Below are 56,770 nucleotides of genomic sequence, written 5' to 3' on the forward strand. Positions count from 1 at the left end.
GTAGAATTCATCAATGTGGCAGTTTCGTGGCTTCAAGCCTCACTTTGTAAGGCAGGCCCAAATCCCAGCGGCTTTGCCAGTGTACGATGAACTGCCTGGTAACGTCGGGCATATGGCGCAGTACCACCACGTTTTCGCTATTTTGTGTTTCAGCTGAGGGAGCATAGTTAAACGAGCCGGTTTCCACCGTCTTGCCATCGACAATAATCGTCTTGTCGTGCTGAATATGATAGTGCCCATCGATGCGCATCTGTATGCCGTGAGTGGCCGCGTAGTTAATTGCGGCCTGGCTGGCTTTGCCCTGATTCCGGCGTTTATCGACTACCACGCGCACCTCCACTCCACGATTGTGCGCCGCTACCAGCGCCTGGGTGATATCGGGTGCCTGGAAAGAATAACCGATCATTTGGATGGACTGATGTGCGTGGCCGATAATATTCAGCACCAATGCCCGCGCCGAACCCTCCGGCGAAAACTCCACCTGCACGTTAGGGGCCGCATTGGCAGCGGTGGGCAAGGCGACGACAGCGATCAGCGCTAGCCGATTTATCCGGTATTTAAACAATTTTGTGCTCCACGGTGAACGCGGCAGGAATAACAAAGCGGGCCAGGTTCGGAGAGTTTAACTTGGTCGCAGGGGACATTTCACGACTAAACGGATTGATCAATTGACCTCCATCAAAATAGTCAACAGTATGTCAATTGGATGTCTGGTATAGCTCAGTGGTAGAGCAGTCGGCTCTCCTTTCGACTGGACACAGGTTCGAGCCCTATTGCCAGAACCTTTCATTTCTCCTGTTGAAATCTATCCCGAGTAGTGGTTTTGGCTGGGGAAGATGGGTATAACGTCAGTTTTAAACTGACCGATCAGGCAAAGGATTTAACCCATTTAAAGGCGGGGGATACGATTCAAGCCACGATAGTGCGCTCGCGCATCGTTAAACTTGATACTGACCTGGATAAGGCTGCACCGGCGATCACCAACCTTTATGAAGAAAGCAATGCCACCAAGAACAACCCTAATCCTAACGTCAAAGCGGTACATCAGGTCAACGTGACCTTAAAGATCACTCATATTGATGTGAAAAAGCACGAGATCACCTTTGAAGGGCCTGCGGGGCGTAAGAAAGTCGTTTCTGTTGAAGATCCGGCTATCCAGGCTCGCCTGAAAGATCTGAAAGTGGATCAGAGTGTCGTAGTGACCTATACCGATTTGCTTGATATACGTGCCGAGAACGTGAAGAAGTAAGGCCAATATCTTCCTGCCTTGGGGCGCAGCATGCGATGCTGCGCCCACTTGATTATCACTGGGTGAGTTCAGAGTACACATCTTCACCAAGACGCTGGATAATATCCTGACGTAGCAGGAATTTTTGTATCTTGCCTGAGGCGTTACGCGGCAGGTTGTCCACCACCACCAGGTGTTCAGGGTATTTGTATTTGGCGACCCGCTTGCGGCCAAAGAACGCGATGACCTCCTCCAGGGTGAGTGAGACGTAAGCAGCCTTCAGCACCACGTAGGCGCAGGATCTTTCCCCTAATCGTTCATCCGGCATGGCGACAATCGCGGCATCATGGATACGTGGATGTTGCATCAGGATATCCTCCACTTCGCGGCTGCTGATATTTTCCCCGCCACGCACGATAATATCCTTCTTGCGGCCGGTAATTTTAATGTAGCCGTCGGCATCCATGCGGCACAGGTCACCGCTGTAGTACCAGCCATCCTCATCCAGCGCTCGGGCAGTCAGCTCGGGCTCATCCAGATATCCCATAAATACGTTGGGGCCACGTGAGGCTTCTTCGCCTTCTTCACCATTGGGGAGTGGGTTACGCTCTTTATCCACCACTTTGATTTCTACCCCAGGTGCGGCAAAACCGTCGGTATTGAGTACGCGGGAAAGGGGATCGTCCAGGTTGACCACCGCGTGTGGCGAACTTTCCGTCGAGCCGTAGACGCTGAGCAGTTTAATGCCCACTTGCAGGCAATCCTGGGCAATTTTTTTCGGGATGGTGGTGCCGCCGCACAGGAAGAAGCGTAATGATGAGATGTCGTGCGGCTGCTGTTGCAGGGTGCATAACAGGTCATAGACAAAAGGCGTTGCTCCGAGTACGCAAGTACAGCGCTCTTGTTGCAGCAGGGCAAGGCAATCGAGCGGATTAAAGATATCCAGCAGGACGCTGCGTGCGCCAATCAGAAAGGGGGCCGTCACGCCGTGCAAGAAACCGGTCGCATGCCCCAGCGGTGCGGGCATCAGGAAGGTATCCAGCCAGGTGAGATTGAGCCGCGCGCAGTAGGCACGCTCGCTGGCCAGAATATTGTTGTGCGTCAGCATCACGCCTTTGGGTTTGCCTTCGGTACCGGAGGTGAACAGCACGGCGGCCAGCTCATCCCCGTGCACGCTGACCTGCGTGGTCAGTGGTGGAGTATCCCGTAGTAACTGGCTAAGTGCGGGGGCGGTGGTCGCGGGGGATAGCTTGTCGACGGCAACCACTTCTAGCAGATCGGGCAGTTGATCGCGCAGGGGTAAAATAAGGTCAATTGGCCGGGTATTTCTGAACGAGGTCGGCGCGAACAGCACCTTGGCCTGGCATTTGTTCAGCACCCAGACCAGCTCGGCCTCTCGCCAAGAGGGAAGCAGGGGAACGGAAACCGCCCCCGTTTTCAGACAGGCCAGGTAGATCACGGTAAACTCACACCAGCCGGGAAGCTGAAATGCGATGCGGTCACCCGGTTGAATACCGCAGGAGATCAGCCATGCTGCCAAGCTACTTGCCGCGCGGTCGAGGGCGGCATAGGTATAGGAAGTTCCCCGATTGTCGATCACGGCAATCTTTTCCGGCATGGCCTGCTGGGTTTGATGCCAGTAATCGGCAAGCGAGGCATCGCCCCAAAAACCTTGTTGCCGGTATTTGGCCCGGCGCTCAGGATTGAGTTTTATAGTGACACTCATTGGTTTATCTCTATTCATTATTTCTGGGGGGGTGTTGAAATGTTCTGGTCCGGTAAACATTGCCCCTCACCCTAACCCTCTCCCACAGGGAGAGGGGACCGATCGAGCGTGTTTGAAATTGTAGTGACTCACCTTTGATGAGTGACGAGCGGTTTGCTGAGATGGTCTCTTTACTGCCAAAAGTGCAAGGACTATCAGCTCCCTCTCCCTGTGGGAGAGGGTTGGGGTGAGGGGCTCAGCCGTAGCGGAACTCGACGCCAAACGTCCCCAAAGGATATTCCCACTGCTCAAGAATGGTGTCGCCGCACAGCACGCGGCAGGTTCCGCATTCCAGACAACCGGCAGAATCGAAATGGATATTGCCTGTGCTGTCTTGCTTATACAGCCCGGCAGGGCAGGCCAGCATCAGCTTGCGGAACTCCTCCATATTGGGGTTATCCACCAGAATGATGTGCGGGTGGCCCTCATTAACATGGAACTTGTTGATGCCCAGTTTGACGTCTACGTTGACCGGATTTTCGCTGCTCATAGCGCTGTCGCCCCTTTGATGCCGTCTTTCAATAAGTTCATCAGCCCGATCTGTTTCACCCTTTTCATCAGGGCCTTACGCACTGGCTGGGTAGGGCTGCCATCGATGGTGAACATGTCCCCCATGATGTCCGCGACCATGCGCGGATACTGCGTAAACAGGCGCGGGTTTTCCATCAGCGCAGGGATTTTGCGGAAGTGGTGCACCTCATGCATCACGCAGTTTTGCTCCAGGGCGTGCTTATACTCCCCCAGGCTGCTGGCGGAAAAGTTCTGCCGCTGCTTGGCCGCGATGGCCGTATTGGCTGCCGCCTGTGCCGATGCAATAGCGAGATCCATGCCGCGTATGGTAAAGCCCAGGTTCAGGCAGAATCCTGCCGCATCGCCGACGATCATCACCCCGCCGTCAGCCAGCGTTGGAATCATGGCCTTGCCGCCTTCCGGAACCAGGTGAGCACCGTATTCCAGCAGCTTTCCGCCCTGGATCAGCGGGCGAATGGATGGGTGCTGCTTAAAGTCCTCCAGCATCTGGGGCACGCTTTTCCCCGCGTGGCCAATTTCCCCCAATCCGCATACCAGCCCTAGAGAGATGGAGTCCCGGTTGGTATAGAGAAATCCGCCCCCCATCAGGCCGTTGGACGGGGAACCGGCAAACAGCCAGGCGGCCCCGTCATTACCAGAGAGGTTAAAGCGATCTTCGATCACCGAGGGGGATAAACCGATAAGCTCTTTGACGCCTACGGCATAGTGATGTGGCGAAGAAGGGGGCACCAGGTTAATCGAGCGGCCGAGCATGGAATTCACGCCGTCAGCCAGGATCACTATGTCAGCCTTCAGGATATCGTCGCCCGCCTGCACGCCGGTGACCTGATTACCTTCCCGTATCAGCGCGTCGACGCGGACGCCCGAGATAAACTGTGCTCCCGCCTGTTCGGCTTTTTCCATCAGCCAGGGATCGAAGCGGTTGCGCAGCACGGTATAAGACGCCTGAGCGGCAATGTCCGGTTTTTCGCTGTGAAAATCGAGCGTGACGGCGCTTTCCTCCGTCATGAAAGAGATCTTCTCGCGGGTGACCTTGCGCTCTACCGGCGCTTCTTCCGCGAACCCCGGCATGATGCGTTCCAGGCTATGGGCATACAGGCGGCCCCCGGTCATATTCTTACTGCCAGCGCTGTTGCCGCGTTCAATGACCAGCACATCCAGCCCGGCCTGCGCCATCACGTAGCTGGCTACGGCACCTGCGACGCCAGCACCGACCACGATGGCATCAAATTTATCATCCGACATGCTTATGCTCCCTATCCCGCCGCGGGTATGCGGCGGGATGCGTGCGGTGTATCAAAGGGTTAACGACCTAATTGGTCGATCAGGGCAGGGACCACTTTGTAAATGTCGCCCACCAGGCCGTAATCGGCATAGTTGAAGATCGGGGCGTTTTTGTCTTTATTCACCGCGACAATGATCTTGGCACCGTTGCCGCCGACCATATGCTGGATCTGCCCGGAAATGCCCAACATCAGGTAGAGATCGGATTTCAACTGCACGCCAGATACTCCGATATAGCGCTCGCGCTCCATCCAGTTTTCGCCCTCGGCGATAGGACGAGAGCAGCCAACTTCCGCGCCCAACAAGGCTGCCAGCTCATGGACCATTTTCAGGTCGTCCTGTGCTGCCAGCCCACGTCCGACACCAACCACGCGTTTGGCCTTGCTGAGATCGACGCTGCTCAGCGCTTTGGCCCGGCGCTCCTTGCAGAGGATTTCCTGACGTGGGGCAACATAGCTGAGCTGAGTGACCAGGCAGTCATGAGCCGGGTCGGCGGCGGCAGGCTCAATCACGCCGGGAGCCAGGGTGATAATGGCGGTGGTGGTATTGATTTTTTCCTTACCGAAGGCCAATCCGCCGTACATACGGTGTTCGGCGATGAAATCAGCCCCGTCGACGTGCACGGCGGTCACATCGTTCACTACCGCTGCGTTCAGTAACACACCCAGGCGGGCGGTGAGTGCTTTACCGCGTTTGGTGGCTGCCATCAGCACCAGGGCCGGAGTCTGTTCGCCGTTGACCTCTTTCAAGATGTCCGCCAGAGTTTCAGCATAATTTTCAATGCGCTGCAGTGCGGAGGTTTTCTCCAGCACGTAGATGCCGTCTGCACCCAGAGACTTGAGCCTGGCAACCTGTTCGCTGTCCTGCACGATGGCATAAACATGCTCGCCCCACTGGCGTGCGCCTGCCATCAGTTCGCCGTAGCGCTCAACGTTGTCGCTGAACACCCATACGTTTGTCAGTTTACTCATGATGATTTTCTCCAGTCGTGGGTTAGTTCAGCGCTTTTTTCAGATGGTCCGCCAGTTCGGCAATGGCTTCCGGCGAGTCATTTTCCAGAATGATGCGTTGGCGCTGTTTCTGCGGTGGTACGGTGATCTCGACCAGCTCGGCCAAAGGCGGCGTCTGGCTCCAGGCAATGTCATTGGCTTGCCATTGATTGACCGGCTTTTTGCCGGCGCCGAGGATCGCCTTCATCGTCGGAATACGGGGAACGTTAATGTCTGAGGTTACGCAGATCACCGCTGGAAGTGGTAGTTCAAGCACCTCGACCTCTTCTTCGAGCGTGCGCTCAACCAGTACACGATCACCGGCAAACTGGATCTGGCTGACGGCATTAACGGTAGGGAGCTGCAAGATCTCCCCAACCAACAGGCCCACCTGCTGGGCGTATAAATCCCCGGAACCTTCACCAAACAGCATCAGGTCAAAGCCGATTTTGTCTGCGGCGGCAGCCAGCGCGTGTGCGGTATCCATCGGCAGCGCGTTTTCCAGTTGCGCATCCTGCACCAGATAAAGCTCATGAGGGCCGCGCGACAGCACGTCCTTACGCACCTTGGAGTTTTGCAGCAGCGAACCGCCCACGCAGAGCGCGGTAATTTGATCGTTCTCTGTTGCCAGTTGGGTGGCGGCCTCGATCGCATTTAAATCGAACTGGCTGATTTTGGCTTCGGCGTGATCGAAATCGAGCGTACGTTGTGCGGTAACCACAATATCTTGCTCTTCGGGGACCAGCTTAAAGCAGGTTATTATTTTCATGATATCTCCTGTGGGTCGCTCGCTGGCGGCAGAGAGCGTTCTATCAGCGGAAAGGACAAAAAGCATGACAATATATTGCGAGTGCGCAGGGGGATTTACGACTGGATAATCTGTTTTTGTTGCTAACAATCTTGCAAAAAAACGGCTAATAACGGATGGATTGTTGTGCGGGAAAATGGTTTGCCAATGAGTAAGGTAAGCCGGCGGCGCGATCGTGGTGATTTTATTTTCGTGCCATCTTGCACGTGGGGCAAACTATCTTGTTTTAGTCGTCTGGGCTCATATTGTATATTGTTTTCTGTCGCTCTATTTTAGCCACTGATCATTTTGCCAAAGCCAACGTTTTTGTGTGGAGGTTGCCATGTTTCAGCGCTGTTTCGATAATAAAAAAGAAGCCCTTTTTGCGCAGGGGATGACGCCAAAACTCTCGCGGTTCGTCATCAGTGACGATCCCAACTGGGAGTCTGGGCATCATGTGCATAATGATGAGAGCGAGCTGATTTACGTTAAGCAGGGGGTGGCCAGGCTGGTCATCGATTCCTCTTACTACGTGGCACATGCTGGTGATATCGTGGTTATTGAGCCTGGCCGACTCCATGCGGTAGCATCAGACTGCACCTCTCCGGCTACCACCTATACCTGTGCCGTCCATGGCTTCAAGTTTCAGGGCTGGGAAGAGAATCAGATTTTACAGCCTCACTCCTGCCCGGTAGTTTCCGTTGGGCAAGGGGGGGAGGTGATAAAAGCGATCCTTAATGAACTCGGCGTGAGATTACCCCAGCAGAAAAACGAGTTAACCTCATCGATTTATGATGCTTATGGTTATGCCCTCACCGCACTGTTTTATGAAAACTTTAAAAACGCTTACCGTTCAGAGTTGGGGTACATTAAAAAAGATGTGCTGGTGAAGGATGTACTGGTTTATTTGAATAATAACTATCGTGAGAAGATCACGCTCGAACAGCTAGCTAAAAAATTCCGCGCCAGTGTCAGCTATATTTGCCATGAGTTTGCTCGTGAATATCATATATCACCGATTAATTACGTTATTCAACGCCGGATCACCGAGGCCAAGTTTACGCTGACCAATACCGATAATAGCCTCAATGAGATCGCCTGGCGGGTTGGGTACGAAAACGTCGACCATTTTGCCAAATTATTTATGCGTCATGTCGGTTGTTCCCCAAGTGATTATCGTAAGCAGTTCAATAATAACTTGGTGGAACAGGCATGTTTACCGGGTTGAATCTGCTGGTGGCTTATTGATAATGCGCCAGGAGGTTGGCTTATTGGCTACCTCCTGGCGTTTTAGTGCCTTATTTGCTCTGGTAGTCTTTGAGGATCTGGCGGCCAGCAATATAAATCATGATTTCATCGGTGCCACCGCCAATCCTTTCGCAGCGTACGTCACGCCAGAAGCGGGAAACCCGAGCCTCATCCGTATAGCCCAGCCCGCCCATGATCTGGATGGCGTCATCAATTACTTCCATCGCCGTACGGGCGCAGTGGAGCTTACACAGCGCGGCGCTGGTGCGCAGTGACTGCTTCTGATCCGCCTGCCAGGCCACTTTCATCACCATATTGCGCATGTTGTCGACCTTGATCGCCATCAGCGCCAGCTTTTCCTGGATCATCTGGTTATGGCCGATCGGCTTGCCGAAGGCGATACGCTGGTTGGCGTAACGGGCGGCATCTTCAAATGCGCACTCGGCAAAGCCGGCGCTGCGTGCGGCGTTGATCAGGCGTTCCATTTCAAAGTTGTACATCACATTGAGGAAGCCCATGCCTTCTTCACCGACCATATCGCTCTCATCCACCTCAACGTTATCGAGGTAAACTTCGCAGGTGCTCAGCATATGCCAGCCGATCTTGTGCAGCGGATTGACCTTAATGCCCGGCTTGTTGGATTCCATCCACCACAGGGTGAAGGCCTTTTTCGGATCTTTGGGCTCGGGGTCGCGCGCCAGTACCAGCATATACGGGTATTCTTTCGCACCGGTGATAAAGGTTTTTTGCCCGTTCAGATACACTTTGCCGTTTTTACGGGTGTAGGTGGTGGTCGCGGCGCTATTGTCCGAGCCTGCGCCCGGTTCGGTCAGGGCCAGCGCATAGGCCGGATCGCCAGTGGCCAGAGTGCTTTCTGCCGTCTTGCGCAGCTGTTCGGCCGAGCCGAAACGGCGCATGCTGTGAATACACTGGCCGTTGGTGATCAGGAACGCCGGTGCGCCACATTTGGAGACTTCCATCAGCGCCAACATCTGGGTGACATAGTCCGCCGGAATACCGCCGAATTCTTCTGGCACACCTAACAGGGAAATACCGCTATCGGCGAGCGCGCGCATAAACTCGGTAGGGTAGGTTGAGGTCTGATCGCAGGTGCGGAAATACTCTTCCGAAAAGTTATTGCCGATCAGTTCCCGAATACTGGCAAGCAGCAGTTCCTGCTCTTCAGTTAAAGAAAAGTCCATAGCCTTACTCCTTTTAATATACCGCTTCAGGTAAAGTGAAACCCATGACGCCGTCGATAAACAGTCTTTCGTCCATCAGTTTTAACTGCGGGGAAATAACCGGGGCGAAATCCATTTTTGCCAGAATGTCTTTTTCCAAATCGACGCCGGGGGCAATTTCAACCAGGTGCAGACCATCGGCTTTGAGCGTAAAGACGGCGCGTTCGGTGATGTAGCGCACGTCTAATCCCCGTTCGAGCGCGATTTTGCCGCTAAAGGTGATCTCTGGTAATTGCTTGATGAATTTGTTGACGCGCCCTTCCTGCACAATATTCAGCTTGCCGTCGGTGATGTCGGTTTTTAAACTGCCGGCGGTGAGGGTGCCGCAGAACACAATCTTTTTCGACGTCGCGCTGATATCGATAAAGCCACCGGTGCCCATGATTTTGCCGTTGAATTTATGCACGCCAACGTTGCCCTGTTGATCTACCTCGGCAAAGCTCAGGTAACAGACATCTAGCCCACCGCCGTGGTAGAAATCGAACTGGGAGGTCATATCCAGGACGGCACGGGTGTTGACGTTCGCGCCGAAGGCCACGCCCTGCGAGGTAATACCGCCAATGGGGCCGGTCTCGACCGTCAGCACGAAATCATCGGCACATCCCTCTTCGCGGGCGACTAGCCCAATGCCATCGGCAATGCCCACCCCAACGTTGCCCACCGCTCCTTTACGCATCTCAAATAGTGCACGTCGCGCCACCAGTTTGCGCTGGTTAAGGGGCAGGGCGATTTGGGTGCTGTCATCGAGCACGAAATCGCCGGAAATAAAGCGGTTTACCGGGGCGCCGCCATACAGCTGCGTCTGCTGTGGATCGACCACCACGATATCAACCAGATAGCCAGGGATGCGCACCGATTTAGGGTGCAGCGTCGCCTTCTTGACCATTTTTTGCACCTGCATCATCACGATGCCGCCGTTGTTATGCACCGCCTGGGCAATCACCAGCGCATCCAGATACATCACCTCATCTTCGAACGAGGCATAGCCTTCGCTGTCGCAGGTGGTGGCGCGAATAAAGGCGACGTTGGGCGCAATGGCCTTGTAGTAGAGATATTCCTGGTTATCGATCTCGACCAGCTTGATGAGATCTTCTTTGGTCACCTCATTGAGTTTGCCGCCTTGCTGGCGCGGGTCGACGAAGGTACCAATCCCGATCTCGCTTAAAATCCCCGGTTGGTGCGCCGCTGCGGCACGTAGGGTCTGGGTCAACACGCCTTGGGGATAGTTGTAGGCCGCAATCTTGTTCTGCTCGGCCAGATCGGAGATGCGTGGGGATTGCCCCCAATGCCCGCACAGTGCCCATTTCACCAGCCCAACCTGTGCCAGCGGGCTGATGCCGCGATCGGCACGGTCGCCTAACCCTGTCGGGCTGATTAATGACAGGTCACGCGGGGTTTGCGAGGTTTGATATTTCTCTGCCAGCGCGGTAATTAAGGAGGTGGCCTCCAGAATACCGCCACCGGCCCCTAATACGCATAAGGTGGCTTCGTCAGGAATATAATTTACCGCCTCTTGTGCCGATAATACCGGGACTCTGCCATTGATTCTTTTCGGTTTTACCAGATCCATAACGACTCCTATTGATGACCGATGCATTTATTTTATTTTGCGGGGCAACCAAACCCGCACGCAGGCGCGCGGATGCCGCAATTAAGCTGCATGAAAAGTTGATTGCTCTTTTTAGTGACTTGTTTTATTCGGCGGAAAGACGATTATTCCCGCCGACAGTAATATCAGTGCGCCACTGAATTAATGCAGTATCGTTAATATGGTGCGTAAATCCGTGACGGAGATTTGCCCCGGCGCGGAGGCTTTCTTGACCGCGCCAAAGGTGGCCGCAGAGCCAAAGGTTTCGCCCGCTAACCGGGATACAATGCCGGTTTTGGCCATCGACATGGTGATTATCGGCCCGTTGGCATGCTTTTCGTGCATTTCCAGCGTCGCGGCCAGCAGCGTCAGTACGTCACTTTTGTTTTGCGGCATCAGGGCGATTTTCGGAATATCGGCTCCCAATTCCTGCATTTTGCACAGGCGCTTGACGATTTCCTCCTGCGGCGGCGTTTTATGGAAATCATGATTCGACATGATGACCAAGACGTTCTTGGCGTGGGCATGGGCCACGGCCTCTTTGACCAGTTCGTCACCGGTAAACAGCTCCAGATCGATTATATCGACCAGGCCGCTGTCCACCGCTGCCAGATTGAGCGCGATATAGGCCTGTGGGGGCAACGCCTGCTCACCGCCTTCCTGCGCGCTGCGGAAGGTAAACAGCAGCGGCTTGTCGGCAATGATCTCTTTGATCTGACGGGCGGCGGCTAGCACGTTGCTGAGCGTGGCGACATCCGCAAAATGATCGACGCGCCACTCCAGAATATCGAAATCAGCGTGACGATAATCCTGCGCTTCAGCCACCACGGCAGGGATATCTTTACCCATCAACGAGACAATGATTTTTGGCGCGCCTTCGCCGAACACAATGTTTTTTACGGTTATGGTTTTCATTTTTACCTTTTGCATGCTCTTTTGCCGCAATCAATAAGGTGGTGATTTAAGCCCATCACCACGCGCTACGGGAATGCTACGCCTCGAATCCCATCACCACGCGCTACGGGAATGCTACGCCTCGAATCCCATCACCTGTTTTACGTATTCCAGTGGGAAATCTTTGCCAGTCCACAGTTTGAACTGTTCGGCGCCTTGCCATAACAACATGCCGTAACCGTCCACCGTTTTGCAACCTGCCTGTTGGGCCATTTTCAGCAACTTGGTCATGTGTGGGTTATACACGCACTCCGTCACCAGCAGTTCCGGGCGCAGCATGGCGATGTCGTTGACGATGCTTTCGTTTTCCAGCGGCTTCATTCCAACTTTGGTGCCGTTAGTCAGGATATCCGCGCTGGCGATGGCGCTGGCAAACGCTTGCTGGTCTGCCAGATCGGTCACGGTTACCTTGCAGTCGGTGTTGTCGTTGACCCGTTTGGCAAAGTCGAGCGCCTGTTCAAAGAACTCGTCCTTACGATTAAACAGCTTGATCTCTTTGATGCCTTCAACGGCGGCCTGTGCGCCGATAGCGGTAGAAGCGCCACCCGCACCGACCAGCACCATGGTTTTGCCCTTGATATCAAAACCGGTTTCCTTGATGGCCCGAATATGCCCGGTACCGTCGGTGTTATAGCCACGCAGGTAGCCGTCGTCGTTGACGATGGTGTTGATAGCGCCAACCAGTTTGGCCGCTGGCGTTAATTCATCGACATACTGGCAGGCAAACTGCTTGTTAGGCATCGAGACGCCGGTGCCGCGCATTTTTAACGCCTTCAGCCCTTCAATCGCGCTGGCGAAGGTGGTGGTATCGACTTCGAAAGCCATATAGGTAAAAGGTAGCCCGACTTTATCCAACGCTTTATTTTGCATCTCTGGCGATAAGCTGTGTCTGATCGGATAGGCCATCAGCCCGATAAGCTCATATTTTGCGGTTACATCCATTCTAAACTCCTTGTCTAACCATGTTCGTGTGGGGCGCAAACCTGCGTAATCGCTGTTTTGGGTTATTGGAAAAAGCGCTCGCCCAATCGCAGGTCACTTTGCGGGACTTTGAAGACTCTGTAATAGCGAATGAAGACGATGATGGCGGTAACAAAGGCCAGCAGGGCAAAGGCAATATCCAGCAGGATGATATATTGCAAACCAATGTTGGAGAGATAACCGGTGATCAATGGGATCAAGAAGTTGGCCAGCCCGCCCATCATCATATAAACGCTGGTGACCTTGGCTTTGCTTTTCGGGAAAAATTCCGACATGACGGAGACGCCAAGCTGCAATATCCCACCGGCGGCAGAGAAACCAATCGCAAAGGCACCAAGGTTACAAACCAGCGGTGAGGGATACAGATAGATAAGGGTTGCCGCGATCACCGAGACACCGGCGTTAAACACGTTAGCCCATACCGGGCGCACGGTGCTCTTTAACAGCAGGGCGAAGATAAACACGCACATCAGCGAGCCAAGGCTATACCAGGAGATGGTTTTCAGCGCGTCGGCCTCCGCCATACCGGCAAACGCCATTGCGTATTTCGGCATCCAGACCACGATCACGTAGAAGGTAGAGAATGCGGCTACGCCGAAGATAACGGAGGAGACGCCCTCCAACCAGGCCAGCGGCTTACTGTTCATCTGCGGCAATTCTTTGGCCACGGAGGCATCAACCAGCTGGCTGGGGAACTTGCTTTTAAGCAGCAGCAAGGTGATCAGGACGAACAGGATCCCCGGGATGACCATCGCGTAGCCGTACCAGATATGGCTGACCAGCAGGTAGCTGACCAGCATCGGATAGAACATCTGGCCGAAAGAGACCATGGCTTTCACCAGGATCACCGCCGAGCCGGACGTCTTGGGATAGCTCTCCATCAGGGCAGGATAGCCGCCGGTATCAAGCGCCGCATTGGCAACGCCAACGCACACCGCCAGGCCAAAGGCGACGATCAGATTAGGGCTGGCAGGGATACCAAAGAAGAACAGAATATACAGCGCGACACCGATCAAAATGGCGGCGCGGCGGCCAAACTTATCCGATATCACGCCAAAGAACAGAATGCTGACTAGCCGGCCTAACCCAATGCCAGATATCAGGTAGGCAATGCCCGCGTTGTCGGTGCCGAACTTCTCGGCCAGTGGCGTCATGTTTTGTGCCAGCGTAATGACGCTGGCACCGTGGAGAAAATAACTCAAATAGATACTGATGACCGCTAATAAAAATGGCGCTTTGAAGGCCTTGCTCTGGCTCATGCTGTTCTCCGCTTGTCGCTAATTTTTTACGTTTTTGGATCCAGGGGACCTGTTATTCTGGTGGCCTTTCTTTTTAATTAATCATTGCGGGAAAGTAATGGGTGAAAACATCCCGATAAGTCATACTGTGGTAAATAACTTGGGTCATGGATAACCGCCAATACACCGGCAACCTGACGTGTGCTGAGTATAGGTAATGCAGTTGGTGATAAATACGTAATATGCCGTTTTAGTTTCCAACTTTATTGCAGGGAAAGATGCTGAGGCAGCGTTTGATGGTGTTGCCGAATTGTGCCGATATTTCGCTGGTTAAATCAGGTATGGAAGGCTGCTGCACGGTGTTTACTGTTTGGGCGTGGTGAAGGCGAATGGTTATTAACAAGCTATTTACTTTTTCTGGGGATCGGTTGCTGACGGAATACTGTCTGATATTGCACGCGGTCATAATAATATTGTATGTAGTGCCGGTCGGAGGAATAAAGCCAGGTTTCTATATCTAAATAATGGCCCCTCACCCTAACCCTCTCCCAAAAGGAGAGGGGACCGATCGAGTTCGTAATGAGTTGTGGAAACCGTACCTGACCACTGCACTGGATCAACTCCCTCTCCTTGGGGAGAGGGAGATACAGCATAAGAAAGTTAACAGTCAGAGAAGGTAATTTGGCGGGATTAACTGGCCATCTGTACCATCTTAAGGGGACGGTTGGCCTCTTTGTGGCTACGGTAACCAATAAACAGCGCCAGCAGAAAACCACAGGCTGCGATAGCGGTATCGAACCACATAATGTTGGCGATACTGGTTTCGGAAATCTTGGCGGTAATCAAAGGAATGGTGAACGTTGCCAGGCTGCCGGCGCTGTAATAAATGCCGGTGGCTTTGCCTTTCGCGTGGGGAAGGCGGGTCGCCATCAGCGTCAGCCCTAGCTGCATGACCCCGCCTGCGGCAGAGAAGCCGATAACAAAGGCGAAAACCATCACGACGTACATGTTGGGATACAGGCAAACGGTGAGTAAGGTAATGAAGGAGATAAAGGTATACAGCATCAGAAAGGTAGTTGATTTAAACCTTTTCTTTACCAGCCCGGCGGTGATGAACACACACATCAGTGAGCCGATGGTGTAGATGCTCAGCAGCTTGATCGACATCGTATAGCTCATACCCGCCACAAACTGGCCATACTGTGCCAGCCACTGGCTGATCAGGTAAAAGGTGGCCATGGCGATATAGCCATATAGGGTATAGCTGATGAGATCAACGATGGAACAGCGATGGTTGTCATCCGCATTCAAATCGGGTTCGGTGGCCACTCGTCGCCCCGGATGAGCGGGGAATGGGCAGCGCAGCAGGAACAGGCCATTGAGCAGCATAATGCCAGCAGCGATCAGGAACGACCAGCCAAACCAGACCTCAGCCCAGACCAGCAGGCTGATTACCATCGGCAACATAAACTGGCCGCCGGAGACAAAGGCTTTGATCAAGATATTGGCGGTGCCTGGCGACTTGGGGAACGCTTCCATCAGCGTAGGATAGGTGCCCGAGTCGAGAAAACTGTTGGCAACGCCGGCTAAAAAACCAAATACATAAGCGATAATAATGGTGGGGCTAAGCAGAATGCCGAAAAAGAAGCCCAAATAGCACACTATCCCCAGAAAAATAAAGGGTCTGCGGCCAAATCGATCGGATAACATACCTGTGATTAATAGCACACTGAGCCTGCCAATGCCCAAAGAAGAGATGACGATCGAGATGCCTGCGGCATCGGTGTGCCATTGTTCTGCCAGATAAGGCATATTCAAGCTGATTAATATCACCCCCATACCGTGCACCAGATAATTCAGGTACAGCCCCAAGGCTGTTGGTACATACTTGTTTTCCATAGGTTGTTGCTCAGAAACTCGTTCAATAATAAATAATTCGTGCCGGGAAAAACGTCTGGGCACGAGATTGTTACAGGCGTTAGCCTGCTGTCAGGAGTGATAGTCAGTTAAAACTATGGGCAGGTGGTGTTGATAAGCCGTCCTTATTAAATCCCATCCAGGTTAACGAGCGCGATGTGTCCTATTAGTTTGGGTTAACATAGTCGCTCGAGATCATAAGCATAAAGTTGTGCGGCGACCGACTGATAAATTTTCCATTCCAGATAATCACCTTGAGCGTAGACAGCCAGGAAGGACGCATAATCGGGGAAGAAGCGCATGGTATTATTACCAATGCGATTGTTGATCTTGTCGATGATGGCGTTGATGTGTTTTTTTCTTTTTTTAATCATTTTTGTGAATGTATCAATAATAGCAGCTGGTATTTCACTTTCACCACGCTCCCATTGCTGCCATGTAGCTAAATTGTTGTCAGGTGAAATATAGGTCGCACATTCTTCGACCGTCATAAAAAAAAGCTGACGCAGTGCCTGCAGTTCTAAATGATTCATGATGACGCAGATCCACGTTAGAGAAAACCATGCAGAATAAATAGCATTATTGGGCGTTTTTCGTCTTGAACAGGCTCACACTATTTGGTGCAATATTATTTGTTGCCGGAGTGTGAATATATTACCGCATTATGAGATTTTACTGTGGGGAATTGTAAAGCCGCCCGAGCGGACGGCTGTATTGGTTTTGAGCCCAAGTTCATTTGCTAAAGCGGGGCTGGGAGGGTAACACTTTCAAGAGCTAGTCACCCGGCCTTGGCCGTATTAAACGGCGGCTTGGCGAACCACACCAGCAAGGTCAGCATCAGGAATACCCCGGCAGAGAGATAGAAAATATCGTTGGCCGACATCAGCAGGCTCTGCTGGGTAATTTGATCGTTGATATAGGTCGCGGCTTGCTGCTGATTGAACCCCAGATGTTGCAGTTGGTGATCCAGGCTGATCGCAGCCGGGTTGAATTGCGTCACTGACTGCGTCAGCTGCGCATGGTGAAATGACTCCCGGTGGCTCCACAGAGTCATGGTCAGTGATGTGCCGATCGAGCCAGATAACGTCCGGAAAAAGTTGCTCAGGCTGGTGGCCGCTGCGAATTTTTCTGGTGCGAGCCCTGACAATGAAATGGTGGTCAGCGGCAGGAAGAAGCAAGCCACGGCGAAGCCTTGCATCAGCTGTGGCAGCACCACGGCAGTAAAATCAATCGCCGGATTAAACGTCATCGCACGCCAGTAATAGCAACCAGCATACACGATAAAGCTAAAGGTCACCAATACCCTCATATCAATACGATCGCCGTAGCGGCCAATCAATGGCGCGATCAGTAGCGGCATCAGCCCGATGGGGGCATAGGCCAGCCCTGCCCATACCGAGGTGTAATCAAACACCGTCTGTAGCAGTTGCGGCATCAGCACAATGGCCCCGGCATAAATCAGATACGCACAACTGATACACAGGATACCGATGCTGAAGTTACGTGAGCGGAACAGGCTCAGATCGATGATAGGGTTATCGTTGGTGGCTTCCCAGATAATCAGCAAAATCAGCGCGACCACGGCGATCACGGCCAGCACAATCACGGTGGTAGAGTTAAACCAGTCGAGGTCTTTGCCTTTATCCAACATGATTTGCAGGCTACCCACACCGAGCACCAGCAGGCTCAGGGCGAACAGGTTGATTTTTACCGGCTCGGTGGGCGTTTCTCTTCCTTTCAGCTTCCATGCGGTAATGGCAACGACGATGATGCCGAACGGAACGTTGATTAAAAATATCCAGCCCCAGTCGTAGTTATCGCAAATATAGCCGCCAATAATCGGGCCAAAGATCGGGGCGATAATCACCGTCATCGACCACAGCGCCAACGCGATATTACGCTTCTCTGGCGGGTAGTTACGCAGCAGCAGGCTTTGCGATAGTGGGATCAACGGGCCTGCGACCAATCCCTGAATGACGCGGAAAAAGATCAGCATATCGAGATTGGTGGAGAACCCGCAGCACAGCGACGCCAGTGCAAACAACGTCACCGAAGCTAAAAACAGCTTACTCTCACCGAACCGCTGCGCCAGACGCCCGGTTATCGGGATGGAGATCGCGTTGGCGACACCAAACGAGGTGATCACCCAGGTTCCTTCGTCCGTAGAGGCCCCCAGGAATCCGGAAATGGTGGGAATGGCGACATTGGAGATGGTGGAGTCCAACATCTGCATAAAGGTCGCCATCGACAGCGACAGCGTCACCAGGATCAACGACCAGCCTTTTAACGGCAGCAGTGTGTTGTTATTGCTCATAAATCACATCGCATTGGCTTTGATGATGTCTTGGATTTCCGCGTCGATACTGGAGGTATCGAGCACCAGCGCCTGGCTTTGGTAAGCCGGTTTCAGGCGTTGGGTGGTAGATAGAGCAGGGCCGTTGGTGTTATTTTCGCGCAAGGTCACCGTGGTGGATAAGCCAATTCGCAATGGGTATGCCTTGAGCTGTTCCGCATCCAGGGTAATACGCACCGGCAGGCGTTGAACCACTTTGATCCAGTTACCGGTGGCATTCTGCGCGGGCAGCACCGAGAACGCGCCGCCGGTTCCCATATTGATCCCTTCAACCACGCCGTCGAACACCACATTGCTGCCATACAGATCGCTCACCACGCTCACCTTTTGCCCAATGCGCACGCCGCTGAGCTGGGTTTCCTTGAAGTTGGCGTCAATCCACAGCTGATCGGCCGGGACGATGGATAATAAGGCCTGGCCAGCGCTAAGCGTTTCACCCACCTGCACATTGCGTTGAGCGACATAGCCGGTCACCGGGCTGCGAATTTTGGTGCGCTGTAGCGCGAGCCAGGCTTCGCGCATTTGTTCTGCCGCCAACAGGATGGCGGGCTGCTGTTCAAGCGTGGAGTTCTGGATCAGGATACGATTGCCGCGATATTGTTCGATAGCGACGTCCAGCGCCGCTTTGCTGCTGTTAACGGCATCACGCGCATGTTGCAGGTCTTCTTTTGAAAAGGCCCCCGCTCCCATCAGCTTGGTGCGGCGTAGATAATCGGCCTGAGCTTGCTGGTAAGCGATTTTAGCCTGGGCGATATTGGCGTTATATTGCGCGTCGGCGATATAAAGCTGTTTGGTTTTTCTCACCGTTTCCGCCAGCTTATTTTTGACTTTTTTAAAGTTGAGGTTGGCATCGGTATCATCTAAATTGACCAAGACATCCCCTTGCTGGACTAAATCGGTATTGGTGTAATTAACGCTGACTACGCTGCCGCTAACCTGCGAAGAAATAGTGACCTGATTGCCCATTACATAGGCATCATCGGTGCTTTGCACATTGCGCGAATTGAAATACCACCAGGTTGCACTGGCCATGGCCGCAATAATAATCACCATTAGAAAAATGAGCAGCCATTGCTTTCTTTTTTCTAATGGTGTTTTTACCTGGTTATTGTCTGACTGTGGCGGTTGTGGCATGGCAAAACCCTTGCTTGTCTGTTTTGTGAGCAATAGCAAACCATTACGCTGCTGTGGGCAATAAGCACAGCGCGTAATTTATTCATTGAATGGCTTGGTCAATCACCTTCAGCTTAATGCGGCATAGGCCTACAGGAAGAAACGCTGAAAGTTCGTAGTGATTATAAAAGCTTGCGTTGCCGTAACACAGCAGAGACATCGGAAATCATTGCAGGCAGCGTCCTACACGTGAAGTCCACACCGTTACTAGAGGAACAGGCGCAAAAAACTATAAACAGGGTTATGCTATAAGCTCGTAGATAGCTTGAAATCCTTAAGATATAGCGTGAGCGAAAAAACATCGCTGACCAGCGCTGCCCGTATTTTTTTATGACCAGGAAACGACAATGAGTGAAACCAAGTCTTTGCGCGCCGTAATTGTTGACGACCATCCTTTGGCTCGTATGGCGATCAAGAACCTGCTGGAAAGTGAAGGCATTAACGTCACTGGCGAGGCAGCGGACGGGGCAGAGGCGCTGCTACAGGTGGCGCAGCAGCAGCCAGACGTGGTGATTGTCGACGTCGATATTCCCATCATGAGCGGCATTGAGGTGGTTGAAAAACTCAGAAAGCAGCAGTTTAGCCAAATCATTATCGTGGTCTCCGCCAAAAACGATCTGTTCTACGGCAAGCGTAGCGCGGATGCCGGGGCCAATGCTTTTATCAGTAAAAAAGAGGGCATGACCAATATCATCGCCGCGGTGCATGCTGCCCAGAATGGCTACAGCTATTTTCCGTTCTCACTGAACGGTTTTGTCGGCAGTCTTTCTTCGGAACAGGAAATGCTGCTGTCGCTCTCCAGCCAGGAGATCAAGGTGATGCGTTCCCTCCTCGGCGGTGCAGATAATATGCAGATTGCGGCGGCGATGTTTATCAGTAATAAAACGGTTAGCACCTATAAAAGCCGTTTAATGGAGAAGCTTGGCTGTAGCTCGTTGGCCGATCTGTTTGCTTTCGCCAACCGTAATAAAATTGGGTGAGTGCATGCTAAAACGGGTACTGGGGTTTTGGCTGGTTTTACTGTGTCTGATGCTGCCTGCACAGGCTGTGATCAACGGGCCGATCACGTTAGCGCTGGCGACTAACCACCTGGTCACGCCTCCGGCCATCTACCTGGGCCACGACGACTTTATCTGGCTGGCGCAAAAGCACAGTCTTACCGTTGCGGTGTATGGAGTTGAATCCCAACCGTTGAGTATGAATAGCGTCACCGGACGCTATTGGGGAATGAATGCGGATTACCTTGCGCTGTTTGGAAAGGCTCTGAATATCAATGTAAACGTCAAACTCTACGCCGATGAGCAACAGGCATTGGCGGCACTGCTTGCGGGCCGCGTCGATCTTGTTCTCACTACGCCCGGTAGGATTAGCCCGCAAAAGGCTCCCTTTATTGCCAGCTTGCCGCTGGTGCAAGGCTATCCAACCCTGGTGACGCGGCTTGGCGAGGTGATGAAGCCGTTTCACGATAATAGCGATAAGCTCAAGATAGCGATCACCCGGGATTATCCCCCAGAATCATTTATTAAACAGGCATTTCCTAACGCCAGCGTCATTTCTTTTGCCGATGAATATCAGGCGTTGGCCTCGGTTGCCAGTCATCAGAGTGACTACTTTCTCGGCAATAACCTCACCACCAGTTTTATTATCGCGCGCGATTTCTACCAGACGCTGGGAATGGTGAAGTTCTGGCGAGCACCGCAAAGCGGCGACGTGCTTATTGCGCTCGATAGTCAGCGGCAATTGGTCAATATTGTCGACAGATTTATCAGTTCACTGACCGAACCTCAGCATAGCCAGATTGCTCAGTCCTGGATTGATATGGGTAACCTCACCTTTTTAACCAGGGACCTGGCTTTTACCCCACAGGAAACGCGCTGGCTGGAAAAAAACCGCAAATTGCGCATAGTGATAAATCCCTATTACGCCCCGTTTAGCATGGTGGATGAAAACCAGGAAATACGCGGGATAGTTGGCGATATCCTTAACCTGATCCAGCTGCAAACCGGTTTGACCTTTGAACCGGTGATTGCCAATTCCAATGAAGAGATGGCCAGCATAATACGTAGTGGCAATTGGGATATCCTTTCCTCGGCCACGTACAGCCCAGAGCGGGAAGAGCAGGCGGCCTTTACTCATCCGTTTTTGGCTACTCCTTTTGTAATCGTCACCCGCGCTGCGGTCAAGCAGACCGAAACGATGAAGCCTGGCATGAAAGTCGCTATTCCGGCCTACCATACGTTATCGGAAAAACTGAAAACCAAATATCCGGGTGTGCAATGGGTTGAGGTAGAGAACACCGGCGCGGCGCTGAGCATGCTGGATCGGAGGGAAATTGACGCGGTGGTGTCTACACAGCTCGCTTCGCGCTACATCATCGATCACTATTATCCCAATCGGCTGAGCTATTTCCGTATTCCCGACGAGCGCACCGCCCAGATCGCCTTTGTCATTCCACGTGGCTCGCAAGAATTACAAAGCATTCTGAATAAGGCCATCGACGATATTCCCCCCAAAGAGCTGATGAATTTGGCCGGGAAGTGGGTAAAAACCCCCGAAGTGAAAATTGACACCTGGAACCTCTATAACCGGCCTTTTTACCTGGTGATCGTTCTGGCTACGCTGCTGGTTGTCAGCAGCTTGCTGTGGGGAGCCTATCTGCTGCGGGCCATCCGTAAAAGCAAAGAGGCACAGGCTGCGCTTGAGTATCAGCTCGGTTTCCGCCAGACCTTATTCAACTCGATCCCCGTGCCGGTGTACGTTATTTCGGTGGAAGGTGAGCTCGAAAGCTACAACAGCGCCTTCGGGGCCTTCTTCACCCCCGAGTTACATGCCGCGATGCATCATTCATTGTTCGATCGCCGTCATCCTCTGGCAGACATTTTCGCAGCGCTTCAACCCGATATCCAGCAAGGGCTGCAAGTCAACCAGGTTATCCCTCATCAACTGGTGTTGAATAATGGCATTGAAGAGCGCCTGATCCTGCACTGGTTAACGCTGTGCCAACTACCCGCCAACACGCCGCCCACGCTGATTTGTGGCTGGCAGGACATTACTGAATCCAGGCAGTTGATGGAGGCGTTGCAGGTGGAGAAAGACAAGGCCATCGATGCCAATCGGGCCAAGAGCACTTTCCTTGCCAGCATGAGCCATGAGATCCGTACGCCGGTGAGTGCGATCATGGGGTTCCTGGAGCTACTGACCACCCATAGCCAAAGTCCGGCAGCAGAGAAGGAATCTATTCAGCTGGCTTATTCCACCGCTCAGTCACTACTCGGCCTGATTGGCGATGTGCTGGATATGGAAAAAATTGAGTCTGGTAACTTTGAGCTGGCGCCAGAATGGGTAGATCTGGCCTTGTTGTTAACTACGACGGTCAGTAGTTTTGAAGGGGTGGCCACGCTGAAAAACCTGCGGCTGTCGGTCGATTACCGGCTTGAAAAAACGCAGGCGCTGTGGCTCGATCCGCAGGCGGTGAAACAGGTGCTGGCCAATCTCCTCAGTAACGCCATCAAATTTACCGCTGAGGGAGGGATCGAAGTGATAGCGCAAACGCACGCACAGGGCACCGATCAAACTCGCCTGACCTTGAGCGTGAAAGATAGTGGGGCGGGCATTAGCCCACAGGAGCAGCAACATCTGTTCAAGCCCTTTAGTCAGACCAAGTGGGGCAAACAGCAAACCGGATCGGGATTGGGTCTGACCATCTGCCGTGAGTTGGTTGAACGCATGGCTGGTACCATAGACATGGTGAGCCAGCCGGGCAGGGGCACCACCATGACGGTGACGCTCACCACCGCGGTTACGGACCTGGAAAAGGTTGCCGCCATTTCATTTACACCAAAATCGCCCGTCAGTGGCCCTAAAGCACTGAGGATTGTGATTGCTGACGATCATCCCACCAACCGACTGCTGTTGCGTCGTCAGTTGGCTACGCTTGGCTATCGGGTCGATGAGGCCATTGATGGTGTGGCAGCTCTGGCCTTGATCGAGGCCAATCCGTACGATCTGCTCATCACCGATCTCAACATGCCTAATATGGATGGCATAACGTTGACCCGCCGGGTACGTGAATTCAATCGGGATATCATTATCTGGGGGCTAACTGCCAACGCACAGGCTGAAGAGAAAGAGCGTTGCCTGGCGATAGGGATGAACCTGTGCCTGTTTAAACCGGTAGATTTGCCGAAGTTGGAAGCTGCGCTACAAGGTGTGACAGGCCCTTCGCAGGCCGATCCACTCAGCGAGTTTATCGATATGGCTACGCTGCAGGCACTCAGCCTGGGTGACAGCGCGCTGATGCGCCAGATGCTTGAACAATCCCGCCTGGAAAATGACCAAGATTTGGCGGCAGCGAGAAAGGCACTCCACTCTCAGGACTGGCCGACTCTGCAATCCCATTTACACCGCATTAATGGTACGGCTCAACTGCTGGGGGCCACGTCACTACATCTGCTTAGCGAAGAACTGGAAAATGCACTGGCGACACAACAGCATGAGGCGGTGATCGATGAGGGCATGCGCGAGCTGGAACAGTTGCTACAGGGGTTGAATGCAGCTATTGAGGCATTTTCCCGCCCATAGGTATATTCACAAGGGGCGCTACACGCTGCGCCCCTTGATACAAGCCTACGGGTGTAGTCCCGCGCCTACAGTATTTACCAATCGCTCTGATATCTTCGTTATGAGTCCTGTTTTAATATCCTTATCAAGCTTTGCGGATAATGTAGCGTTCAAATAATAACGCTATTCATGTTGCCTAATACCGCGAATTTAATTCTTGATTAATAGGTCTTTATTAAAAGGTTATTATTATGAACAAGGCAAATAACACCCCAGCATATAATGAAAATGATGATGTTTACGCGTCAGTTGATTTGGCGGATGAATTACCTAAGTCAACCTTCCCAATTACCGAGCGTAATCCGCGTAATGTCTTTAATGCCATCCGCGATGAGCTGATGTTGGACGGTAATTCTCGCCAAAACCTGGCGACGTTCTGCCAGACCTGGGTGGATGACGAAATTCGCGAACTGATGGATCTGTCTATCGATAAGAACATGATCGATAAAGATGAATATCCGCAAACCGCCGAAATTGAAGCCCGCTGCGTCAGAATGCTGGCCGACCTGTGGAATTCGCCAACGCCGGACATCACCCTTGGCTGTTCAACCATCGGTTCCTCTGAAGCTGCCATGTTAGGCGGGTTGGCACTGAAATGGCAGTGGCGCAAAAAGCGTACCGAGCAGGGGCTGCCTAGCGATAAACCGAACCTGATTTGTGGCCCGGTACAGATCTGCTGGCACAAGTTTGCTCGTTACTTTGACGTAGAGCTGCGTGAAATCCCGCTGGAAGGCGATCGTCTGATCATGAACGCGGAAGAAGTGCTCAAGCGTGTTGACGAAAACACCATTGGTGTCGTGCCAACCCTGGGCGTGACGTTCACCTGCCAGTACGAACCGGTGAAAGAGGTCAGTGATGCGCTGGATCGCCTGCAGCAGGAAACCGGCCTGGATATTCCGATGCACATCGATGGTGCCAGCGGCGCTTTCCTGGCTCCATTCTGCTCGCCAGAACTGGAGTGGGACTTCCGTCTGCCACGGGTGAAATCCATTAACTCATCCGGTCATAAATTTGGTTTGGCGCCGTTGGGTGCTGGCTGGGTGGTATGGCGTGAAGCGGCGGATTTGCCCGAAGAGCTGATTTTCAACGTCAACTATCTCGGTGGCAACATGCCAACCTTCGCGCTGAACTTCTCACGCCCCGGTGGCCAGATCGTTGCGCAGTATTACAACTTCCTGCGCCTTGGCCGCGAAGGGTACGCCAAAATTCACAACGCTTGCTACGCGACGGCTCAGCATTTAGCGGCCGAGATTGGCAAGTTAGGACCGTTTGAAATCCTGTTTGATGGTGACAGCGATAAAGGCATCCCGGCGCTGGCGTGGAAATTGAAAGACGGCGCGGCGATCGGGGGTTATACCCTTTACGATCTGGCGGAAAAACTGCGCGCTCGCGGTTGGCAGGTTCCGGCCTATTCGATGCCGACACACCGTGAAGATCTGGTTATTCAACGCATCCTGGTGCGTCACGGCGTGAGCTACGACCTCGGTTGCCTGCTGATCGAAGATATCAAAAGGGCACTGATTGAATTCGAGAATCACCCTGTCACCAACCCAGTATCTGCGCAACAAGGTAGCGGGTTCCATCACGGCTAAGGCCAGAGTTTTATTATATCGGGGCGGCGTCGATGCCAGCCCCGCTTTTTTCCCCACCAATATTCGCTGGGAAGAGCAACCTCTTCCTGCAGGAGAATCGTTATGGCGAGCACAGAAAAAAGCGCCGCTCCAAAACAATTAACGTTGTTAGGGTTTTTTGCTATCACCGCATCTATGGTGATGGCGGTTTATGAATATCCGACCTTTGCAACCTCGGGTTTTTCTCTCATCTTCTTCCTGCTGTTAGGTGGGTTCCTATGGTTCATTCCCGTTGGCCTATGCGCCGCCGAGATGGCGACGGTAAAAGGATGGCAGGAAGGTGGGGTATTCACCTGGGTGTCTAAAACTCTGGGTGAGAAATGGGGCTTTGCCGCCATCTCTTTTGGCTATCTGCAAATTGCCATAGGTTTTATCCCCATGCTCTATTTTGTGCTGGGGGCGCTGTCTTATATCCTCAAGTGGCCTGAACTGAACGAAGACCCGGTCGTTAAAACCGTCGCGGCATTGGTTATCTTGTGGGGGCTGGCGTTCACCCAGTTCGGTGGCACCAAAAACACTGCGCGTATTGCCAAGATTGGCTTCTTTGCCGGTATCTTGTTACCTGCGGCTGTCCTGGTGGTCCTGGCAGTCAGCTATCTGCATTCTGGTGCGCCACTGGCCATCGAAATGAACGCCTCTACCTTCTTCCCAGACTTTACCCAAATGGGCACGCTGGTGGTGTTCGTAGCGTTTATCCTGAGCTATATGGGCGTTGAAGCCTCGGCGACGCACGTCAACGAGATGAAAAACCCAGGCCGGGATTACCCGCTTGCCATGCTGTTACTGATGGCGGCGGCAATTTGTTTAAGTTCTGTCGGCGGGCTTTCTATCGCGGCAGTGATCCCTCATGGTGAAATCAACCTTTCTGCGGGGGTAATGCAAACCTTCAGCGTGTTGATCTCGCACTTCGGTCCGCAGTTTGAATGGGCAGTTCGCGTCATTGCTGCACTGCTGCTGTTGGGCGTGCTGGCAGAAATCGCCGCCTGGATTGTTGGGCCGTCTCGCGGCATGCTGGTTACCGCACAACAAGGGATCTTGCCTGCTCGTTTTGCCAAAATGAACAAGAATGGTGTGCCGGTTGCACTGGTGATTTCTCAACTGGTGATTACCTCGATTGCGTTGATTGTCCTGACCAACACCGGGGGCGGCAATAACATGTCCTTCCTGATTGCGCTGGCGTTGACCGTGGTGATCTACCTGTGCAGCTATTTCCTGCTGTTCCTGGGTTACATCAAACTGGTACGCAAACAGCCGGAAAACGAACGTGTCTTCAATATTCCGGGTGGCAAAATGGTTAAGCTTGCCGTGGCTACGATTGGTTTGCTGACCTCTGCGGTTGCCTTTGTGGTCTCATTCTTCCCGCCTTCAGGTTTGGCAGGGCTGGAAGCCGACCATGTGTACGTGACTATGCTGGTGGTGTGTTTCCTGGTGGTTGTGGCTATCCCGTTCATTATCTATGCGCTGCATGATAAACGCTTGAAGGCGACCAACCTCAAGCTGGTGCCTGTGAGCACGGATTCTGCGCCAGAAGGGCACTTCTTTATCCACCCGCGTGCACGCTCCGCGCACCATATTTTTGTCGATGACAAGCAAGTGCATTAATCGATATCTGATCAAGCACTGAATCATCAGGCAGGTTGCGGTGGGGAATAATCCACTGCAACCTGCTTTTGGTATTTGAAGTTACCAAGTTTCCCCTCACCCCAACCCTCTCCCACAGGGAGAGGGAGCTGTATGTGCTACATATTAACTCCTGCATCTAACCGCGGCTCTGAACTAGCTCCCTCTCCCCACACCAGTGCTTTTGAGATCTCGGACTGTAAATCGGGAGAGGGTTGGGGTGAGGGGCGCCATTTTTGCCCAGTTTAACGCCCAGTCATTGACCAATGACAAGGCGGCACGGGCGTCAGCCTCTTTATAATCAGGCCCGTTTGTCTTCTCACTGGTGTGGACCCATGGCTTATCAACTGAATCTTAACTGGCCCGAATTTTTAGAGAAATACTGGCAAAAACAACCTGTGGTATTAAAAAATGCCTTCCCGAACTTTGTCGATCCGATCACCCCGGACGAATTGGCCGGTTTGGCAATGGAAGTTGAGGTAGACAGCCGTCTGGTCAGCCAAACCCATGGTCAATGGCAGGCCAGCCACGGGCCGTTCGAGCATTTTGATAACCTAGGGGAAACTGGCTGGTCGCTGTTGGCCCAGGCGGTTAACCACTGGCATGCTCCGTCAGCGGAGCTGGTGACCCCGTTCCGTGTATTACCGGACTGGCGGTTGGACGATCTGATGATCTCCTTCTCGGTCCCTGGCGGCGGCGTAGGGCCACATATCGATCAGTACGACGTATTTATCATCCAGGGCATGGGGAGCCGCCGCTGGCGCGTGGGTGACAAACTGCCGCTGAAGCAGTTTTGTCCGCATCCGGCACTGCTGCACGTGGAACCTTTCGAGCCGATTATCGATGAAGATCTGGCACCGGGCGATATCTTGTATATTCCACCGGGCTTCCCGCACGACGGCTTTACCCACCAAACCGCGCTTAACTATTCCGTTGGCTTCCGTGGCCCTAACGGCAGGGATTTAATCAGCAGCTTTGCGGACTATGCGCTGGAAAACGATCTCGGGGGCGAGCATTACAGCGATCCTGATTTAACCTGCCGGGAACATCCGGGCCGGGTTGAAGAGTATGAGCTCGATCGCCTGCGCAGCATGATGACCGAGATGATTAATCAGCCGGAAGATTTCAAACAGTGGTTTGGCCGCTTCGTGACCACGCCGCGCCACGAGTTGGATATTGCCCCAGCGCAACCGCCTTACGAGCAAGATGAGGTTATCGAAGCGTTGATGGACGGTGCCGTCCTGACTCGCCTGAGTGGCTTAAGGGTGCTGGAGGTTGGCGGCAGCTTCTTTATCAACAGCGAGCGTCTGGATACCGTCGAGCCTAAAGCCGCCGATGCCCTATGCCGTTACACTATCGTCGGTAAGCAAGAGTTAGGTGAGGCGCTGCAAAACCCGGCGTTCGTTGCCGAGTTAACGGGTCTGGTTAATCAGGGGTATTGGTTCTTCGACGAGTAAACGGTATAGATTTCCCCCAGGTCTCGGCGCAAGCCTTTGCCTGGGGGAGTTAATTAATCCACCAGAACACGCTTATTGGTCGCGCCCCAAAGGATCGACATCTCGGTAAACAGCGCACCGCTGATGTCTTCAACTTCAGTGGCGGTGATCTCTGCATTACCCTGCTTGCCGAAGAACACCACCTCATCACCAGGAGTGACGCCTTTCACGTCGGTCACATCCACCATCACGGTATTCATCGAGGTTTTACCCACCACCGGCACCCGCTGCCCCTGGATCAATACATGACCGGCATTGCTGAACACACGGCGATAACCGTCGGCATAACCCACTGGGATGTTCGCCAATACTGAATCGCGTTTCAGGGTGTAGGTACGATCGTAACCGACGGTATTGCCTTTAGGGTAATGGTTGAGTGCCGCTATGGATGACTTGAAGGTCATCACGCGTTTATAGTCGTTACTGGCAATGGTATCGCCATAAAACACCCCGCCAACGCGCACCATATCAAGCCAGGACTCCGGCACGGTGAGGGTCGCAAAGGTATTGGCAACGTGTAAGGTCACGTCGCTGCGTTTGATCCCGGTAATGTCTAGCACCTGCTGGGATTGCACCTTGAAACGGGCGAGATCTTTGCGTACTGCGGCGGCATCTTCTTCAGGATAGTGGGACATGATGCCAACCATTTTCAGATGAGGTAATGCAGAGATCGCTTTGGCTTCCAACAACCCGGCGCGATCGCTGACTTCCAGCCCGTTGCGTGACATGCCGCCAGAGTTGAGTGCCAAATGGAAGCGCAGCGTTTTCCCCTGTTGGGCGGCCATGGCATCCAGGCGCTTGGCCATCTCCAGATTACCGATCAGCTCTTCGGTGTCATAGTCGGTAGCCTGGCGCATCTCTGCTTCGGTGGCATTGCGCACGCGCATCAGGCGGCCTTTAAAGCCGAGTTCACGCACGGTTTGCAGCTCTTGGTTACTGGCAACGCCAATGCACTGCACGTTATTTTCGATCATTACCGGTGCGACCAGCGAAAGATCGTGTCCGTAGGCGTCGCCTTTCAGAATGGCGCAAAGGGTAGTTTTATCGCCCAACAGTTGCTGAATTTTGTGGGTGTTATATTCCAGCGCGCTTTGTGAGATTTCCAACCGGGCATTGCTTACCACCGCCGGTGAACTTTTAACCTTAGCGGTGAGGGAATGAGTGGGATTGGTGGCAGTAGGTTGATGGCAAGCCACCAACGTTAATAGCGGTATTAAGACTAAATGGCGTAAATGTAGCGGCATATTCCCTTCCTGGTGAAATAAAAAAGAGTTTTTATCGGCCTCAGTCAGTTTTTTTATCTGATTTGACGGCGGGTGCGGCTGAGCGATCAGCGGCATTCAATAAATGACAAAACTGACTTTTTGTCAAATTTATTAATAATCCACAGGAGCTCAAAAGGAGTGGGTAATAAGCGCAGCTATTTGGTTGTCCCCTCACCCCAACCCTCTCCCACAGGGAGAGGGAGCAGATAGCCCCAGCTCTTTTAGAAGTAAATAGATAATCTCAGAAAACTCGATCGTCCCTCATCCATAGTATGTCGCCGAATTTCCATAACCATATCAGGAGAAAGATAGGGTATTACGCAGAGCAATCAATGAACTCGATTTGATCCCCTCTCCCACAGGGCGAGGGAGCTGATAGCCCCAGCTCTTTTAGAAGTAAATAGATAATCTCAGAAAACTCGATCGTCCCTCATCCATAGTATGTCGCCGAATTTCCATAACCCTATCAGGAGAAAGATAGGGTATTACGCAGAGCAATCAATGAACTCGATCTGATCCCCTCTCCCTTTGGGAGAGGGTTAGGGTGAGGGGTATTATTTCATGGAATGCAGGCCAATCACGTTGCCTTCACTATCTTTGGCGATGGAAATAAAACCATGTTCGCCGATGGTAAATTTTTCTTTCAGGATTTCACCGCCGTTTGGCACAATGCGGCTTTCTTCTACGGCGCAATCCTCACATGACAGATAAACCATGGTGCCGCCCGCTCCAACTGGCACGCCAGCCATTTTAACCAGTGCGCCGCCAGACCCTTCCCCCCCTTCCTGGTAAGGGAACATCAGGTACTCCATGCCCTCGCTTTCCAGCTTTTCTAACTGCGTGTTGAATACTGCCTCATAGAATTTCTTTGCTCGTGCCATATCAGTAACATAAATTTCAAACCAGCTAACGATATTTTTATTCATAGTATTCTCCAGTGGTATTGATTATTGTTCCTGATTGGTTATGTTACATGCACTGTTTATTTATACAGTGATATAGATCACGTAATCAACTCGTGTTTGTTCTGCTGTTGGGGACTTATCAGGATGAACTTTATTTAATAAAGCCCTATACGATGATAACTGGTCAGTTGGGGCTATTCCTGTTGCCGATATTGTAATATCTTACACCAGATAATTTTTTATTAATCATATAATGGATGTATGTTTGGGGTTTTAATGATGGATTATTCTTGTTTTAAATCAAGATCAATCCATAACATGGGGTAGGTAGGGCTTTAATGTTGACTGTGGATTTACTTTATTAATATAATTTAATCGCTTCAAGACGATGATATCTCGTCAATTTAAAGTTGTTTCCTAGCAAAATATTGCAAGTTCTTTTTGGTAATTACTATAAGGATATATTTATGAAAAAATTAAACGCATCTGAAGTTTCAAATGTTATTGGTGGTCATGTACTTGGCTGTGTTATTACCTATGAGCGTCAAACCACAGGTACCGGTACCTCTGCGGTAACCGTTTGCCGTCGCGTTGCCACCTGCCAAGGCAAGTTCGGTGAATTTTTGACTCGTGAACCAGCCGATCTGGCTCGCTGCGGCGCTTAATCGCAAGTAATAGTCAAGGTACGGCACTATGGATGGTGTCGTACCTTTCCTTTTCCCCCATATTCTCTTCTTATTTCTGCGATTATTTATATCCCCGCGACGAAAGCTATCCTTTATCTGTAGTTTGTGATCCCAGCATCAAACCCCCTGAATGATGTTGAACGTATGTTATCGGTTTGTTATGTTGATTTTCTGGCTGATGCCCAATTTGCCGTAGCTACCGGGGCATACCGCTCAGTACGATAAGCCTGTTCTCTTTTGTTACTTATGTTTCAAGGGGTTAATCATGGTGATTGCTACCCGGCTCGCTGATGCCAGTTTTGAACAGTGGTTAAGCCAAATCAATTCTGCCTGTGGCCGGTTTTGTGCCAAAACTCTGGCGCCAGGATTTGCCGGTGCGATCCAGGAGTTCCACTCCCATGCGTTACGCCTGAGCGTAGTCGATGCTGCCCAGACCCGGCTTTACCGCACCCGCCGCGAAGTAGAGCAAAGTGACGGTTGCCACTTTTTTACCGTATTCCAACTGCGTGGCCAGTCAGTTATGGAGCAAGGCGAACGGCAGGCAGTGCTGTCTGCCGGGGATATCACCTTGATCGACGCCGCGCAGCCCAGCAGCTTTACCTACCAACAGGGTTCCCGCCAGTTATCACTGTTGCTGCCGCGTAGTTATCTCGAGCAGCAACTGCGTTTTACCGATCTGCCCGGCGCGCGGCGTATTGCTGCCGATAACGCGGTGGCCAAACTCAGCCAGCAGTTGGTGCTGGGCAGTATGCAGAATACGCAGATGAGCCGCCTGGAGAGCGAAGCGGTGCTTAACGCCGTGGCCACCTTGTTACAGCCTGCCTTGATGGGGCAAGACGAGGGGCAAGATAGCCATGAGCGCATTTTTACCCGTTCGCTGGCGTTTATCGATCAGCATATTCAGTCTGAACAACTTCGCCCAGAATGGGTTGCCAGTGAGATTGGCGTCTCCGTGCGTAGCCTTTACAGGCTATTTGCTCGCAAGGGGCTGGTGGTGGCGCAGTACATCAAGAACCGTCGTCTGGATCTCTGCGCCCAGGCTTTGCGCCAGGCTAAGGAGCGGCAAAAGCTGGCCAATATTGGTTATGACTGGGGATTTACCGATCACAGCCATTTCTCCACCGCCTTCAAGGCCCGTTTTGGCGTCTCGCCGAGCGCGTACCGCAAGCAGTATCTGTAACCCCGCCTGGATGATTTGCCAGCAGATTGTCAGGAGTGACAAATCGGATGGCAAGCACAACAAAATATCCCCAGTGAAGAGTTGCTATGGTGAATTGGGGCCCCGTAAAACGGGCTCATCACAACAACAACGGCGGTAATATCTCTTTGATGGGTGACGGGGGAAAGATGGTAGCTAACACAACAACAATCAAAACCAAACGTCTGCCAGCGGCGATTGCGCTGGCGTTAGGCTTGCTGATCGGCGCGGGTTGGCAGCCAGCGGCGTTGGCTCATGGCTCCGCGGCACATAGGGTTCCATTGCAAAAAACGTTGGAGGAGTTTGGTGCCAGCGTGCAGTGGGATGACTACGCCCGGATGTTTGTGATCGTTAAAGACGGCGCTTATGTGAAGGTCAAACCGGATAGCCGCGAAGCCATCGTTAACGGCAAGCCGCTGAGATTACAGGTGCCGGTGGTGTTCAAGGGTAAAACGGCCTATATGTCTGACGAGTTTATCAACGAGGTGTTTCAGTCCGGCCTGGATCAGACCTTTGCGGTAGAGCACCGGGCCCATCCGCTAAATCCGTTGAGTGCGGCGGAGATTAACGCAGCGGTTGCCATCATCAAGGCGGCTCCGCAGTATAAAAACAACGTGCGCTTTACCGAAATCTCGCTGCGTGAACCGGAAAAACGCCAGGTCTGGCAGTTCGTGCTAGGCGGTCGTGACGTACAGCAGCCCCGTCAGGCCAACATCACGCTGCTCGACGGGGTACACGTGATTGAAACCGTGGTCGACCTGCAACAGAAAAAGGTGCTGTCCTGGCAGCCGATCAAAGACGCTCAGGGAATGGTGCTGCTGGATGACTTCGCCAGCGTTCAGAGCATAATCAACGCCAGTAAAGAGTATGCCGAAGCCCTGAAGAAACATGGCGTTGCGGACCCGAGCAAAGTGATCACCACGCCGCTGACCGTTGGCTTTTTTGACGGCAAAGATGGCCTGCAACAGGACCAACGCCTGCTGAAAGTGGTCAGCTATCTCGATGTTGGCGATGGCAACTACTGGGCACATCCGATCGAAAATCTGGTGGCGGTAGTCGATCTGGAACAGAAAAAAATCATCAAAATTGAAGAAGGGCCGGTGATCCCGGTGCCGATGAAGCCAACGCCGTATGACGGACGCGATCGCAAGGCCCCGAAAATCAAACCGTTGAATATCATTGAGCCGGAAGGCAAAAACTATACCATCACCGGTAACACCATCCACTGGCAGAACTGGGATTTCCATATGCATCTGAATTCCCGCGTCGGGCCGGTGATTTCAACCGTCACTTATAACGATAATGGCCGTAAGCGCAAGGTGATGTATGAAGGGTCGCTGGGGGGGATGATCGTGCCTTATGGCGATCCGGACGTAGGCTGGTATTTCAAAGCCTATCTGGATGCTGGGGATTACGGCATGGGCACGCTTACCTCGCCGATTGCCCTTGGCAAAGATGCACCGCAAAACGCGGTCTTGCTGGATGAGACCATTGCCGATTACACCGGTAAGCCGACCGCTATTCCACGAGCCATCGCCATCTTTGAGCGTTACGCCGGGCCGGAGTATAAGCATCAGGAAATGGGGCAGCCGAATATCAGCACTGAACGCCGTGAACTGGTGGTGCGCTGGATCAGTACGGTGGGCAACTACGATTACATCTTCGACTGGGTATTCCACCAGAACGGCACCATCGGCATAGACGCAGGGGCGACGGGTATAGAAGCGGTGAAAGGGGTGAAAGCCAGAACCATGCAGGATCCGACCGCCAAGCAGGATACGCAATACGGCACGCTGATCGATCACAACATTGTGGGTACCACCCATCAGCACATTTACAACTTCCGGCTGGATATGGATGTGGATGGCGAAAATAACAGCCTGGTGGAGTTGAACCCAGATGTGAAGCCTAACGATCGGAGCGGCCCGCGCACCAGCACCATGCAGGTCGATCAGGTGAAAGTGACTACCGAACAGCAGGCGGCACAGAAATTCGATCCTTCTACCATCCGTTTGCTGAGCAACCCGAGCCGGTTGAACAAGATGGGGAACCCGGTTTCCTATCAGTTGATCCCGTATGCGGGCGGTACGCACCCGATCGCCAAGGGGGCCAATTTTGGCAAGGACGAATGGATTTACCACCGTCTGAGCTTTATGGATCGGCAGCTGTGGGTGACCCGCTACAACCCGAATGAACGCTATCCGGAAGGCAAATACCCCAACCGCTCGATCCATGATACCGGGCTGGGCCATTACACGGCGGACAACCAGCCGATAGACAACACTGACGACGTGGTCTGGCTCACCACCGGCACCACCCATGTGGCGCGAGCGGAAGAGTGGCCGATTATGCCAACCGAGTGGGTGCATGCCTTGCTCAAACCGTGGAACTTCTTCGATGAAACGCCAACGCTGAATCTGAACGGGCAAAAGCAGCAGTAAGCCAGATTGAAGGAGTAGAGGAACAGCGAGCTCCGGCAATCTATTGATTATCCAGACGGGCGCAGCATGCAGCGCCCCCTACGGTTTGGTTCTGTTGGCGTTTGTCAGCAGTATGCCAAAGAACGACTCCTGCACCTGAGCCTAACTCCGTACCAGCTCCCTCTCCCTGTGGGAGAGATTGAAGGAGTAGAGGAACAGCGAGCTCCGGCAATCTATTGATTATCCAGACGGGCGCAGCATGCAGCGCCCCTACGGTTTGGTTCTGTTGGCGTTTGTCAGCAGTATGCCAAAGAATGACTCCTGCACCTGAGCCTAACTCCGTACCAGCTCCCTCTCCCTGTGGGAGAGGGTTGGGGTGAGGGGAAGCAGCGATATCGGGTGACGGCAAATAACACAGGGGGACGAACTGCGATTCGCCCCCCTGACTCTTTCAATGTAGTGCTAACTAATAACGGATACACACCGATTTGGACTCGGTATAAGCATCCAACCAGTCCGGGCCGAAATCTCGACCACTGCCAGACTGCTTGAAGCCGCCAAACGGCATGTTGGCATCAATTAACGTATGAGTGTTGACCCACACCGTGCCCGCCTGAATGCGTGGCGTATAAGCCATCGCCGCTTGCAGGCTGGTGGTCCACAGGCTGGCCGTCAGGCCATAGTCGGTATCGTTGGCCTTCTGTAGCGCCTCCTCGGCATCCGCTACGCGGATCAGGTTGACGACCGGGCCAAACACTTCTTCCCGTGCCAGGTTCAGGCTGTCATCGGGATTGATCACCAGCGTTGGGGGAATATAGAAGCCTTGCAAGTCAGGCCCGGCGGCTCCGGTGATCAACTCGGCGTGTTTGTTGCGGGCGTCATCCAAATAGGCGGCCACCTTGTTGCGGTGTTCTTTGGACACCAGCGGGTTGATCTGGGCGTTGCCATCCATCCCCGGCCCGACAGAAAGCGACTTCACTGCCTGCTCAAAACCGGCGACCAGCCGATCGTAAATCGGGGCTTCAATATAGATACGTGAGCTGGCGGCGCAGACCTGCCCCTGGTTGAGGAAGCTGCCGGCCATCAACCCTTCGATCACCTGCTGCAGATCGGCATCTTTCAGCACGATGGCCGGGTTTTTACCGCCTAACTCCAGCGTGACGCGGGTCAACCGATCCGCCGCCGCGCGTGCGATCCCTTTCCCCACCGGCGTGGAGCCGGTAAAGCTCACTTTGGCGATCAGCGGATGTTCCGTCAGCGCCTTACCGCAGATAGCTCCTTTGCCGGTCACCACGTTGAATACGCCCGGTGGCACGCCTGCCTCGCTGGCTAGCTCAGCTATACGCAGCAGGGTAAGAGGCGTCGTTTCAGACGGTTTGATGACGATGGAACAGCCTGCGGCCAGCGCTGGCATTACCTTCCACATGCCAATCAGCAGTGGGAAGTTCCAGGGGACAATCCCGGCTACTACGCCGATCGGCTCCTTGCGGGTATAGACCTGATATTTGGCTCCCGGCGGCATCGGAATGGAGACATCCAGGGTGTGGCCGACGATCTTGGTGGTCAGCCCGGCGGTATAGCGCATCCAGTTCAGCGTGCAGCCCACTTCAAAGGCGCGGGAGATGTTGATGGATTTACCCTGTTCCAGGGTTTCCAACTGGGCCAACTCCTCGGCGTGTTGCTCAACCAGATCGGCGAAGCGCAGTAAAATGCGCTCACGTTCGGCGGGCAGGCGTTGTGCCCAAACGCCAGCGGTAAAGGCCTGATGGGCCGAGGTGACCGCCAGCTCCACGTCGGCGGCGTTGGCATCGGCGGTGCAGGAGATTTGTTTGCCGTCGGCTGGGTTATAGACCGCCAGCCGCGATTCGGCCTGTGAGGTTTGCCATTGGCCGTTGATATACAGGCCGTGCTGACGATCGAGGAAACGGACTACGCTGTCCAGTATGGTCACATTAGGCATACGCCCTCCTAAGGGAATAAACGGATCGTTACCCTTAACAGTCTATAGCGTTATGCCCAACGCGGTTTTCATCTGCCTGACAATGGGTTTGTACTGCGTGACACTTTCGGGCTATTTACGCGCCAGCAAGGTAGCGAAACGCAGTTTGATGCGGTTGCCCTCGGCATCGACGCGGTGCAGCTCGCCGGGGTTCTCGTTATATTTGATGATCTCCCAATCCTGATAATAGTCTGCTAACTCATCCGGTTTGAAGGTGAATGAGAAGGGCACCGTACAGGGATAATCTGGCGTATCCATGGCCGCGACGATCAGGTTGTAGCCTCCTTTGACCGTGCTGTCTTGCATATTGCGCACGATGTGTGGGATCTGCTGGCGGTCCAGGAACATAAACACCACGGTAGACAGGATAAAGTCGTACTGGCCACTAAAGCGGTGAGTATTGAGATCCTGCTCACTGGCGCTGATATGTGCAAGCTGCTCGGTGGCTATGATCTGGTTTATCGCGGCGATTGACGCGGCATTTTTGTCCCAGGCGGTAACATCAAAACCTTTCAGGTTAAGATACAGCGCATTGCGGCCGCTGCCGCAGCCCAGATCCAGCGTTTTGCCGGGCGCGATCAGTTTGGCTGCCTCAAGGACTTCGGAATGGGTGGCCGTCAGGGAGTATTTTTGGGTGTAGTAGTTTTCTGGCAGGGGGGGCTGCTGATCCATCATGGTGTTCCTCTATATTTGATGCATGTAAAATACATCTTTAATGGCCTTTTGCCTAGCCGTTGAGAGGATCACAGTATACCCGTTCAGTTTGGCCTGGCGGTATCCCTGCGCCAGGCCCTGGTTTTATCAGCCAATGCGCCTTGGGTTGTGCAGCCCAAAGTTAAAGCTGTTGCAGCGGCGGCAGAACTCTTTCATCGCCGGTGGGGAATCCATCCTCGGCAACTTCACCTCGATAAACGCCAACTGGTCCTGACGCGAAGCCTGCTCCAGCGCCATCTCCAGCTGTTGGCTGGTTGCTACTGCGACGCAAAACGCCTGGGTCTGCGGGCTTAGCACCGCCGGGAGTCTGGCGTAATCCCACGAACCGATATCGTTATAAGACGACGTTTCGCCAAGGATATAGCGCTCAATGGTGTAACCGTCGTTATTGATCAGAAAGACGATCGGCTTTTGCTGATGGCGTAACAGCGTTGAGAGTTCCTGGGCGGTGAGCTGGAAGGAGCCATCACCAATAAACAGCAACTGCCGCCGTTGGGGTGCGGCCATCATCGTACCGAGCAACGCCGGTAAGGTATAGCCGATCGATCCCCAAATCGGTTGGTTGACCACGGTAACGCCGTTTGGCATCCGCATGCCGCCGATCGCTGCGCCAGAGGTGCCATTTTCGACAACCAGCACGTCATCCGCCTGAATAAAACGCCGTATCCGCTGCCAGAAATAGTCCTGATCGAGCGGTTCGCTGCTTGGCGTCGCCAGTTTTTGCTGCGGTCCGGATAGTGGCTTCAGCGGCGGCAGGCTGGTGGCAGGCGCTTTCTCCAGTAGAGCATGCAGCAGTTCGCTTGCCGTTACCGCCGGATAGGAGAGGTTATCCAGCTTCAGCGAGAAAGGCTGAATATCCACCACCGACTGCTCTGGGATCTGCTGGCTGAAATAACCGGTGGTGGAATCCACCAGGCGTACGCCAAAGCTGAGGATGCAGTCTGACTCGGCCATCAGCTCAAACAACTCGGGGCGAGACAGATCGCCGTTGTAGCCGCCTTGCCAGCCCGGCGTGTTCTCTGAGATCGCACATTTTGCCGTGGGCATATTGGTTAGCGGGATGGCGAATTTATCCGCCAACGCTAACACCTGCGTTTGAAGGTGATATCGTTCGACCATCTGATCGATCAGGATGATTGGCCGTTTAGCACGGCTAATCCGTGCGAGCAGGGCTGCGCTGGCAAGCTGAAGATGGCTGGCATCGCTGCTTGGCAAACGATATGGGGCGGGGTTATCGGCAACCTCAATTTCCACTTCACAAATGTCTGAAGGTAGCTGCAGGTAAACCGGCTTCTTACGTTGCCAAGCGCAGGCAATGACCCGCGGGATCTCCGTTGCGGCATTTTCCGGGGTGATGAGCGCCTGCGCCACGGTAAACTGCCGGAAACAGTTCATCACGTTATCAAAATTGCCGTCTGCCAGAGAGTGGTGCAGCAGCGCATTGCCCTGCATGGCGTGCAGCGGTGGTGTACCTGCAATGCAAATCACCGGAGCTGATTCCGCATAGGCTCCGGCAATGCCGGAAAGGGCCGCCAGATCGCCCACGCCATAGGTGGTGATCAACGCCCCGGCGCCTTTGAGACGGGCATAGCCATCGGCGGCGTAAGCGGCGTTAAGCTCGTTACAGTTGCCAATGAATTCGCACTCTTGGTCATGCTCGATGGTTTCCAGCAGCGCCAGGTTGTAATCGCCGGGCACGCCGTAGATGCGATCCACTTTCAGGGCACGCAGCTGTTGCAGGATGAATGAACCTATGGTGATCCTCATTGATTGCTCCACATTCACGTCAATTTATTGTTATTTAACCGTGCGCAGCAGGGAACGGCTGGCGATGTCGCGCGGTTAATCGTTGAAAATGCGAGTCGCTTGTAGGGCGTCAGCATTAACAGTTGGTGAAAGTGGTGGCTTGTTCAAGTTGAGCGGGTTTGGGGAAGGATTGCTTATCGTATCAAGGAGTTTACGACCCCAAAGGGGTAGCAAGAACGGTTTTCGCAGGGGGCGGTACTTTTCTTGCATTGATGGCCGCTGAAAATCGCGGCAAGGGCAGAAGGGAAACGCCAGATAGGTACTTTCCGCCATCTTCACTTCTCTCCTGGCTGGGCGTCAATTTTTCGCTACGCCAGGAGGAAGATAATTTAGAGTGGGAGAGTGGCGCTCAGAAGAACATAATCCAGGCCGCCGAAATCGGCATCGCCAACACCAATGCTGGCAGCATATTGGCTACCGGGAACAGCTTGATGCCGCAGATGCGCAAGCCGGTGGCCAACATCATTAATCCGCCAACGGCAGAGAAATCGGCCTGCATTGCCGGTGTGGTCAGCGGCAAAATGAACACGGCACCAAACGCCAGCGCTAACTGGATGACCAACTGCGGGACGGCGATCAGCGCCACGGCCAGGCCAAGCGTGGAAGCAAAAATCAGCGCGGTGAACAGATCGAGGAAAGATTTGGCGATCAGCACGCTGGCATCTCCGGTCATCCCTTCGTGCATCGAGCCAAAGATGCCGGTGCCGCTGGCACAAAACAGCACGATAATGGCGACATATGCCTCCAGAAACTCTTTCTGGTCCTCTCTGACAGCGCCTTTGGGGGACATCAGATTACGGGCCCAGCCTGCGATGCGGCTGATGCCCCGTTCGATGTAACAAAGCTCGCCAAGCAGAGCTCCCAGCACCAGTGCCAATACCATCACTGGCATATGCGCTACCTTGCCGATCAGCACTACGCCCATCCCCATCGAGGTAATACCAAAGGTCATTGGCAATGCCAGGCGCACCCGCTCCGGTAGTCTATGGCCCAACATTGCCCCTGCAATGCCACCGGCCAATATTGCTGCACCATTAATAAATGGACCAATAACCATACTTATCCCCCCGGCAAATAAAAGCTAAGGTTCCTCCATAAGTCGTTGAGGTGCAAGCAGGATAACCGGAGTTTTCTGACAGACAACGCGTATCCAGGCGCATAACTTGAGCACGTATGCCGCTAGCACGCCATCGCGCACCAAACTTAACCGTCTCTCAACGAGGGGCGATAAAAGCATCGGACCAGTAAGATACGGCTTGCTCAGGCTAGGACGATCGGTAAGAATCCCCGGCTTTATTTTTACAGGAGTTGCGAAATGGTGGTTAAAAGGATCTTGTTGGCCGGGGCGTTGGCGTTGATATTTCCTGCAGTGCCCTCATACGCCGAGGTTGGTGCGGAAAATAGCAATGTGCATGTTGAAGAACAGGGCTGGTGGGGGCGCTTTACCGGCAACGTGGCGGAAACCTGGAACAACTCGCCCAATAAGGAGCTCTATCTCCCGGCGATCACCTGGCACAACCGCTGGACCTACGATAAGGAAAAGACCGACGAGTACAACGAGCGTCCTTGGGGGGCTGGCTATGGCATCTCACGCTTTGATGCCGATGGTGATTGGCACGCGATCTACTTTATGGCGTTCAAAGATTCCTTCAACAAATGGGAGCCGATCGGCGGTTATGCTTATGAGAAGATCTGGCGGCCGATTGAAGGGGAGGATTTCCGTCTGGGGCTGGGGTTTACCGCCAGCGTGACCGCGCGTGACAACTGGAAATATATCCCGATCCCCGCGCCGCTGCCGTTGGCCTCGATCGGCTATAAGCAACTGACCTTCCAGGCCACCTATATTCCCGGTACCTACAACAACGGTAACGTGTTCTTCGCCTGGTTACGCTGGCAGTTCTGATGATTTGCCGAAATTCTGAAAAATGCACGGCAGCCCGAAGAAACGGAACTTGTCGGTTGGTAAGGCGTCCGAGCTAAGCGTGGTGTTGATTGCGCCGTCATTTTGCAGTTAAACAGGAGTCTTGCCGTTATGAATACCAAACATCGCTTATTGTTGGCCCTGAGCTTGACCACGGTAATGGCTACGGGCAGTGCCCAGGCCGCCGGGTTGATGGACTCCCTCAGCAGTGCCGCCACAGAACTGAGCAAATCGGGTGGCAGCACCAGCAACGGTGGCATGTCGCTGTCTTCGCTGAGTGGATTACTCAACGGCGGTGATAAAGCATTGAGTTCCTCCAGCATGACCAACGCCGCAGGGATCTTGCAGTACTGCGTGCAGAATAACGTTCTATCGGCGAACGGCACCGAAGCGGTGAAAGACCAACTGCTGAATAAACTGGGCATCACCAGCACGGCCAATGCCAACAGTGAAGATTATCAGCAAGGTCTGGGTGGCCTGTTGAATACCGGCAAGGGCAACACGCTGGATCTCAATAGCCTTGGCACCTCCCAAATCACCGAGAAGGTGAAGCAGAAAGCCTGCGATCTGGTGCTCAAGCAGGGTATGTCCTTTATTTCCTGATCCCCTAGGGACAGCGATGCTCCTACTCAACTCACGGTGAAGATAATCTCAATGTACAAGATGCTGATACTTTCTCTTTTCGCTAGTGTGGCTTTGTTACAGGGGTGTACGGTGAAAACCCATGATGATGCGCCTGCGCCGCCCAAGGTGATTGGCATGGCGAATCCGGCAGATGTGTATTGCAGCCAGATTGGCGGCAAGCTTAACCCCAAACAGAATGCTCAGGGGCAGTACTCCACCTGCACCTTGCCTGATGGGCAAGAGATCGACAGCTGGGAGCTGTTCCGCCGCGACCATCCAGCGAAAAAATAACCCGGTAGGACGGTGCTAGAACTCCCTATCACTGATTGGATGATATTGGCCTGGCCCCTCATCTGAAAAGGTTAATGGTAGCCTGCCATCGGGCCGATCTGCCACCGAGAGGGCCGTGCGGAAGCTACAGCCGCTGTGGATGTTTTTCACCTTCATCACATAGCGGCCGTTGGGCTCCAGCTTGATATTGAAGCTGCTGGCGGCGGGGAGGAACACCTCGGCCAGCAACTGCTTGGTGGTGTTCTCCAGTTTGACCAACACGGCAAATTCATTGTGCTGATTATCCAGCGTCAACGTCTGCAATTTGCTGCCGGCTTGCCAATCTGGCTCATGCAGATAACCTGCCGAAGCGGGCCATGGGCTGCCCTGATTGTCTGGCAACGGCCCAACGCAGTGTTGGCGAGCCTCCCGTAACGGGACTTCCCGTTGGGTCACGTAATTCTGTGGCGTGGCAAGGGTAAAACTCTCCTCCTGTACGACTTCACTCAAATGGTGTTTAGCCAGCAAAACCCCGGCTGCAACCAGCATAAAGAAGATCAACAGAGTCAGTCGATTGCGGAAGATCGGTGCCAATAACCTGCCCGGCAGTTGAAACAGCCAGCTTGCAACTCTCAATAGCATTGTTTTTCCTTTCAAGCCGCAACTTGCCTTTCAATGGGTGATTAATCAGAGCGTTACATCTGCGTTAACGTAACTTTTTCCAGTATAGCCAACATCCTGGCGGCGAAAATCGCCAAAAGCGCTTTTTATAGAAAACCATTGTACGTTTGTGTTCGTTTGTATACATTTGTGTTCATTATCACTTCGCCGGACCTTCAGAATGTCAAAACTGCTGCCCAATGAGCGCCACCAGGCCATCCTTGCCACCTTGCAACAGCAGGGGCGAGTGCTGGCGATCGAAATGGCGGCGCAGCTGCATACCACTGAGGCCACCATCCGCCGCGATCTGCGCCAACTCGCGGCGCAAAACCTGTGCAAACGGATCTATGGTGGGGCGTTGGCGCTCACGCCTGCCGGTGGCTATATGGCCGAGCGGGTTGAGATTAGTGGCGATGAGAAACATCGGCTGGCCCAGGCAGCCTTGCCTCTGATCCAGACCGGGCAAGTGATCTTTCTTGATGCGGGCAGTACCTATCTTTATCTGGCCGATCTGCTGCCCCGCGATCGGCAACTCACCGTGGTGACCAATGCGTTAAGTGTGGCCAGCCGCCTGCTGGAACGCCCTGGGATACGTACTATTTTGATAGGCGGTGAGCTAGATGCAGAAATCGGCGGCAGCGTCGATGCCAAGGCATTGGCCGAGATTGCCTCGTTTCGTTTCGACATCGCCTTCACCGGCGTCTGTGCTTACGATCCCGACAGTGGCTTTACCGCGCTGCGCTATCAGGAGGCGCAGTTCAAGAAGCAGATGCTGGCACGCGCTGGCAACGTCGCGGTGCTGTGTACCCGTGACAAGTTCAATACCTACGCGCCTTATACGCTAATGCCCGCCAGCCAGGTCGATTATCTGGTGATTGCCCGTGGCGGCCATGCGCAACTCGAGCAGCAGGTCACTCTCAGCGGTGGCAACGTGCTGTATATTCCCGCAGATGATGGAGAGTGAAGATGAAAATCGCCCATGTTGCCCTATGGACAGAGGATATTGAGGCTCAGGTCGGCTTCTGGCTGCGCTATTTCAATGGCGTAGCAGGGGAGGAGTATGTGAGCAAGAATCGCCCAGGTTTTATCTCACGTTTTGTTCAACTGGCGGATGGCCCCGCGCTGGAGATCATGTGCGTTCCTGGCCTGTTGCCGGGGGGGAAAGGGGAGGAACGCGTTGGCTGGGCCCATATTGCACTGTCGCTCGGTAGCGAGGCGTTGGTGGATGAACTGGCACAGCGGGCCAAGCAAGAGGGGATTTTGCAGGCGGCACCGCGCTGGACCGGTGATGGCTTTTATGAGGCCATCATTCGCGATCCAGACGGCAACGCGATCGAAATCACCGCCTGATCACGCTTCCTCCAGGGCGGCAAACTGCTGAGCCAGAAAATCTATCAGCAGCCGTACCGCTGGCAGCATGCCACGGCGTGAGGGATAGACAATGTGGATCACGCCGCCCTGAGGTTGCCAGCCGGGCAACAGCTGCACCAGATCGCCCCGCAGGATCTCATCGTGCATCATCATGGTCGGCAGTTGAACGATACCGGCCCCAGCAATCGCCGCGGTACGCAGCATCAGCATATCGTCGGTGACCAGTCTGGGCTGATGCTCCCACTGGAATGTTTGCCCCTCCGTGCCGCTGAGTTGCCATTGATGCTGCGTTCTGGCCGGGCCGAGATCGAGCGTTGGGTAGTGCTGTAACCCAGCAGGCGAATCGATAGCGCCGATGGTGCGTACCAATGCCGGGCTGGCTGCGATGCACCAGCTGCGCTGAGCCAGGATTTTCAATACCAGGTCGCTGTCTTCTAACGGCGGTGGCCTGACGCGAACCGCCAGATCCAACCCTTCACCCACCACATCGACCCGGCGGTTGGTCGCCTCCAGATGTACGGTCACCCGTGGATAATCCGCCATAAACCTGGCCACCATGCTACCGATACGCGTATGCAACATCGCCACCGGGCAAGACATGCGTACCGTGCCGCAAGGTTCTGCGCGGGTCTGTTCGATCGCCTGCTGTGCTGCTTCGGCCTCAACCAGCATCGCCTTGCAGTGCACATAATAGCTTTGCCCCAAATCGGTTACCGAGAAACGCCGGGTTGAACGCTGGATCAGGCGTACGCCAAGCCGTTCTTCCAACTGCGCTACGCGGCGGCTGAGCTTCGATTTGGGAATGCCCAGCGCACGCCCTGCCGGGGCAAATCCCTGATGGTCTACCACGCTGGCGAAGAAATACAGATCGTTCAGGTCTGTCTGCATCGGTGCCCTTATCGTTCTATTAATAGAACACTGAGTGTATATCTTGCCGACTACTGCGGCAAATCGCCTTGGACTAAACTTCAGTCATCAACGTTTGGCCGCGAGGCCTGCAACAGGAGTTTAAGATGAAAAAGATCCTTGGTGTTTATAACAGCCCGGAAGCTCACTGGGTCGGCAACGGTTTTCTGGTGAATTCCCTGTTCTCGTATAACGAGCTGGGTGCAGAGATGAGCCCGTTCCTGCTGCTGGATCACGCTGCGCCAACCAAATTCCGTTCGCACAGTGGCCGACGTGGCGTGGGGCAGCATCCCCATCGCGGGTTTGAAACGGTCACCATTGTCTATCAGGGCGAAGTAGAGCATCGCGATTCCACTGGCAGCGGTGGGGTGATCGGTCCTGGCGATGTGCAGTGGATGACGGCAGCGTCAGGCATCTTGCACGAAGAGTTTCATTCCAAAGACTTTTCGCAGAAAGGGGGCACCATAGAAATGGTGCAACTGTGGGTCAACCTGCCAGCCAAAGACAAAATGGCGGCGCCGGGTTACCAGACTTTGCTGAACCAGGATATTCCTGTCGTGCCTCTGGCGGATAACGCCGGGCAGGTCAGGGTGATTGCCGGGAACTACGGCGGTCATGCTGGCCCAGCGCGTACCTTCAGCCCGATCAACGTGTGGGATATGAAGCTGAACGCCGGGCGTACCACCACCTTGCGGGTGGAAGAAGGGCATACGCTGGCCGTGGTCATGCTGCACGGGGCGATTCTGGTTAACGGCGAGCAGATTGTGCGGGAAACGCAAATGGTGCTGCTGGATCGCGCTGGCGACTCCATCACCCTTGAGGCAAATGGTGACGTCAGCTTGCTGGTGCTGAGTGGTGAGCCTATCGATGAGCCTATTGTCGGTTACGGCCCCTTCGTGATGAACAACGAGGCGGAGATCCAACAGGCTTTCCGTGATTTCAACAGCGGTCAGTTTGGCGCGATGCCGCTGACTACCACAGGCAGCAATCAATAACCTCTGTGTCCCGGTATGGAAAACGTTCTCCGTATCGGGCGCATATTGCAAGACAACCTCTGTATCGTGGCCCTATTCGTCGGGCCGATCTTACCCTTAGGAAGGAGTTGTAACATGACAGCAAATTACAAGCGTCTCGATAAAGACCAGGCCGCCGTGCTGCTGGTGGATCATCAGGCTGGGCTGCTATCACTGGTACGCGATATCGATCCCGATCGTTTCAAGAACAACGTATTGGCTCTGGGTGACCTGGCAAAATACTTCAATCTGCCGACCATCCTGACCACCAGTTTTGAAACTGGCCCCAATGGTCCTTTGGTGCCCGAGTTAAAGGCCCAGTTCCCTGATGCGCCTTATATCGCACGCCCTGGTCAGATTAACGCCTGGGACAATGAAGACTTCGTTAAGGCAGTTAAAGCCACTGGCCGCAAACAGTTGATTATTGCTGGCGTAGTAACGGAGGTCTGCGTGGCGTTCCCGGCATTGTCGGCACTGGCTGAAGGTTTTGAGGTCTTTGTGGTGACCGATGCCTCCGGTACCTTTAACGAGTTGACGCGGCAATCCGCATGGAGCCGCATGGAAGCCGAAGGGGCGCAGTTAATGACCTGGTTCGGCGTGGCTTGCGAATTGCACCGTGACTGGCGTAATGATATCGAAGGCTTGGGGACGCTGTTTGCCAACCATATTCCAGACTATCGTAACCTGATGACCAGCTACAGTGCGCTGACCTCAGGCAAGTGATCGGTGTGGCGCAGCTACCAGGCTGCGCCCTGTTCTAATAAAACGTCTCCCCAAATCCTCCCTCTCTTTGCTCAACGGGCAACGTATTGAAATTTACGCTTCTTTACTGAGAAACCGATTGAAAATTCAGCGGTATTTCCCCATATAATGGAGTGTTAATTTCACAAGGAGCGCGTATGGGAATCAGTGAAGAAGAAGCACTCCGCCGGTTGAGTCTAGAAAAAAATGCCGTCGGCAATTCGGCGAAATGGGTGGCAATTGTTTCAGCCGCTTACTTTGCTCTGATGGCGTTTTATGGCCATCCCACTGGCGTATTGGCCATGTCCGGTGCCATTTTTGTGGTTTCAACCACCACCTGGCTGAAGAAACGCCAGAAAGTCAAAGCCTACCGCCAGGTTCTGGCGAAGATTGACAGTGACCAAACCCCCTAACGCCGTTTGCCAGGCGCAATAATTTTTTAGCGGGTTAGCATAACGGCATTAACATAACCAACTTCAACCCGCTGTGCTCTGCCGGGTAGAACGTTACCTGCTGAAAATGTCGCTCCCCCTGCTGTGGGTGGCTGAAGGTACGTTCACCGCCTTCACGGGCCATCACGTCCTGCTGCTTCCACCAATGGTGAAATGCTTCGCTGTTGTGGGTCATATTGCGCACAAAGGCGCGTATCTCTTCCGTTCCCTGATGATGGCTGGTTTCGGCACGAAACTCGGCCACCACTCGTCGAGCCCGATTTTCCCAGTCACTGACTAGCACCTTCGCCTGAGGGTGAAAAAACATGAAGTGCAGCAGGTTGGGGGTTTTTGCCTGCTTAAGCCAATCGCAGAACAGTTCCTCCGCCTGTGGGTTCCAGGCCATCATATTCCAGGTGAGATCGAGCAGATAACAGGGCACGGTCATTTGGTGCACGCTTTGCAGCACGGCGGCATTAACCGTTTCCTGCGGCTGTTCTTTTTCAGGATCGGTGATATGTGCCAGGGTAAACAGGTAGTGCCGCTCGGCATGACCCAGCCGTAACGCCGTGGCGATGCGTGCCAGCGTATAGGGGGAAATTGACACCTCGCGCCCCTGTTCTATCCAGGTATACCAGGTGGCGCTGATGCCGCTGATTTGTGCCAGCTCTTCTCGGCGCAAACCACTGGTGCGGCGGCGTGTTGCGGTGGGCAGGCCCAGCATTTCTGGCGTGATCCGCTCGCGGTGTGCACGCAAAAAGGCACCTAGGGCTTTCTGGCTGGATATTGCGTCTGATTCCATTAGGGTGGTACCTGTTTATACTAGGATAACTGCTCATATTGTACCCGTATAGCTGCTTGATTATAGTCATTACCAGCCATCTCGGCACCGGCGTAAGCCAGATAATAATGGGAGCAGTTATGAGCATCAGCAACAGCCATAAAAATGCGGTCGACCGCCAGTTTGGCGAACAGGCCAATGCCTACCTGACCAGCGCGGTACATGCGCAAGGGAAAGACCTGCAACGCCTGGCCAAGCTGTTGGCGGGGAGCACCGATGCCCGCTTACTCGATCTGGGGTGTGGGGCAGGGCACGCCAGCTTTACCGCTGCGGCCTATGTCGGGCAGGTGGTGGCGTACGATCTGTCGGCGCAGATGCTGACGGTGGTCGGCAACGCGGCGCAGGAAAAAGGATTGGACAATATTCAGCTGCAGCAGGGCGTAGCGGAGTCGTTACCCTTTGATGATGCCAGCTTTGACGTGGTGATCAGCCGCTACTCGGCACACCATTGGCACGATGTGGGTCGGGCACTGCGTGAAGTTAAACGGGTATTGAAACCGGGCGGGCGAGCCATCTTTATGGATGTGGTTTCCCCGGGGCATCCGTTATTGGATATCTATCTGCAAACGGTCGAAGTGCTGCGGGATACTTCGCACGTGCGCAACTATGCACCAGGTGAGTGGCTGAGCATGTTGACCGAGTCTGGGTTGTTGGTGCGGGAAGTCACGACCGATCGTTTGGATCTGGAGTTCAGCAGTTGGGTGGCGCGGATGCGGACGCCTGAACATTTTGTCACGGCGATCCGTGCGTTACAGCAGGGGGTAGCAGAAGATGTTAGCCAACACTTTGCGATTCAGGCCGACGGTTCATTTACCAGTGACATCATGATGTTCGAAGCGGTGAAAGGTTAAAATTTCAGGGCAGCCGTTGCGGGCTGCCCTGAAAATCCATGCTTACTTCTTGTCTTCTAACAGGCAACGGTAGATCAAACCACCGATAACACCGCCGATCAGCGGTACCAGCCAGAATACCCACAGCTGTTGCAACGCCCAGGTACCCTGGAAGATTGCCACGGCGGTACTACGTGCCGGGTTAACTGAGGTATTGGTAACAGGAATACTGATCAGGTGGATCAGCGTCAACGCCAGGCCGATGGCCAAAGGCGCAAAGCCTGCCGGTGCGCGTTTATCGGTCGCACCATGGATAACGATCAGGAAGAATGCAGTCAATACTAGTTCAATAATGATGGCGGCCTGCAAAGAATAGCCACCCGGTGAATGCTCACCGTAGCCATTAGAGGCTAAACCGCTGGCAGTTGCATCAAACTCGGCTTTTCCGCTGGCAACAAAATAAAGTACCGCGGCGGCAGCAATACCACCAATTACCTGAGCAACCACATAGGGAATAACATCTTTGGCAGGGAAACGGCCGCCTGCAAATAATCCCATTGTGACCGCTGGGTTAAAGTGCCCACCAGAAATATGGCCGACAGCGTAGGCCATGGTTACCACGGTAAGGCCGAACGCTAAAGCCACACCAGCAAAACCAATACCTAATTGAGGAAACGTTGCGGCCAGCACTGCGCTACCACAACCACCGAACACCAACCAAAAAGTACCGAAAAATTCGGCAAAAAGTCGCTTTGACATAGATTCCATCCTGCTGGGGGAACAAACTAACGGGTGTTAGCACTAAAACTATAGAGCACCTTTTTAATATTGGAGTGGTCTAAAGCATAAATTTTCGCGCACACCTTCGATGACGGCCGGTATTAAAGCCCTAACTTTTTATTTTGTCTATGCGAAAGCGATTATTTTAAGAAATTATCCTCCTTTTGCTGTTTTTTTATCTTGGCGGTAGGTAATTTTCTTATTTCTTATGGGATTAATCATCTGTTTTATTTGTCTCGTTGGTTAATTCTTATTTTTCAATTTGTTTTTATCACTCAATAATGATGGGCTGATTGTTTATTTCTATTTGTTATCCGCTCATTTAGATCCTGCTGTCATGAAAGTGTCACTGTCGATGGTTAGGCTCTCAGGCTGTTACTTTCCCTTACAAAGAGTTAATGCTATGAGAATCAAACCGCTTGGCGTGTTGTTGGCCTCTGTATTACCGCTGTTGTCCCATGCTGCCGATATTGGCGTTGCTCGTTACAGCGTCAACTTTCCTGATGGCGATCGCGTGGGCTATTCCGGCGCTTTTGCCAGCCAGTTTCCCAATGGGCTACCGGTAGGGATTGGTTCCGGGCTGGTATTTAATGGCCAGGAAGGAGGGGATCTACTGCTGACCACCGTGACCGATCGTGGCCCGAACGCCGATGCGCCAGCAGTCGGCAAACAGGAGGCCAAGATTTTTGCCAATCCGGCTTTTGTTCCCCTATTGATGGAAATCCGTATTGGTGGCGGTAAGGCCGTTGCCACCCAAGCTCGTCCTCTGCACGATGATAAAGGCCCTATTAGCGGCTTGCCGTTGCCTGGCAACCTGATTGGCTCAACGAATGAAGTGGCATTGACGGATACGCTCAAGCCGTTGCCGAGTGACAAACGCGGGTTGGATACCGAAGGGATCACGCCAGACGGCAAAGGAGGCTATTGGCTGTGTGATGAATATGGCCCCTTCCTGATCCATATCGATGGCCAGGGTAAAATTCTGGCGAAATATGGCCCAACGCCGTTAGCGGGTGAGCAGGCGGTTGCCAGCGGTCTGCCTAACATCATTAAATGGCGTCAACCGAACCGGGGTTTTGAAGGCGTAACCCGGTTGCCGGATGGGCGGATCCTGGCCGCGGTGCAGAGCACGCTGGATATCGATGGCAAGAGCAAAAACCAGGCGCAGTTTACCCGTTTGGTCAGCTTTGACCCTGCCAGTGGCAAAACGGCGATGTATGGTTATCCGATCGATATCACCCGTTACCAGAAAGCCAAAGATGCCAAGATTGGCGATATCGTGGCGGTCGATAATCAACACATCCTGCTGATCGAACAGGGCAGTGACAAAGACAAACAGATGATGAACAAGATCTATCTGGTTGATCTCAGCCAGGCCAGCGATCTGACATCGTTCGACGGCCAGGGTAAGGCGTTGGAATTTGCTGATTCCAGCGAATTGGCCAAGCGCGGGGTGAAGCTGGCCCAGAAACGTGAAGTGGTCGATCTGCGTAAACTGGGTTGGCAGCAGGAGAAGGTAGAAGGATTGGCGTTGATCGACAACCGCACACTGGCGGTGATTAACGACAACGATTTTGGTTTGCAGGCCAAGCTGGTCAACGCCGAGCCTGAAGGGAAGAAGATTGGTGACTATCAGCTGGATCAGCAAGGGAAATTGAGTTTGGCAGGTAAACCGGTAAACACGACGATTGAATTGCGTCCATTGGCACAGCCTGAGTCCTTGAGCGAACTGTGGGTGTTAACCCTGCCAGAGCCATTGCGCTGAACGGGCGTAGCAAGTCGATAGAGGAATGTCTGCCGGATAATTGGGCCAGGTTTGGCTCAATTATCCGTTGAGCGGGTGCAGGGAGAAGGAAAATTGCTTTAAAATAAACTGGGTTATCTCACTCGACTAAATATAATTATTAATTTTTTCAAATAGAGCGTAAAATTTGCGCTATAAATAAAGTTATGCGCTATCAGGAAATACCCACTCTCACTTTCTCCTTACTTTGCTCACAATGATTGAGCTTCTTTACATTGGATGACGTCTGTTTTCAATGGTTAACTCATAATTAACCTCACTGAGAACGAGTTCAAATGAAAATAACGGAGTCAATCATGAAACTATTACCATGCATCGCAGCAGCACTGATCGCCACCGCTTCATTCTCCACCATGGCCGCTACCATGGGCGCCAAACAGGTTGATAGCGCTCAAGCCAACAGCATGCAGAGCATCGGCGTGGTGTCAGTTTCCGGTATCAGCGGCTCACCGGATGACGCTATCCATGCGTTGAAACAAAAAGCGACTGAAGACGGCGCAACGCACTATCGAATCATTGGCCTGGATAATCCAGGGGATTCCAGCGCTTGGCGCGGTACTGCAGAAGTTTATCGTTAATTAAGTCACGATAAATAGTGAAGTGGCCAATTAGGTTGGCCAATATAAATTACCCTATGAATTTCAAGCTGCAGCTAGGCGACAAACTTACTCATCCCCAGGAGCTTATGTTTAGTAAGTGACTGGGGTGTGTAAGTGCAGGTAACAACGCTGCAGCTTGAAAGGCGACGGGTATAGACGGCTGCGGATAATAATCTGTCTAATACTTTGTTGGTTGATTATTATCGCAGCTTTTTTGGTTTTTATTTTATGATGCCTGGTGACACTTGATTACCGGTCACAATCGCTTTTCCATTACCACCACTTCGTCGCCATATTGCTGGCGGCGCTCAATAGTCTGCCAGCCCCAACCGGCGTACAACGCCTCGCTGTGATCGGTGATCAGATGCAGAACGGGATGGCCGCGTTGTTGCGCCGCGCTGACGATCGCCTGCTCCAGGCGCAGGGCAATACCCTGCCGCCGATGATCTGGGTGCACGAAGACACCGGCCAACCAGGGGGAGAGATCCATGCGATGATGGTCGTCACTTGGCCACAGGCTGGCCATCCCCAGTGGGCGTTCGCCATCAATCAGCAGCAGCGTCAGGAAGTCATCGCTGGGTTTGCTGCACAAAGCAAAGCGTTGGCGGGTACGTTCTAACGTGCCACCTCGTTGTGAACCCCATTGGCCGAATGCCCAAGCGGCACAGACATCGGCAAAGTGTGGGTAGTCTGTAAGCGTAACAATCTGTTGAGCCATATTTATCCCCCTGTGTTGAGATACCAATTTAGCCTGCAAGGCCGCCGTGTGGCGACTGCTTTTGGCTTTTTATCTGCTGAGGTTGTTCAGGGAAGAGGATGCCGTATCTTCGCTGTTGATTGAATATTTAAATGAGAGTCATTATCATATAGCATCTTATGGCGCTATTGGTGATTTCTGCCTGCGGCAAAATCTGTTTAAATAGCCGGCCGCTAACCAGGAGCCAGATATGAACCTGAAGCTACGCTTGGCACAACCGCAGGATATCCCGCAGTTGGTCGCGGTTGAACGTTCCGCCGCCCAGCTGTTTCGCCAGCAGCCAGAGTTACAGTTTATTGCCGAAGGCGAGGTGATGAGCCCGCAGCAGCACCTCGATTTTATTGCTCAGCAGCGGGAGTGGATGATGGCTAGCCCAACTGAGCAGATCGCCGGTTTTATCGCGGTGCAGCCCTTTGCGCACAGCTGGCATATCGCCGAGCTTTCGGTCGCGGCCGATTGGCAGCGGCAAGGCGTGGGCAAGCGCCTGATCGAAGAGATTGCCGGGCTGGCCTTGCACCAAGGCATCCAACGGTTAACGCTAACCACTTTCGTGCAAGTGGCATGGAATGCACCTTATTACCAGCGCCTTGGCTTTCGCACCATTCCTGTTGCACGGTTGGATGCGTATCTACAGCATCTTCTGGAGCAAGAGGTAGAGCATGGGTTTGCTGCCAATAGCCGCTGTGCTATGGAATTTACACTATCGTAAAGATTGAAATACAGATTCAGGGCGGTATGATGCAGTTACAACGCCAACGCTCGATCGACCTGCGGGCAGGTTCGCAGGCAATCTAATGCATTCAGTCACCGCAAAAGGGACAACCCGTAATGACACAAGCCATTTTTATGGTAGGAGCTCGTGGAGCAGGTAAAACCACGGTCGGCAGTGCATTGGCGCAGGCGCTGGGCTATCGGTTTATCGATACCGATCTGTTTATGCAGCAAACCACGCAAATGAACGTAGCGGAAATGGTCGCACAGGTGGGTTGGCAGGGTTTTCGTCAGCGCGAGACCCAGACCCTGCAAGCGGTGACCCAACCGTCAACCATAGTTGCCACTGGCGGCGGGGCGATCCTGGCCGAAGAGAACCGGCGTTTTATGCGCCAGCATGGCACGGTGATCTACCTGCGTGCCCCAGCCAGCGTATTGGCGCAACGGCTGGCAGAGTTTCCGGAAGAGGGGCAGCGCCCAACGCTCACTGGCCGTCCCATCGCCGAAGAAATGCTGGAAGTGCTGGCGGTACGTGAGGCTCTCTATCAGGAGGCCGCGCACCATGTTATGGATGGCACCGCTAATCCCCAGCAGGTAGTCGAGCAAATCTTGGCGGTCTTGCAAGGCGAGGCGGTGAAGTAACTTTCCCAGGCCACATCTTGTGCCATGATCCCACTGACCAATCCCAACCAACTCGCTATGTGCTGTAGGGGCGCCGCATGCTGCGCCCGCTTAGCCTTACCCGCTAAGTAAAATAAAGCCCTGGCGTTATGCCAAATCGCTGACGGAAGGCGGCAATATAGGCGCTGACGTTATCATAGCCACATTCGTTGGCGACGTTAGCGACGGGCATACCGGCCGATAGCGCCTCCAACGAACGGATCACCCTGGCTTGCTGACGCCAGCGGGAAAAACTCATGCCGGTTTCCTGCATAAAGCGTCGGCTAAGGGTGCGGAGGCTTAGGCCCGCCCATGCAGCCCATTCAGTTTGTTGGCGAACATTGGCGGGATCGTTCAATAAGCCATGGGCAATCTTCAGCAATCGGGCATCTTGCGGCAGCGGTAGTTGCAGCGGTTCGGCCTGCTCGCTTCGCACCTCATCAAGCAGAACCTCTACCAAACGTTGTTGCGCCATGTCGAGCGGCGCAGAAAACTGTGCAATGCGTTCAACCAACGCCGAGCTTAAGGCGTTGGCGGCGGTCAGGCGTGGCGTTGCCGCCAGTGTGTTGCAGCAGCTCTCGGGTAAATAGAGGATCCAGCCGATCACTTTGCCGCAGGCCAGTGCCTGATGAGGGCAGTGGGGTGGCAGCCAGCCAAGGTTACCGGCGGTCATTGCCCACTGCTGCCCCGAGGTTTCCAACATCATCATGCCGTGGCTTAACAGATAGACCTGCCCCTGTTGATGCTGATGCCAGGGCGTCAGGTGTTTTTTAGCGTGCAACAAACGTTCGCTGTGCAGTTTCATCAGATTGGCCGATTAGCGTTATTGAATAGCTTGATACGGTTATTATGCCATTGCCGATTGCCTTTATGCTCTTCGGACGCTATCACCCCGGAGAAAACAGCATGATCCACCAAACCCTTGTCCTTACGGCTTTACAGCAAATTGTAGCTAACCCTGAACACCAGCCCGAACTGATCGCCAATCTGTTCAGCCGCCACTATCACCAGACGGTGGATGGTCATACGCTAGATTACCCGCAGTTTATCCAGCATATGGCCTTGCTTAAACAGATCACCTGCAGCATGCAGCTTGAGATCCTCGCCATCGCCGCTACTGGGGAAAATGTTCTCACCCATCATTTAGTGAATATTGAAAAACGTGATGGCAGCCAGAGCCAGATCAGGGTGTTGGCTCATTTCACCGTGCGTGATGGCCAGATCCAATCCTGTGTTGAATTGACGCAGTTGCTGGCCGGTGAACACCAGGACCGGGATTTGGGGGCGCGCCGATAACTGGCATTTCCGTGTGGTTGTCTATACTTAACCGCAGGTCATCACATTGGAGAGCACTATGCCGAGTAAACCTCCCTACCCGAGAGCGGCGCGTATCAAGGCCGTAGACAAGGGCGAAGTGGGCAAGCAGGTTCGTTGGTATGAGCTACGGGCCGATCACCCCAAACCCGATACGCTGATCAGCGAGCATGAAACCGAGCAAGAAGCGTTAGACGCCAAGCGGCGTTACGAAGATGAAAGCCTGGGCGAATAGCCAGCGGTGTAACAACAAGTGGCCGGTATAAACCGGCTTCATTTTTTCAACTGCGTTCTACTATCCATGACCGGTTTTTCCCCGCCTTTGGGTCCATCCTCATCATTCTGTTCGAGACTTCTCGCGATTTATATCTTGCGCAATCTTTTAATAGCGGCATCCGCCGCGCTGATGATTTGGTGAATATTGGTATCTTATGCTGATATTAACGCTGTAAGACGGATATAAACCAACTCGCTCGAAAAATAACTTGGCGATCTGTGCAGTATTTTCAATATTAAAGCATCATTCGCTGTGATTTCACCGTGTAATAAAAATAAACTGCTTGACGATAAGAGGTGTGGGTTTTAGGTTTCTAAATATTGATTGGGAACTAGGTTCCATATAGTGGAACAAGGCGAGCCATGACTACCTTGGAAAATGCGGCTGCGGTATTAAAACTATTTTCTCAACGGCAGATAACGCATGGCCAAGGGGGGATTTCTTTTACTGATGTCGTCGAAAGGTTGAGGCTGCCAAAAAGCACCGTATCGCGCCTGCTACAAACGATGGAAAGCCAGGGGCTGTTAGAGCGGGATCCGCAAAGCCGTCAGTACCATATTGGCTATCTGCTGCTTGGGGTGGCCAGCCATTATCTTTCCACTCCGCTGGTGGAAAGTGCCACG

At 53.3% G+C, this 56,770-nt stretch carries 53 protein-coding genes and 1 tRNA gene (1 of these 54 cut by a window edge); 27 read left to right on the top strand and 27 right to left on the bottom strand.

The window, feature by feature from the left end; genetic code table 11:
• Positions 1–10: 10 nt before the first annotated feature.
• On the bottom strand, positions 11–565 hold the full coding sequence (locus AC6HVW_RS21865; RefSeq protein WP_222436388.1) for a phospholipase D family nuclease: 555 nt from the start codon (positions 563–565) through the stop codon (positions 11–13).
• A gap of 144 nt (positions 566–709) precedes the next feature.
• Between AC6HVW_RS21865 and AC6HVW_RS21870 the strand changes: the two genes are divergently transcribed.
• Positions 710–782 (top strand) — tRNA-OTHER (locus AC6HVW_RS21870).
• Between the two features lie 41 nt (positions 783–823).
• The gene (locus AC6HVW_RS21875; RefSeq protein WP_137751124.1) at positions 824–1,249 is read left to right on the top strand and encodes a hypothetical protein; all 426 of its coding nucleotides are present in this window, start codon (positions 824–826) and stop codon (positions 1,247–1,249) included.
• Between the two features lie 55 nt (positions 1,250–1,304).
• Here AC6HVW_RS21875 and fadK read toward each other — a convergent pair whose 3' ends face one another.
• The 5 genes from fadK to AC6HVW_RS21900 form a co-directional block, all read right to left on the bottom strand.
• Positions 1,305–2,954: a medium-chain fatty-acid--CoA ligase gene (gene fadK / locus AC6HVW_RS21880; protein WP_071681225.1), complete on the bottom strand. Its 1,650-nt coding sequence runs from the start codon at positions 2,952–2,954 to the stop codon at positions 1,305–1,307.
• A 235-nt stretch (positions 2,955–3,189) separates the two neighbouring features.
• Entirely contained in the window at positions 3,190–3,483 is a 294-nt protein-coding gene (locus AC6HVW_RS21885) for a ferredoxin family protein (protein ID WP_071681226.1), read from the bottom strand.
• A complete protein-coding gene (locus AC6HVW_RS21890) occupies positions 3,480–4,769 on the bottom strand; it encodes an FAD-dependent oxidoreductase (RefSeq protein WP_071681227.1) in 1,290 nt (429 codons plus the stop codon). Before AC6HVW_RS21890 ends, AC6HVW_RS21885 begins: the two co-directional genes overlap by 4 nt.
• Before the next feature lie 59 nt (positions 4,770–4,828).
• Positions 4,829–5,779: an electron transfer flavoprotein subunit alpha gene (locus tag AC6HVW_RS21895; protein WP_186486998.1), complete on the bottom strand. Its 951-nt coding sequence runs from the start codon at positions 5,777–5,779 to the stop codon at positions 4,829–4,831.
• Positions 5,780–5,801: 22 nt separating this feature from the next.
• On the bottom strand, positions 5,802–6,566 hold the full coding sequence (locus AC6HVW_RS21900) for an electron transfer flavoprotein (protein ID WP_024483670.1): 765 nt from the start codon (positions 6,564–6,566) through the stop codon (positions 5,802–5,804).
• A gap of 361 nt (positions 6,567–6,927) precedes the next feature.
• Between AC6HVW_RS21900 and AC6HVW_RS21905 the strand changes: the two genes are divergently transcribed.
• Positions 6,928–7,812, top strand: a complete 885-nt coding sequence (locus AC6HVW_RS21905; protein WP_071681229.1) for an AraC family transcriptional regulator — start codon at positions 6,928–6,930, stop codon at positions 7,810–7,812.
• A gap of 70 nt (positions 7,813–7,882) precedes the next feature.
• Here the strand turns inward: AC6HVW_RS21905 and AC6HVW_RS21910 are convergent, their stop codons facing one another.
• From AC6HVW_RS21910 to AC6HVW_RS21950, 9 genes are all read right to left on the bottom strand, one after another.
• Entirely contained in the window at positions 7,883–9,034 is a 1,152-nt protein-coding gene (locus tag AC6HVW_RS21910; RefSeq protein WP_024483672.1) for an acyl-CoA dehydrogenase, read from the bottom strand.
• A 13-nt stretch (positions 9,035–9,047) separates the two neighbouring features.
• Positions 9,048–10,643: an acyl CoA:acetate/3-ketoacid CoA transferase gene (locus AC6HVW_RS21915; protein ID WP_071681230.1), complete on the bottom strand. Its 1,596-nt coding sequence runs from the start codon at positions 10,641–10,643 to the stop codon at positions 9,048–9,050.
• A 180-nt stretch (positions 10,644–10,823) separates the two neighbouring features.
• Entirely contained in the window at positions 10,824–11,576 is a 753-nt protein-coding gene (gene aroD / locus AC6HVW_RS21920) for a type I 3-dehydroquinate dehydratase (RefSeq protein WP_071681244.1), read from the bottom strand.
• Between the two features lie 114 nt (positions 11,577–11,690).
• Positions 11,691–12,557, bottom strand: a complete 867-nt coding sequence (gene ydiB / locus AC6HVW_RS21925; protein ID WP_071681231.1) for a quinate/shikimate dehydrogenase — start codon at positions 12,555–12,557, stop codon at positions 11,691–11,693.
• A gap of 62 nt (positions 12,558–12,619) precedes the next feature.
• On the bottom strand, positions 12,620–13,855 hold the full coding sequence (locus tag AC6HVW_RS21930; RefSeq protein ID WP_071681232.1) for an MFS transporter: 1,236 nt from the start codon (positions 13,853–13,855) through the stop codon (positions 12,620–12,622).
• A 669-nt stretch (positions 13,856–14,524) separates the two neighbouring features.
• Positions 14,525–15,733 carry an MFS transporter gene (locus tag AC6HVW_RS21935; RefSeq protein WP_071681233.1) on the bottom strand — a complete coding sequence of 403 codons (1,209 nt, stop codon included), beginning with the start codon at positions 15,731–15,733 and terminating at the stop codon, positions 14,525–14,527.
• Between the two features lie 194 nt (positions 15,734–15,927).
• Positions 15,928–16,284: a YdiL family protein gene (locus tag AC6HVW_RS21940; protein WP_071681234.1), complete on the bottom strand. Its 357-nt coding sequence runs from the start codon at positions 16,282–16,284 to the stop codon at positions 15,928–15,930.
• Between the two features lie 245 nt (positions 16,285–16,529).
• On the bottom strand, positions 16,530–18,065 hold the full coding sequence (locus AC6HVW_RS21945) for a DHA2 family efflux MFS transporter permease subunit (RefSeq protein ID WP_071681235.1): 1,536 nt from the start codon (positions 18,063–18,065) through the stop codon (positions 16,530–16,532).
• 3 nt (positions 18,066–18,068) lie between these two features.
• Positions 18,069–19,238, bottom strand: a complete 1,170-nt coding sequence (locus tag AC6HVW_RS21950; protein WP_071681236.1) for an EmrA/EmrK family multidrug efflux transporter periplasmic adaptor subunit — start codon at positions 19,236–19,238, stop codon at positions 18,069–18,071.
• A 404-nt stretch (positions 19,239–19,642) separates the two neighbouring features.
• On the opposite strand from AC6HVW_RS21950, the gene evgA reads away from it, so the two are divergent.
• The 5 genes from evgA to AC6HVW_RS21975 all read left to right on the top strand — a co-directional run bounded on the left by evgA (position 19,643) and on the right by AC6HVW_RS21975 (position 28,605).
• Positions 19,643–20,257: an acid-sensing system DNA-binding response regulator EvgA gene (gene evgA, locus AC6HVW_RS21955; protein WP_071681245.1), complete on the top strand. Its 615-nt coding sequence runs from the start codon at positions 19,643–19,645 to the stop codon at positions 20,255–20,257.
• Positions 20,258–20,261: 4 nt separating this feature from the next.
• The gene (locus tag AC6HVW_RS21960) at positions 20,262–23,858 is read left to right on the top strand and encodes a response regulator (protein WP_071681237.1); all 3,597 of its coding nucleotides are present in this window, start codon (positions 20,262–20,264) and stop codon (positions 23,856–23,858) included.
• Between the two features lie 230 nt (positions 23,859–24,088).
• Positions 24,089–25,489: a glutamate decarboxylase gene (gene gad, locus AC6HVW_RS21965; RefSeq protein WP_071681238.1), complete on the top strand. Its 1,401-nt coding sequence runs from the start codon at positions 24,089–24,091 to the stop codon at positions 25,487–25,489.
• Positions 25,490–25,591: 102 nt separating this feature from the next.
• On the top strand, positions 25,592–27,130 hold the full coding sequence (gene gadC, locus AC6HVW_RS21970) for a glutamate/gamma-aminobutyrate antiporter (protein ID WP_071681239.1): 1,539 nt from the start codon (positions 25,592–25,594) through the stop codon (positions 27,128–27,130).
• A 353-nt stretch (positions 27,131–27,483) separates the two neighbouring features.
• A complete protein-coding gene (locus AC6HVW_RS21975; protein ID WP_071681240.1) occupies positions 27,484–28,605 on the top strand; it encodes a ribosomal protein uL16 3-hydroxylase in 1,122 nt (373 codons plus the stop codon).
• 53 nt (positions 28,606–28,658) lie between these two features.
• On the opposite strand, the gene alr is transcribed toward AC6HVW_RS21975, so the two are convergent.
• Positions 28,659–29,888, bottom strand: a complete 1,230-nt coding sequence (gene alr / locus AC6HVW_RS21980) for an alanine racemase (RefSeq protein WP_071681241.1) — start codon at positions 29,886–29,888, stop codon at positions 28,659–28,661.
• A 575-nt stretch (positions 29,889–30,463) separates the two neighbouring features.
• Entirely contained in the window at positions 30,464–30,835 is a 372-nt protein-coding gene (locus AC6HVW_RS21985) for a VOC family protein (protein ID WP_186486891.1), read from the bottom strand.
• A gap of 446 nt (positions 30,836–31,281) precedes the next feature.
• On the opposite strand from AC6HVW_RS21985, the gene AC6HVW_RS21990 reads away from it, so the two are divergent.
• From AC6HVW_RS21990 to tynA, 3 genes are all read left to right on the top strand, one after another.
• The gene (locus AC6HVW_RS21990) at positions 31,282–31,479 is read left to right on the top strand and encodes a DUF4762 family protein (RefSeq protein WP_071683062.1); all 198 of its coding nucleotides are present in this window, start codon (positions 31,282–31,284) and stop codon (positions 31,477–31,479) included.
• Positions 31,480–31,765: 286 nt separating this feature from the next.
• A complete protein-coding gene (gene feaR, locus AC6HVW_RS21995) occupies positions 31,766–32,680 on the top strand; it encodes a transcriptional regulator FeaR (protein ID WP_071683061.1) in 915 nt (304 codons plus the stop codon).
• Positions 32,681–32,847: 167 nt separating this feature from the next.
• A complete protein-coding gene (tynA, locus tag AC6HVW_RS22000) occupies positions 32,848–35,139 on the top strand; it encodes a primary-amine oxidase (RefSeq protein ID WP_071683069.1) in 2,292 nt (763 codons plus the stop codon).
• Positions 35,140–35,584: 445 nt separating this feature from the next.
• On the opposite strand, the gene AC6HVW_RS22005 is transcribed toward tynA, so the two are convergent.
• The 4 genes from AC6HVW_RS22005 to AC6HVW_RS22020 all read right to left on the bottom strand — a co-directional run bounded on the left by AC6HVW_RS22005 (position 35,585) and on the right by AC6HVW_RS22020 (position 40,694).
• Positions 35,585–37,078 carry an aldehyde dehydrogenase family protein gene (locus AC6HVW_RS22005; protein WP_071683060.1) on the bottom strand — a complete coding sequence of 498 codons (1,494 nt, stop codon included), beginning with the start codon at positions 37,076–37,078 and terminating at the stop codon, positions 35,585–35,587.
• Positions 37,079–37,189: 111 nt separating this feature from the next.
• Positions 37,190–37,792 (bottom strand): tellurite resistance methyltransferase TehB, encoded by a 603-nt coding sequence (gene tehB / locus AC6HVW_RS22010; RefSeq protein WP_390900638.1) that lies wholly within the window; start codon positions 37,790–37,792, stop codon positions 37,190–37,192.
• Between the two features lie 126 nt (positions 37,793–37,918).
• Positions 37,919–39,598, bottom strand: a complete 1,680-nt coding sequence (locus tag AC6HVW_RS22015) for an alpha-keto acid decarboxylase family protein (RefSeq protein WP_071683058.1) — start codon at positions 39,596–39,598, stop codon at positions 37,919–37,921.
• 388 nt (positions 39,599–39,986) lie between these two features.
• Positions 39,987–40,694, bottom strand: a complete 708-nt coding sequence (locus AC6HVW_RS22020) for a DUF554 domain-containing protein (RefSeq protein WP_071683057.1) — start codon at positions 40,692–40,694, stop codon at positions 39,987–39,989.
• A gap of 258 nt (positions 40,695–40,952) precedes the next feature.
• On the opposite strand from AC6HVW_RS22020, the gene pagP reads away from it, so the two are divergent.
• The 3 genes from pagP to AC6HVW_RS22035 all read left to right on the top strand — a co-directional run bounded on the left by pagP (position 40,953) and on the right by AC6HVW_RS22035 (position 42,473).
• Entirely contained in the window at positions 40,953–41,540 is a 588-nt protein-coding gene (gene pagP, locus AC6HVW_RS22025; RefSeq protein WP_071683056.1) for a lipid IV(A) palmitoyltransferase PagP, read from the top strand.
• Between the two features lie 129 nt (positions 41,541–41,669).
• Positions 41,670–42,161: a YjjA family protein gene (locus AC6HVW_RS22030; protein WP_024483881.1), complete on the top strand. Its 492-nt coding sequence runs from the start codon at positions 41,670–41,672 to the stop codon at positions 42,159–42,161.
• A gap of 51 nt (positions 42,162–42,212) precedes the next feature.
• Entirely contained in the window at positions 42,213–42,473 is a 261-nt protein-coding gene (locus tag AC6HVW_RS22035; RefSeq protein ID WP_071683055.1) for a putative hemolysin, read from the top strand.
• Positions 42,474–42,488: 15 nt separating this feature from the next.
• Here the strand turns inward: AC6HVW_RS22035 and AC6HVW_RS22040 are convergent, their stop codons facing one another.
• Positions 42,489–43,094, bottom strand: coding sequence for a hypothetical protein (locus AC6HVW_RS22040; RefSeq protein WP_071683054.1), 606 nt, complete (start codon positions 43,092–43,094; stop codon positions 42,489–42,491).
• A gap of 199 nt (positions 43,095–43,293) precedes the next feature.
• Here AC6HVW_RS22040 and AC6HVW_RS22045 point away from each other — a divergent pair, with 199 nt between their 5' ends.
• Together AC6HVW_RS22045 and AC6HVW_RS22050 are read left to right on the top strand one after the other, a co-directional pair.
• Complete coding sequence (locus AC6HVW_RS22045) at positions 43,294–44,076, top strand: DeoR/GlpR family DNA-binding transcription regulator (RefSeq protein WP_071683053.1); 783 nt, start codon at positions 43,294–43,296, stop codon at positions 44,074–44,076.
• A gap of 2 nt (positions 44,077–44,078) precedes the next feature.
• Positions 44,079–44,462 (top strand): VOC family protein, encoded by a 384-nt coding sequence (locus tag AC6HVW_RS22050; RefSeq protein WP_071683052.1) that lies wholly within the window; start codon positions 44,079–44,081, stop codon positions 44,460–44,462.
• Here the strand turns inward: AC6HVW_RS22050 and AC6HVW_RS22055 are convergent, their stop codons facing one another.
• Positions 44,463–45,371, bottom strand: coding sequence for a LysR family transcriptional regulator (locus AC6HVW_RS22055; protein ID WP_071683051.1), 909 nt, complete (start codon positions 45,369–45,371; stop codon positions 44,463–44,465).
• Between the two features lie 125 nt (positions 45,372–45,496).
• Here AC6HVW_RS22055 and AC6HVW_RS22060 point away from each other — a divergent pair, with 125 nt between their 5' ends.
• The 3 genes from AC6HVW_RS22060 to AC6HVW_RS22070 all read left to right on the top strand — a co-directional run bounded on the left by AC6HVW_RS22060 (position 45,497) and on the right by AC6HVW_RS22070 (position 47,556).
• Positions 45,497–46,384: a pirin family protein gene (locus AC6HVW_RS22060; protein ID WP_071683050.1), complete on the top strand. Its 888-nt coding sequence runs from the start codon at positions 45,497–45,499 to the stop codon at positions 46,382–46,384.
• A gap of 114 nt (positions 46,385–46,498) precedes the next feature.
• Complete coding sequence (gene ycaC / locus AC6HVW_RS22065) at positions 46,499–47,125, top strand: isochorismate family cysteine hydrolase YcaC (protein WP_065683886.1); 627 nt, start codon at positions 46,499–46,501, stop codon at positions 47,123–47,125.
• Positions 47,126–47,301: 176 nt separating this feature from the next.
• Positions 47,302–47,556, top strand: coding sequence for a hypothetical protein (locus AC6HVW_RS22070; protein ID WP_021180237.1), 255 nt, complete (start codon positions 47,302–47,304; stop codon positions 47,554–47,556).
• A 34-nt stretch (positions 47,557–47,590) separates the two neighbouring features.
• Here AC6HVW_RS22070 and AC6HVW_RS22075 read toward each other — a convergent pair whose 3' ends face one another.
• Complete coding sequence (locus tag AC6HVW_RS22075) at positions 47,591–48,376, bottom strand: helix-turn-helix transcriptional regulator (protein WP_141131344.1); 786 nt, start codon at positions 48,374–48,376, stop codon at positions 47,591–47,593.
• Between the two features lie 119 nt (positions 48,377–48,495).
• On the opposite strand from AC6HVW_RS22075, the gene AC6HVW_RS22080 reads away from it, so the two are divergent.
• Positions 48,496–49,266, top strand: a complete 771-nt coding sequence (locus AC6HVW_RS22080) for a class I SAM-dependent methyltransferase (RefSeq protein ID WP_071683048.1) — start codon at positions 48,496–48,498, stop codon at positions 49,264–49,266.
• Between the two features lie 42 nt (positions 49,267–49,308).
• Here the strand turns inward: AC6HVW_RS22080 and aqpZ are convergent, their stop codons facing one another.
• Positions 49,309–50,004 (bottom strand): aquaporin Z, encoded by a 696-nt coding sequence (gene aqpZ / locus AC6HVW_RS22085; protein WP_071683047.1) that lies wholly within the window; start codon positions 50,002–50,004, stop codon positions 49,309–49,311.
• A gap of 424 nt (positions 50,005–50,428) precedes the next feature.
• Here aqpZ and AC6HVW_RS22090 point away from each other — a divergent pair, with 424 nt between their 5' ends.
• Positions 50,429–51,790, top strand: coding sequence for an esterase-like activity of phytase family protein (locus AC6HVW_RS22090; protein WP_497569667.1), 1,362 nt, complete (start codon positions 50,429–50,431; stop codon positions 51,788–51,790).
• Positions 51,791–52,125: 335 nt separating this feature from the next.
• Positions 52,126–52,407 carry a YdgH/BhsA/McbA family protein gene (locus tag AC6HVW_RS22095; RefSeq protein ID WP_071683045.1) on the top strand — a complete coding sequence of 94 codons (282 nt, stop codon included), beginning with the start codon at positions 52,126–52,128 and terminating at the stop codon, positions 52,405–52,407.
• A 277-nt stretch (positions 52,408–52,684) separates the two neighbouring features.
• Here the strand turns inward: AC6HVW_RS22095 and AC6HVW_RS22100 are convergent, their stop codons facing one another.
• On the bottom strand, positions 52,685–53,146 hold the full coding sequence (locus AC6HVW_RS22100) for a GNAT family N-acetyltransferase (RefSeq protein WP_071683044.1): 462 nt from the start codon (positions 53,144–53,146) through the stop codon (positions 52,685–52,687).
• A 229-nt stretch (positions 53,147–53,375) separates the two neighbouring features.
• On the opposite strand from AC6HVW_RS22100, the gene AC6HVW_RS22105 reads away from it, so the two are divergent.
• On the top strand, positions 53,376–53,894 hold the full coding sequence (locus tag AC6HVW_RS22105) for a GNAT family N-acetyltransferase (RefSeq protein WP_071683043.1): 519 nt from the start codon (positions 53,376–53,378) through the stop codon (positions 53,892–53,894).
• Positions 53,895–54,013: 119 nt separating this feature from the next.
• Positions 54,014–54,538 (top strand): shikimate kinase AroL, encoded by a 525-nt coding sequence (gene aroL / locus AC6HVW_RS22110; RefSeq protein WP_021805524.1) that lies wholly within the window; start codon positions 54,014–54,016, stop codon positions 54,536–54,538.
• 103 nt (positions 54,539–54,641) lie between these two features.
• Here the strand turns inward: aroL and AC6HVW_RS22115 are convergent, their stop codons facing one another.
• A complete protein-coding gene (locus AC6HVW_RS22115) occupies positions 54,642–55,364 on the bottom strand; it encodes an AraC family transcriptional regulator (RefSeq protein WP_497569670.1) in 723 nt (240 codons plus the stop codon).
• 98 nt (positions 55,365–55,462) lie between these two features.
• On the opposite strand from AC6HVW_RS22115, the gene AC6HVW_RS22120 reads away from it, so the two are divergent.
• The 3 genes from AC6HVW_RS22120 to AC6HVW_RS22130 all read left to right on the top strand — a co-directional run.
• On the top strand, positions 55,463–55,852 hold the full coding sequence (locus tag AC6HVW_RS22120) for a nuclear transport factor 2 family protein (protein ID WP_071683041.1): 390 nt from the start codon (positions 55,463–55,465) through the stop codon (positions 55,850–55,852).
• Between the two features lie 58 nt (positions 55,853–55,910).
• On the top strand, positions 55,911–56,105 hold the full coding sequence (locus AC6HVW_RS22125; RefSeq protein WP_071683040.1) for a YaiA family protein: 195 nt from the start codon (positions 55,911–55,913) through the stop codon (positions 56,103–56,105).
• Positions 56,106–56,509: 404 nt separating this feature from the next.
• On the top strand, positions 56,510–56,770 hold the 5' portion of the coding sequence (locus AC6HVW_RS22130; protein ID WP_071683039.1) for an IclR family transcriptional regulator. 513 nt of this gene lie beyond the right edge of the window; only the first 261 of its 774 coding nucleotides appear in the window; the start codon lies at positions 56,510–56,512; its stop codon lies off the right edge, out of view.

The sequence above is a fragment of the Serratia sp. NCCP-200 genome (assembly GCF_059697885.1).

Excerpts from the sequence above, each read along its gene's own strand:
- fadK (WP_071681225.1), bottom strand. The coding sequence starts at position 2,954 with ATGAGTGTCACTATAAAACTCAATCCTGAGCGCCGGGCCAAATACCGG.
- AC6HVW_RS21885 (WP_071681226.1), bottom strand. The coding sequence starts at position 3,483 with ATGAGCAGCGAAAATCCGGTCAACGTAGACGTCAAACTGGGCATCAAC.
- AC6HVW_RS21890 (WP_071681227.1), bottom strand. The coding sequence starts at position 4,769 with ATGTCGGATGATAAATTTGATGCCATCGTGGTCGGTGCTGGCGTCGCA.
- AC6HVW_RS21895 (WP_186486998.1), bottom strand. The coding sequence starts at position 5,779 with ATGAGTAAACTGACAAACGTATGGGTGTTCAGCGACAACGTTGAGCGC.
- AC6HVW_RS21900 (WP_024483670.1), bottom strand. The coding sequence starts at position 6,566 with ATGAAAATAATAACCTGCTTTAAGCTGGTCCCCGAAGAGCAAGATATT.
- AC6HVW_RS21905 (WP_071681229.1), top strand. The coding sequence starts at position 6,928 with ATGTTTCAGCGCTGTTTCGATAATAAAAAAGAAGCCCTTTTTGCGCAG.
- AC6HVW_RS21910 (WP_024483672.1), bottom strand. The coding sequence starts at position 9,034 with ATGGACTTTTCTTTAACTGAAGAGCAGGAACTGCTGCTTGCCAGTATT.
- AC6HVW_RS21915 (WP_071681230.1), bottom strand. The coding sequence starts at position 10,643 with ATGGATCTGGTAAAACCGAAAAGAATCAATGGCAGAGTCCCGGTATTA.
- aroD (WP_071681244.1), bottom strand. The coding sequence starts at position 11,576 with ATGAAAACCATAACCGTAAAAAACATTGTGTTCGGCGAAGGCGCGCCA.
- ydiB (WP_071681231.1), bottom strand. The coding sequence starts at position 12,557 with ATGGATGTAACCGCAAAATATGAGCTTATCGGGCTGATGGCCTATCCG.
- AC6HVW_RS21930 (WP_071681232.1), bottom strand. The coding sequence starts at position 13,855 with ATGAGCCAGAGCAAGGCCTTCAAAGCGCCATTTTTATTAGCGGTCATC.
- AC6HVW_RS21935 (WP_071681233.1), bottom strand. The coding sequence starts at position 15,733 with ATGGAAAACAAGTATGTACCAACAGCCTTGGGGCTGTACCTGAATTAT.
- AC6HVW_RS21940 (WP_071681234.1), bottom strand. The coding sequence starts at position 16,284 with ATGAATCATTTAGAACTGCAGGCACTGCGTCAGCTTTTTTTTATGACG.
- AC6HVW_RS21945 (WP_071681235.1), bottom strand. The coding sequence starts at position 18,065 with ATGAGCAATAACAACACACTGCTGCCGTTAAAAGGCTGGTCGTTGATC.
- AC6HVW_RS21950 (WP_071681236.1), bottom strand. The coding sequence starts at position 19,238 with ATGCCACAACCGCCACAGTCAGACAATAACCAGGTAAAAACACCATTA.
- AC6HVW_RS21960 (WP_071681237.1), top strand. The coding sequence starts at position 20,262 with ATGCTAAAACGGGTACTGGGGTTTTGGCTGGTTTTACTGTGTCTGATG.
- gad (WP_071681238.1), top strand. The coding sequence starts at position 24,089 with ATGAACAAGGCAAATAACACCCCAGCATATAATGAAAATGATGATGTT.
- gadC (WP_071681239.1), top strand. The coding sequence starts at position 25,592 with ATGGCGAGCACAGAAAAAAGCGCCGCTCCAAAACAATTAACGTTGTTA.
- AC6HVW_RS21975 (WP_071681240.1), top strand. The coding sequence starts at position 27,484 with ATGGCTTATCAACTGAATCTTAACTGGCCCGAATTTTTAGAGAAATAC.
- alr (WP_071681241.1), bottom strand. The coding sequence starts at position 29,888 with ATGCCGCTACATTTACGCCATTTAGTCTTAATACCGCTATTAACGTTG.
- AC6HVW_RS21985 (WP_186486891.1), bottom strand. The coding sequence starts at position 30,835 with ATGAATAAAAATATCGTTAGCTGGTTTGAAATTTATGTTACTGATATG.
- AC6HVW_RS21990 (WP_071683062.1), top strand. The coding sequence starts at position 31,282 with ATGAAAAAATTAAACGCATCTGAAGTTTCAAATGTTATTGGTGGTCAT.
- feaR (WP_071683061.1), top strand. The coding sequence starts at position 31,766 with ATGGTGATTGCTACCCGGCTCGCTGATGCCAGTTTTGAACAGTGGTTA.
- tynA (WP_071683069.1), top strand. The coding sequence starts at position 32,848 with ATGGTAGCTAACACAACAACAATCAAAACCAAACGTCTGCCAGCGGCG.
- AC6HVW_RS22005 (WP_071683060.1), bottom strand. The coding sequence starts at position 37,078 with ATGCCTAATGTGACCATACTGGACAGCGTAGTCCGTTTCCTCGATCGT.
- tehB (WP_390900638.1), bottom strand. The coding sequence starts at position 37,792 with ATGATGGATCAGCAGCCCCCCCTGCCAGAAAACTACTACACCCAAAAA.
- AC6HVW_RS22015 (WP_071683058.1), bottom strand. The coding sequence starts at position 39,598 with ATGAGGATCACCATAGGTTCATTCATCCTGCAACAGCTGCGTGCCCTG.
- AC6HVW_RS22020 (WP_071683057.1), bottom strand. The coding sequence starts at position 40,694 with ATGGTTATTGGTCCATTTATTAATGGTGCAGCAATATTGGCCGGTGGC.
- pagP (WP_071683056.1), top strand. The coding sequence starts at position 40,953 with ATGGTGGTTAAAAGGATCTTGTTGGCCGGGGCGTTGGCGTTGATATTT.
- AC6HVW_RS22030 (WP_024483881.1), top strand. The coding sequence starts at position 41,670 with ATGAATACCAAACATCGCTTATTGTTGGCCCTGAGCTTGACCACGGTA.
- AC6HVW_RS22035 (WP_071683055.1), top strand. The coding sequence starts at position 42,213 with ATGTACAAGATGCTGATACTTTCTCTTTTCGCTAGTGTGGCTTTGTTA.
- AC6HVW_RS22040 (WP_071683054.1), bottom strand. The coding sequence starts at position 43,094 with ATGCTATTGAGAGTTGCAAGCTGGCTGTTTCAACTGCCGGGCAGGTTA.
- AC6HVW_RS22045 (WP_071683053.1), top strand. The coding sequence starts at position 43,294 with ATGTCAAAACTGCTGCCCAATGAGCGCCACCAGGCCATCCTTGCCACC.
- AC6HVW_RS22050 (WP_071683052.1), top strand. The coding sequence starts at position 44,079 with ATGAAAATCGCCCATGTTGCCCTATGGACAGAGGATATTGAGGCTCAG.
- AC6HVW_RS22055 (WP_071683051.1), bottom strand. The coding sequence starts at position 45,371 with ATGCAGACAGACCTGAACGATCTGTATTTCTTCGCCAGCGTGGTAGAC.
- AC6HVW_RS22060 (WP_071683050.1), top strand. The coding sequence starts at position 45,497 with ATGAAAAAGATCCTTGGTGTTTATAACAGCCCGGAAGCTCACTGGGTC.
- ycaC (WP_065683886.1), top strand. The coding sequence starts at position 46,499 with ATGACAGCAAATTACAAGCGTCTCGATAAAGACCAGGCCGCCGTGCTG.
- AC6HVW_RS22070 (WP_021180237.1), top strand. The coding sequence starts at position 47,302 with ATGGGAATCAGTGAAGAAGAAGCACTCCGCCGGTTGAGTCTAGAAAAA.
- AC6HVW_RS22075 (WP_141131344.1), bottom strand. The coding sequence starts at position 48,376 with ATGGAATCAGACGCAATATCCAGCCAGAAAGCCCTAGGTGCCTTTTTG.
- AC6HVW_RS22080 (WP_071683048.1), top strand. The coding sequence starts at position 48,496 with ATGAGCATCAGCAACAGCCATAAAAATGCGGTCGACCGCCAGTTTGGC.
- aqpZ (WP_071683047.1), bottom strand. The coding sequence starts at position 50,004 with ATGTCAAAGCGACTTTTTGCCGAATTTTTCGGTACTTTTTGGTTGGTG.
- AC6HVW_RS22090 (WP_497569667.1), top strand. The coding sequence starts at position 50,429 with ATGAGAATCAAACCGCTTGGCGTGTTGTTGGCCTCTGTATTACCGCTG.
- AC6HVW_RS22095 (WP_071683045.1), top strand. The coding sequence starts at position 52,126 with ATGAAACTATTACCATGCATCGCAGCAGCACTGATCGCCACCGCTTCA.
- AC6HVW_RS22100 (WP_071683044.1), bottom strand. The coding sequence starts at position 53,146 with ATGGCTCAACAGATTGTTACGCTTACAGACTACCCACACTTTGCCGAT.
- AC6HVW_RS22105 (WP_071683043.1), top strand. The coding sequence starts at position 53,376 with ATGAACCTGAAGCTACGCTTGGCACAACCGCAGGATATCCCGCAGTTG.
- aroL (WP_021805524.1), top strand. The coding sequence starts at position 54,014 with ATGACACAAGCCATTTTTATGGTAGGAGCTCGTGGAGCAGGTAAAACC.
- AC6HVW_RS22120 (WP_071683041.1), top strand. The coding sequence starts at position 55,463 with ATGATCCACCAAACCCTTGTCCTTACGGCTTTACAGCAAATTGTAGCT.
- AC6HVW_RS22125 (WP_071683040.1), top strand. The coding sequence starts at position 55,911 with ATGCCGAGTAAACCTCCCTACCCGAGAGCGGCGCGTATCAAGGCCGTA.